Annotated in this window: 52 protein-coding genes, 7 tRNA genes and 1 pseudogene (1 of these 60 running past the window's edge); 42 read left to right on the top strand and 18 right to left on the bottom strand. The window is 45.2% G+C overall.

Features of this window, described 5'->3' with window-relative positions:
• The 3 genes from AC3WS5_RS15480 to AC3WS5_RS15470 all read left to right on the top strand — a co-directional run.
• On the top strand, positions 1 to 1,175 hold the 3' portion of the coding sequence (locus tag AC3WS5_RS15480) for an APC family permease (protein WP_492468307.1). The gene continues 331 nt to the left of window position 1, outside the view; 1,175 of the gene's 1,506 nt are visible here — the last part of the coding sequence; its start codon lies beyond the left edge, outside the window; the stop codon is at positions 1,173 to 1,175.
• Between the two features lie 235 nt (positions 1,176 to 1,410).
• The gene (locus tag AC3WS5_RS15475) at positions 1,411 to 1,902 is read left to right on the top strand and encodes a hypothetical protein (RefSeq protein ID WP_492468306.1); all 492 of its coding nucleotides are present in this window, start codon (positions 1,411 to 1,413) and stop codon (positions 1,900 to 1,902) included.
• A 40-nt stretch (positions 1,903 to 1,942) separates the two neighbouring features.
• A complete protein-coding gene (locus AC3WS5_RS15470; RefSeq protein ID WP_492468305.1) occupies positions 1,943 to 2,446 on the top strand; it encodes a hypothetical protein in 504 nt (167 codons plus the stop codon).
• Between the two features lie 51 nt (positions 2,447 to 2,497).
• On the opposite strand, the gene AC3WS5_RS15465 is transcribed toward AC3WS5_RS15470, so the two are convergent.
• Complete coding sequence (locus tag AC3WS5_RS15465) at positions 2,498 to 3,790, bottom strand: bifunctional folylpolyglutamate synthase/dihydrofolate synthase (protein ID WP_492468304.1); 1,293 nt, start codon at positions 3,788 to 3,790, stop codon at positions 2,498 to 2,500.
• Between the two features lie 91 nt (positions 3,791 to 3,881).
• Here AC3WS5_RS15465 and AC3WS5_RS15460 point away from each other — a divergent pair, with 91 nt between their 5' ends.
• Positions 3,882 to 4,556, top strand: a complete 675-nt coding sequence (locus tag AC3WS5_RS15460) for a 2-C-methyl-D-erythritol 4-phosphate cytidylyltransferase (RefSeq protein WP_492468303.1) — start codon at positions 3,882 to 3,884, stop codon at positions 4,554 to 4,556.
• 177 nt (positions 4,557 to 4,733) lie between these two features.
• On the opposite strand, the gene AC3WS5_RS15455 is transcribed toward AC3WS5_RS15460, so the two are convergent.
• The 3 genes from AC3WS5_RS15455 to mdh all read right to left on the bottom strand — a co-directional run bounded on the left by AC3WS5_RS15455 (position 4,734) and on the right by mdh (position 7,154).
• Positions 4,734 to 5,711, bottom strand: a complete 978-nt coding sequence (locus AC3WS5_RS15455; RefSeq protein WP_492468302.1) for a Gfo/Idh/MocA family protein — start codon at positions 5,709 to 5,711, stop codon at positions 4,734 to 4,736.
• Between the two features lie 304 nt (positions 5,712 to 6,015).
• Positions 6,016 to 6,086: transfer RNA gene (locus AC3WS5_RS15450), tRNA-Gln, on the bottom strand.
• Positions 6,087 to 6,212: 126 nt separating this feature from the next.
• Complete coding sequence (gene mdh, locus AC3WS5_RS15445) at positions 6,213 to 7,154, bottom strand: malate dehydrogenase (protein WP_492468301.1); 942 nt, start codon at positions 7,152 to 7,154, stop codon at positions 6,213 to 6,215.
• A 267-nt stretch (positions 7,155 to 7,421) separates the two neighbouring features.
• On the opposite strand from mdh, the gene AC3WS5_RS15440 reads away from it, so the two are divergent.
• On the top strand, positions 7,422 to 8,525 hold the full coding sequence (locus tag AC3WS5_RS15440) for a lipase family protein (RefSeq protein ID WP_492468300.1): 1,104 nt from the start codon (positions 7,422 to 7,424) through the stop codon (positions 8,523 to 8,525).
• Between the two features lie 14 nt (positions 8,526 to 8,539).
• Here AC3WS5_RS15440 and AC3WS5_RS15435 read toward each other — a convergent pair whose 3' ends face one another.
• The gene (locus tag AC3WS5_RS15435; protein WP_492468299.1) at positions 8,540 to 9,487 is read right to left on the bottom strand and encodes a class I SAM-dependent methyltransferase; all 948 of its coding nucleotides are present in this window, start codon (positions 9,485 to 9,487) and stop codon (positions 8,540 to 8,542) included.
• A 36-nt stretch (positions 9,488 to 9,523) separates the two neighbouring features.
• Between AC3WS5_RS15435 and AC3WS5_RS15430 the strand changes: the two genes are divergently transcribed.
• Positions 9,524 to 10,888, top strand: coding sequence for an exonuclease domain-containing protein (locus tag AC3WS5_RS15430; protein ID WP_492468298.1), 1,365 nt, complete (start codon positions 9,524 to 9,526; stop codon positions 10,886 to 10,888).
• A 185-nt stretch (positions 10,889 to 11,073) separates the two neighbouring features.
• Here the strand turns inward: AC3WS5_RS15430 and tyrS are convergent, their stop codons facing one another.
• Entirely contained in the window at positions 11,074 to 12,354 is a 1,281-nt protein-coding gene (gene tyrS / locus AC3WS5_RS15425; protein WP_492468297.1) for a tyrosine--tRNA ligase, read from the bottom strand.
• A gap of 230 nt (positions 12,355 to 12,584) precedes the next feature.
• On the bottom strand, positions 12,585 to 13,184 hold the full coding sequence (locus tag AC3WS5_RS15420) for a riboflavin synthase (RefSeq protein WP_492468296.1): 600 nt from the start codon (positions 13,182 to 13,184) through the stop codon (positions 12,585 to 12,587).
• A gap of 158 nt (positions 13,185 to 13,342) precedes the next feature.
• Between AC3WS5_RS15420 and rpsU the strand changes: the two genes are divergently transcribed.
• From rpsU to AC3WS5_RS15335, 17 genes are all read left to right on the top strand, one after another.
• Positions 13,343 to 13,540, top strand: a complete 198-nt coding sequence (gene rpsU, locus AC3WS5_RS15415) for a 30S ribosomal protein S21 (protein ID WP_492468295.1) — start codon at positions 13,343 to 13,345, stop codon at positions 13,538 to 13,540.
• Positions 13,541 to 13,595: 55 nt separating this feature from the next.
• A complete protein-coding gene (locus AC3WS5_RS15410) occupies positions 13,596 to 14,495 on the top strand; it encodes a tyrosine-type recombinase/integrase (protein WP_492468294.1) in 900 nt (299 codons plus the stop codon).
• Between the two features lie 126 nt (positions 14,496 to 14,621).
• Complete coding sequence (locus tag AC3WS5_RS15405) at positions 14,622 to 14,921, top strand: HPF/RaiA family ribosome-associated protein (RefSeq protein WP_492468293.1); 300 nt, start codon at positions 14,622 to 14,624, stop codon at positions 14,919 to 14,921.
• 527 nt (positions 14,922 to 15,448) lie between these two features.
• Positions 15,449 to 15,522: transfer RNA gene (locus tag AC3WS5_RS15400), tRNA-Thr, on the top strand.
• 6 nt (positions 15,523 to 15,528) lie between these two features.
• Positions 15,529 to 15,611: transfer RNA gene (locus tag AC3WS5_RS15395), tRNA-Tyr, on the top strand.
• Positions 15,612 to 15,816: 205 nt separating this feature from the next.
• A tRNA-Gly gene (locus AC3WS5_RS15390) sits at positions 15,817 to 15,889 on the top strand.
• Positions 15,890 to 16,043: 154 nt separating this feature from the next.
• Positions 16,044 to 16,115, top strand: a tRNA-Thr gene (locus AC3WS5_RS15385).
• Positions 16,116 to 16,282: 167 nt separating this feature from the next.
• Entirely contained in the window at positions 16,283 to 17,470 is a 1,188-nt protein-coding gene (gene tuf, locus AC3WS5_RS15380) for an elongation factor Tu (protein WP_492468292.1), read from the top strand.
• A 232-nt stretch (positions 17,471 to 17,702) separates the two neighbouring features.
• A tRNA-Trp gene (locus tag AC3WS5_RS15375) sits at positions 17,703 to 17,773 on the top strand.
• A 79-nt stretch (positions 17,774 to 17,852) separates the two neighbouring features.
• The gene (gene secE / locus AC3WS5_RS15370; protein ID WP_492468291.1) at positions 17,853 to 18,050 is read left to right on the top strand and encodes a preprotein translocase subunit SecE; all 198 of its coding nucleotides are present in this window, start codon (positions 17,853 to 17,855) and stop codon (positions 18,048 to 18,050) included.
• Position 18,051: 1 nt separating this feature from the next.
• The gene (nusG, locus tag AC3WS5_RS15365) at positions 18,052 to 18,645 is read left to right on the top strand and encodes a transcription termination/antitermination protein NusG (protein ID WP_492468290.1); all 594 of its coding nucleotides are present in this window, start codon (positions 18,052 to 18,054) and stop codon (positions 18,643 to 18,645) included.
• A gap of 236 nt (positions 18,646 to 18,881) precedes the next feature.
• Positions 18,882 to 19,427: a glycine zipper family protein gene (locus AC3WS5_RS15360; RefSeq protein ID WP_492468289.1), complete on the top strand. Its 546-nt coding sequence runs from the start codon at positions 18,882 to 18,884 to the stop codon at positions 19,425 to 19,427.
• Between the two features lie 376 nt (positions 19,428 to 19,803).
• Positions 19,804 to 20,406: a hypothetical protein gene (locus AC3WS5_RS15355; RefSeq protein WP_492468288.1), complete on the top strand. Its 603-nt coding sequence runs from the start codon at positions 19,804 to 19,806 to the stop codon at positions 20,404 to 20,406.
• A 303-nt stretch (positions 20,407 to 20,709) separates the two neighbouring features.
• The gene (locus AC3WS5_RS15350) at positions 20,710 to 21,444 is read left to right on the top strand and encodes a 3-keto-disaccharide hydrolase (protein WP_492468287.1); all 735 of its coding nucleotides are present in this window, start codon (positions 20,710 to 20,712) and stop codon (positions 21,442 to 21,444) included.
• 255 nt (positions 21,445 to 21,699) lie between these two features.
• Entirely contained in the window at positions 21,700 to 23,343 is a 1,644-nt protein-coding gene (locus tag AC3WS5_RS15345; RefSeq protein ID WP_492468286.1) for a M28 family metallopeptidase, read from the top strand.
• Positions 23,344 to 23,613: 270 nt separating this feature from the next.
• Positions 23,614 to 24,456, top strand: coding sequence for a universal stress protein (locus AC3WS5_RS15340; protein ID WP_492468285.1), 843 nt, complete (start codon positions 23,614 to 23,616; stop codon positions 24,454 to 24,456).
• A gap of 93 nt (positions 24,457 to 24,549) precedes the next feature.
• Positions 24,550 to 24,978 carry a hypothetical protein gene (locus tag AC3WS5_RS15335; RefSeq protein ID WP_492468284.1) on the top strand — a complete coding sequence of 143 codons (429 nt, stop codon included), beginning with the start codon at positions 24,550 to 24,552 and terminating at the stop codon, positions 24,976 to 24,978.
• 12 nt (positions 24,979 to 24,990) lie between these two features.
• On the opposite strand, the gene lpdA is transcribed toward AC3WS5_RS15335, so the two are convergent.
• Entirely contained in the window at positions 24,991 to 26,394 is a 1,404-nt protein-coding gene (lpdA, locus tag AC3WS5_RS15330) for a dihydrolipoyl dehydrogenase (protein ID WP_492468283.1), read from the bottom strand.
• A 244-nt stretch (positions 26,395 to 26,638) separates the two neighbouring features.
• Here lpdA and rpmB point away from each other — a divergent pair, with 244 nt between their 5' ends.
• The 6 genes from rpmB (at position 26,639) to AC3WS5_RS15300 (ending at position 30,485) form a co-directional block, all read left to right on the top strand.
• A complete protein-coding gene (gene rpmB, locus AC3WS5_RS15325; protein WP_492468282.1) occupies positions 26,639 to 26,875 on the top strand; it encodes a 50S ribosomal protein L28 in 237 nt (78 codons plus the stop codon).
• A 21-nt stretch (positions 26,876 to 26,896) separates the two neighbouring features.
• Positions 26,897 to 27,085: a 50S ribosomal protein L33 gene (gene rpmG, locus AC3WS5_RS15320; RefSeq protein ID WP_492468280.1), complete on the top strand. Its 189-nt coding sequence runs from the start codon at positions 26,897 to 26,899 to the stop codon at positions 27,083 to 27,085.
• 18 nt (positions 27,086 to 27,103) lie between these two features.
• Entirely contained in the window at positions 27,104 to 27,277 is a 174-nt protein-coding gene (locus AC3WS5_RS15315; RefSeq protein WP_492468279.1) for a DUF4295 family protein, read from the top strand.
• 119 nt (positions 27,278 to 27,396) lie between these two features.
• Complete coding sequence (ftsY, locus tag AC3WS5_RS15310) at positions 27,397 to 28,365, top strand: signal recognition particle-docking protein FtsY (RefSeq protein ID WP_492468278.1); 969 nt, start codon at positions 27,397 to 27,399, stop codon at positions 28,363 to 28,365.
• A 235-nt stretch (positions 28,366 to 28,600) separates the two neighbouring features.
• Complete coding sequence (gene rimO / locus AC3WS5_RS15305; RefSeq protein ID WP_492468277.1) at positions 28,601 to 29,911, top strand: 30S ribosomal protein S12 methylthiotransferase RimO; 1,311 nt, start codon at positions 28,601 to 28,603, stop codon at positions 29,909 to 29,911.
• 187 nt (positions 29,912 to 30,098) lie between these two features.
• Positions 30,099 to 30,485 (top strand): septal ring lytic transglycosylase RlpA family protein, encoded by a 387-nt coding sequence (locus AC3WS5_RS15300; RefSeq protein ID WP_492468276.1) that lies wholly within the window; start codon positions 30,099 to 30,101, stop codon positions 30,483 to 30,485.
• A gap of 57 nt (positions 30,486 to 30,542) precedes the next feature.
• On the opposite strand, the gene AC3WS5_RS15295 is transcribed toward AC3WS5_RS15300, so the two are convergent.
• From AC3WS5_RS15295 to AC3WS5_RS15285, 3 genes are all read right to left on the bottom strand, one after another.
• Positions 30,543 to 31,274, bottom strand: coding sequence for a thioredoxin domain-containing protein (locus AC3WS5_RS15295; RefSeq protein WP_492468275.1), 732 nt, complete (start codon positions 31,272 to 31,274; stop codon positions 30,543 to 30,545).
• 45 nt (positions 31,275 to 31,319) lie between these two features.
• Entirely contained in the window at positions 31,320 to 32,414 is a 1,095-nt protein-coding gene (locus AC3WS5_RS15290; protein WP_492468274.1) for a lactonase family protein, read from the bottom strand.
• A gap of 98 nt (positions 32,415 to 32,512) precedes the next feature.
• A complete protein-coding gene (locus AC3WS5_RS15285; protein WP_492468273.1) occupies positions 32,513 to 34,201 on the bottom strand; it encodes an amino acid permease in 1,689 nt (562 codons plus the stop codon).
• Positions 34,202 to 34,348: 147 nt separating this feature from the next.
• On the opposite strand from AC3WS5_RS15285, the gene AC3WS5_RS15280 reads away from it, so the two are divergent.
• From AC3WS5_RS15280 to AC3WS5_RS15245, 8 genes are all read left to right on the top strand, one after another.
• Positions 34,349 to 35,821 (top strand): dicarboxylate/amino acid:cation symporter, encoded by a 1,473-nt coding sequence (locus AC3WS5_RS15280; protein ID WP_492468272.1) that lies wholly within the window; start codon positions 34,349 to 34,351, stop codon positions 35,819 to 35,821.
• Between the two features lie 55 nt (positions 35,822 to 35,876).
• On the top strand, positions 35,877 to 36,611 hold the full coding sequence (locus AC3WS5_RS15275; RefSeq protein WP_492468270.1) for a DedA family protein: 735 nt from the start codon (positions 35,877 to 35,879) through the stop codon (positions 36,609 to 36,611).
• Between the two features lie 240 nt (positions 36,612 to 36,851).
• On the top strand, positions 36,852 to 37,196 hold the full coding sequence (locus AC3WS5_RS15270) for a hypothetical protein (protein WP_492468269.1): 345 nt from the start codon (positions 36,852 to 36,854) through the stop codon (positions 37,194 to 37,196).
• Positions 37,197 to 37,234: 38 nt separating this feature from the next.
• A complete protein-coding gene (locus AC3WS5_RS15265) occupies positions 37,235 to 37,762 on the top strand; it encodes an FKBP-type peptidyl-prolyl cis-trans isomerase (protein WP_492468268.1) in 528 nt (175 codons plus the stop codon).
• Positions 37,763 to 37,828: 66 nt separating this feature from the next.
• A complete protein-coding gene (gene pyrF / locus AC3WS5_RS15260) occupies positions 37,829 to 38,674 on the top strand; it encodes an orotidine-5'-phosphate decarboxylase (RefSeq protein WP_492468267.1) in 846 nt (281 codons plus the stop codon).
• A gap of 181 nt (positions 38,675 to 38,855) precedes the next feature.
• Positions 38,856 to 39,983, top strand: coding sequence for a porin (locus tag AC3WS5_RS15255; RefSeq protein ID WP_492468266.1), 1,128 nt, complete (start codon positions 38,856 to 38,858; stop codon positions 39,981 to 39,983).
• 207 nt (positions 39,984 to 40,190) lie between these two features.
• Positions 40,191 to 40,577 (top strand): hypothetical protein, encoded by a 387-nt coding sequence (locus AC3WS5_RS15250; protein WP_492468265.1) that lies wholly within the window; start codon positions 40,191 to 40,193, stop codon positions 40,575 to 40,577.
• Between the two features lie 105 nt (positions 40,578 to 40,682).
• Complete coding sequence (locus AC3WS5_RS15245) at positions 40,683 to 41,075, top strand: hypothetical protein (protein ID WP_492468264.1); 393 nt, start codon at positions 40,683 to 40,685, stop codon at positions 41,073 to 41,075.
• 34 nt (positions 41,076 to 41,109) lie between these two features.
• Here the strand turns inward: AC3WS5_RS15245 and AC3WS5_RS15240 are convergent, their stop codons facing one another.
• From AC3WS5_RS15240 to AC3WS5_RS15220, 5 genes are all read right to left on the bottom strand, one after another.
• A complete protein-coding gene (locus tag AC3WS5_RS15240) occupies positions 41,110 to 43,311 on the bottom strand; it encodes a DUF4954 family protein (RefSeq protein WP_492468263.1) in 2,202 nt (733 codons plus the stop codon).
• Between the two features lie 69 nt (positions 43,312 to 43,380).
• The gene (gene glmS, locus AC3WS5_RS15235) at positions 43,381 to 45,219 is read right to left on the bottom strand and encodes a glutamine--fructose-6-phosphate transaminase (isomerizing) (RefSeq protein WP_492468262.1); all 1,839 of its coding nucleotides are present in this window, start codon (positions 45,217 to 45,219) and stop codon (positions 43,381 to 43,383) included.
• Positions 45,220 to 45,417: 198 nt separating this feature from the next.
• Entirely contained in the window at positions 45,418 to 46,809 is a 1,392-nt protein-coding gene (gene mgtE, locus AC3WS5_RS15230; protein ID WP_492468261.1) for a magnesium transporter, read from the bottom strand.
• 127 nt (positions 46,810 to 46,936) lie between these two features.
• Positions 46,937 to 47,764 (bottom strand): SAM hydrolase/SAM-dependent halogenase family protein, encoded by an 828-nt coding sequence (locus tag AC3WS5_RS15225; RefSeq protein ID WP_492468260.1) that lies wholly within the window; start codon positions 47,762 to 47,764, stop codon positions 46,937 to 46,939.
• A 58-nt stretch (positions 47,765 to 47,822) separates the two neighbouring features.
• Positions 47,823 to 48,632, bottom strand: coding sequence for an SDR family oxidoreductase (locus tag AC3WS5_RS15220; RefSeq protein ID WP_492468259.1), 810 nt, complete (start codon positions 48,630 to 48,632; stop codon positions 47,823 to 47,825).
• 51 nt (positions 48,633 to 48,683) lie between these two features.
• On the opposite strand from AC3WS5_RS15220, the gene AC3WS5_RS15215 reads away from it, so the two are divergent.
• From AC3WS5_RS15215 to AC3WS5_RS15195, 5 genes and pseudogenes are all read left to right on the top strand, one after another.
• Complete coding sequence (locus AC3WS5_RS15215; protein WP_492468258.1) at positions 48,684 to 51,212, top strand: bifunctional glycoside hydrolase family 9 protein/polysaccharide deacetylase; 2,529 nt, start codon at positions 48,684 to 48,686, stop codon at positions 51,210 to 51,212.
• Positions 51,213 to 51,414: 202 nt separating this feature from the next.
• A tRNA-Lys gene (locus AC3WS5_RS15210) sits at positions 51,415 to 51,487 on the top strand.
• 272 nt (positions 51,488 to 51,759) lie between these two features.
• Entirely contained in the window at positions 51,760 to 51,924 is a 165-nt protein-coding gene (locus tag AC3WS5_RS15205) for a hypothetical protein (protein WP_492468257.1), read from the top strand.
• A 279-nt stretch (positions 51,925 to 52,203) separates the two neighbouring features.
• On the top strand, positions 52,204 to 53,295 hold the full coding sequence (locus AC3WS5_RS15200) for an FUSC family protein (RefSeq protein WP_492468256.1): 1,092 nt from the start codon (positions 52,204 to 52,206) through the stop codon (positions 53,293 to 53,295).
• A gap of 88 nt (positions 53,296 to 53,383) precedes the next feature.
• Positions 53,384 to 54,600, top strand: a pseudogene (locus AC3WS5_RS15195) (IS256 family transposase).
• Positions 54,601 to 54,925: 325 nt separating this feature from the next.
• Here the strand turns inward: AC3WS5_RS15195 and AC3WS5_RS15190 are convergent.
• On the bottom strand, positions 54,926 to 56,893 hold the full coding sequence (locus tag AC3WS5_RS15190) for a DUF4365 domain-containing protein (RefSeq protein WP_492468255.1): 1,968 nt from the start codon (positions 56,891 to 56,893) through the stop codon (positions 54,926 to 54,928).
• Between the two features lie 498 nt (positions 56,894 to 57,391).
• The coding region (locus AC3WS5_RS15185; RefSeq protein WP_492468254.1) for a hypothetical protein at positions 57,392 to 57,671 on the bottom strand (280 nt) is incomplete at its 5' end.

The raw sequence follows: 57,671 nt of genomic DNA, 5'->3' as shown, positions 1-57,671 counted from the left end.
TGGCCTTCAGTAAATTTGCGGGATATTTTTTCAAACCGCTGACCATTTCGCCGGAGAATCTGCTTTTTAAGTTGGGCTGGCTTGAAGTTTACCCGGCTCAGTTGGTCTCGATATTACTTATTATATTTTTAACCTACATCAATACGAGGGGCGTCAAAGAAGGGAAAACTGTACAGACCGTGTTTACTATTGTAAAGTTGTTTTCACTTTTCGCCCTGATCGTGGTGGGATTGCTGTTTGCGGCCCGCGGAGATATATGGAATCAAAACTGGGCTTCAGGCTTTAATTTGCGCTTCACCGAACCAGTCAGGAATGAAGCCGGAGCTCAGATCGGATGGGGAACATTTCTGAATTCAACTTCGCTGCTTTTTTCGGTAGGTTTGATTAGCTCGGCACTTGTAGGCTCTGTCTTCAGTAGTGTAGCCTGGGAAAATGTCACTTTTATCGCGGGGGAGATCAGGAATCCAAAGCGTAATGTTGGGCTCAGCCTGCTGTTGGGTACGGTCATTGTTACGGCTATATATGTACTGACCAATGTGATGTACCTCGGCGTGATGCCCCTGTTTCCCGAGGCTGCACAGGGCGCTGTTCCATATCCTACAGAGTTTTCAGCCTACGCTAATATGGCATTTGCGAAACAGGACCGCGTGGCAACGGCAGCAGCTTTCAATATTTTCGGAACCTATGGCACGGCGATCATCGCCGTTATGATCATGATCTCCACGTTCGGATGCAACAACGGCCTGATCCTTTCCGGATCCCGGGTATTTTACACCATGGCGCAGGATAAGTTGTTCCTGCCCAAAGCGGCTAATCTGAACAGGAATGCGGTGCCCCAGTGGGCTTTGTGGGCACAATGTTTTTGGGCCAGCATTTTATGCATGAGCGGTAAATACGGCGTCCTGTTAGATTATGTAGTGTTTATAACGGTGGTATTTTATATACTGACCATTATTGGTGTTTTCAGGCTCCGGCGCAGCCGGCCTGATGCAGAACGGCCATATAAAACTTTCGGTTACCCGGTCATTCCGGCACTTTATATCCTCATCGCAACCGCGATGGCCCTTGGGCTTCTTTATGCCAAACCCGTAACTTCACTGCTGGGTCTTGGCCTGGCTGCATTGGGCATCCCGGTATACTATTACTATCGGCGTAAACATGAAGTGATCGAGTAGACCGGGAGAATTACGAATGATCAATGACGAATGACGAATGGATCCGCAAGTTTGAGAACTTTGTCCTGAGATACCTGCTTCTTATTTCGGAATTGATCATATATGTTAAAGATGCAATGTGCTAGCATCTAGTTACTAATATCTATTGTCTAATTTAACATTTCACTAATGAATTTGCGAGCTGATTGGGGGTTTAGGTTTGATTTTTGCCGGTTATTGCAAAAATGAGCGGATTATGAAGTTATGGGGACTACTTGCAAGTTGTTTTGTGCTGCTGATTTCCTGCAGCAGTGGTTCTGGTGACGAAAAAATGGCTACTCCGGAAGCATTTAATGATCGGGTGTATTCAATGGAACAGAGCCTGGGAGAACCTTTGCTGAAAGCAGAGGCCGAGATCCGGCAGAAGCAGCAGCAGGGAGATTTCAAGGGAATGGCTCAGGCTGCCAACGCCATGGAAGATAGTGTTGATCTTCGGATTCGCGCGATCCGGAAGATGAAACCGCCTGGAGTGGGCGGCGAAGACTTTAAAACTGCCGCCGTGAGGTATTTTGAGTATTTGAAAATGATTTATTCCAACTACGGCGAAATTGCCCTGGCTGCCGATGTGCAGGGTAAAGACGCTGCAGAAAACAAGATGGCCCGCTGGCTGAACTGGCAGACCCAGGTTCTTGCGAACCTTCGCTCCGCTCAGGCGAAATACGCAGCCGATAATGGCTTTGTCTTTTAACATAACCGGTTCTCCGGTCCTGAAAAAACCGGAATGAAAAATGAAAAATATTTCCGTTTTCCTGTTCCTAAGTGTCGCAGTTTTTGCTGCCTGCCGTAATGAGAAAAAAGAAGAACTGAGTGCACTGGCGTTCAGCGAGCGGGTAGTTACTCTCGAGACCAGCCTGGGACAGCCACTTTCAGATGGCGAAAACCTCATGCGTTCTTATTCAGAAACGAATAATTTTTCTGGAATGACCCAGCTCGCAAAGAGTCTGGAAGGAACGGTAGACTCAAAAATCAACGAAATTGAGAAGGTCTCTGTATCAGGAATGAAAGGGGGAAAAGCATTTAAGAAATCAGCACTGGATTATTTTGGGTTTATTAAAAATATATATACGACCTACGCGAAGATCGGAGAGGCTGGTTCCGAAGGTGCAAGACTGGCCGCTGTCAGAGAACTAGGACTACTCCTGAATGCCCGTCAAATGGTGGTAGATCGTATGCAGCAGGCTCAACGACAATTTGCCCTTGAAAATAGTTTTAACGTGGAGCAGCAGCCCTGAGCCGGCAGAAGGGTAGGGTAGCCAAAACGCTGACCGGCGACAGCGCTTCGTTCAAATTTCGTCAATTTCCCCGACCAAAAAAATACTCCCGCAAACAATGATCAGATCATCTTTATGGGCCTGTGCTTTAGCTGCACTTATGGCCGCGTTTACATCCGGGTAAGTCTCTCCTTTCAGCCCGTGCATAAGGGCCTTTTGACGCATTTCTTCCCCTGGAATAGCTCTCGGAACATGGGCGTTGGTAAAATAATAGCTCGCATATTTGGGCAGCATCGACAATACTTTTTTCACATCTTTTTCCTTCGCCATCCCCAACACAATGTGGAGGTGATGGAATTCAGAGATCTCTATTTGATTCAGTAATTGACGCATGCCATCTTCGTTGTGAGCTACGTCCAGCACAATATCAGGCTTGCGATGTATGGTTTCCCAGCGCCCGTGAAAGCCGGTCAGTTGCCGGGTATTTTTCAATCCGGTGGCCAGCGCTTCGGAGGTGATATGAAAACCAGACTGGTTTAGTTCTCTGACTGCGGTCAGCACCGGCAACAGATTCAGCGTTTGATAGTTCCCGGTTAAATCGAGGTGATACTTTTTGTGGTCCTGGCTGTTTTTCTCCGCTACTTCCACAATAAGTTCACGATTATTGTATTGCCAGTTAGTGACCAGGTATTCCAAATCCGCGAAGATAATGGGTGCATTTTTCTCCTTCGCTTTTTGCCGGAATACGTCCGCGGTTTCGGGGTGCGTCTCTCCGATGATGATGGGGATACCCTGCTTGATGATGCCCGCTTTTTCCTGCGCTATCTTGTCGAGGCTGTTCCCAAGCAGATTCATATGGTCATACCCAATATTGGTGATGATGGTCAGCACCGGATTGATAATATTAGTGCTATCCAGGCGGCCGCCTAAACCGGTTTCGATCACGGCGATATCTGTCTCCTGGCTGGCAAAATAGTCCATAGCCATCGCAACAGTCATCTCAAAAAAACTAGGGTCGATTGTCTCAATGTAAGGCTGGATACGCTGAACAAAAGACACAACCTGATCCTCGGAAATCATTTTTCCGTTGATCCGGATCCTTTCCCTGAGGTCCTTCAGGTGAGGGGATGTATACAGTCCGGTTTTATATCCGGCAGATTGGAGGATGGCCGCCAGCATATGACTTACAGAACCCTTGCCATTAGTCCCTGCCACGTGTATGAACTTGCCATTCTTGTGTGGATTGTCCAGTTTCTCACTTAGAGCTAAAATATTAGAGAGGCCGAATTTAAGTGCGCGGTCGCCGATCCGGCTGAACAGCGGAAGCCGTGCATACAGAAAATCCAGCGTTTCAGAATAGGTCATAGATGGAATATGAAGGACAAAGATAAACCTGCTATCCTGAAATTCAGGACGGCATTTTTATTTTATTCCACTATTTTTGGCTCCTTGGACTATGGAGAAAGTTGCAATAATCGTAGCAGGCGGATCGGGTACCCGGATGGGAAATGAGCTGCCCAAGCAATTCCTGAAATTAAACGGTAAGCCGTTGGTGTATTATCCAATTGAGTGTTTCCTGAGATCTTTTCCTGACATGCAGGTGGTCCTGGTGTTACCGCAAGGGTACATAGACCTGGGGCAGGAGATCATTGATGCATATTTCGATAATGACCGGATCCGGGTAACCGTGGGCGGGTCGACCCGGTTTGAGTCTGTTAAAAATGGCCTTAAACTGGTGAGTGGAGAAGCGATGATCTTCGTACACGATGCTGTTCGGTGCCTGGTGACCCCTGAGTTAATACAACGCTGTTACGGAAAGGCCATGGAAACCGGTTCCGCTATTCCGGTAGTAAATTGTTACGACAGCGTCCGAATGATCAATGATGAGGGAAGTGAAATACTGGAACGGGAAAAAATCGTCATCGTTCAGACTCCGCAGGTTTTTCACAGCAAGATATTAATACCCGCATACCAGATTGATCACAAAGACTGGTTCACCGATGAGGCCAGTGTTGTTGAAGCCTACGGCATGAAGGTATCGCTTGTGGAAGGGGATAGGAATAATATTAAAATTACGCATCCTTTCGATTTGCAGATTGCGGAGCAGGTGCTTCGTCAATCAACGCCTTAACCACCTGGTTGAAGGATGCAGGTTGTTGAATGATAGTGAGCGATAAGAACGCAGATCCGGTTCAAATTTCTTATTAAGATTAGCCGCCGAGGGGATGTCAGTTCCTTCGAAATCCAATAACAACCCTGATCTGGCAAACTGCCTGATTTTCACCCGGAAGATACTTTTTATCCGGGATCACAATCTGTTTATTGATTGCGATCCGATCTTGGTCAGGATCTGATGAGCCACGTCCATAGCCTTCAGCCCGTCGATTTCAGATACTATGGTCTGGGTGTTCTTCAAAATTGCGTCCTTAAATTCGCCGAGTTCCTGTTTAATAGCGTTCACTTCGGGAACCGGGGGATTTGCTATGGCCAGAGTTTTCTGGCCGTTGGGAGTGGCAATATCAAACGTAAAAACATGGGTGTCGGCATCGTCTTTCAGTTTGATGATCTCGGTTTTTTTGTTCAGGAAATCGATACCAATGTAGGCGTCCTTTTGGAAGAGCCTCATTTTCCGCATTTTCTTCATGGAGATGCGGCTGGAGGTCAGATTAGCCACACAACCGTTATCGAATTCCAGCCGTACGTTCGCGATATCGGGGGTTTCAGTGAGAACAGCGACCCCACTGGCCGAGATTTTCTTCACATCACTTTTTACGATGCTAAGAATGATGTCAATATCGTGGATCATCAGGTCGAGAATAACACTGACTTCTGTGCCGCGGGGATTGAATTGAGCCAGCCGGTGCACTTCAATAAACATCGGCTTCAGTTCGGTGTTTTTCAGCGAGAGGAAGGCAGGATTGAATCTTTCAACATGACCCACCTGCAATTTTATATTAGATTCGCGGGCTAGTTTAACCAGCTCACGGGCTTCATTCATCGTGTGGGCGAAAGGTTTTTCAACAAATACGTGTTTCCCCGATTTAATAGCTTTCTCGCACCATTCAAAATGGTACTGGGTAGGGGTGACTATATCGATCGCATCACATTGCGCCAGAAATTCATCCGCGTCCGTAAATCTTGGGATGTTATATTTTTTAGCAACCTCTTTTGCCGTGTCGTCATCGGGATCTACAAAGCCCACAACTTTCACGTCTTGGATTTCCAACCAGTTATTTAAATGGAATTTTCCCAAATGGCCTGCGCCAACTACGCCTACTTTTAGCATGCTTAGATTCAGTTTGTCAAACTTAAAAGAATATATTTAATTTATGTAATCAGAAAAGTTCCGGTCTACAAATAATAAACAGGATCCGTCTGATGTTAACCCTTATCCGGAAAAGCAGCCCTGATCAGATACCGGGAAGTGTTATGGCCTGCGCCAGCTCAAAAATACGATTTTTGACGCCTCGGGAATTGGCTTTTATCACTCCCGGGAATATGCAAAAACAGACTGATCATCTGTTGATATTCGAAAGGATTAAATAAAAAAGCTAAGCAATTGAAAATAAATTGCTTAGCTTTTATTTCTGTTGACCCATAAGGATTCGAACCTTAACTGACAGAACCAAAATCTGTAGTGCTACCATTACACCATGGGTCAATCCGGGTTTTCATTTGGTTTTGAGTTTGCGAAGGTAATAATTAATCTTTTCCCGTACAAATCAAATCGAGCTGATTTTGAAATATCTGTGAAGATAAAAACCCGAAGAAAAAGGATCCTGAAATACTAAAGGATGTTCAATTCTTTCAGCACGTCGTTGGTTTTGCGTACCAGCTCCGCTGATTTTTTGAAAGCATTGCTTTCTTCTTCGTTTAGTTTAAGGTCGAAGATCTCCTCCCAGCCATGTTTGCCCAGGATCACCGGTACGCCCATGCAAATATCGGACTGGCCGTATTCCCCGTCCAGGTACACGCAGCAGGGTACTAGCCTTTTGTGGTCATGTATGATGGATTCTACCACGTGTGCAATAGCAGCGCCGGGAGCATACCAGGCAGATGTTCCCAGGAGACCTGTCAGCGTCGCGCCTCCCACCATCGTGTTGGATGCAATCTCTTTCAGTTTTTCTTCGTTAACCAGTTCGGTTACGGGAATTCCTTTGTAGCTGGCCAGCCTGGTAAGTGGTATCATAGTAGTATCGCCGTGCCCGCCGATAACCAGGCCATGCACCTCATTAGAATTCACATTCATCTCACGGCTCAGGAAATACTTGAACCTGGCAGAATCCAGGGCTCCTCCCATACCCACGATGCGGTGTTTGGGTAATCCGGTTTTTTTCAGCGTCAGGTAGGTCATGGTGTCCAGCGGGTTTGAAACCATCACAATGATCGTATTAGGAGAGTGCTTCAGCACGTTTTCAACAACACTGTTCACGATTTTGGCATTTACACCAATCAGCTCTTCGCGGGTCATGCCTGGCTTGCGGGGCACGCCTGAAGTTATTACAACGACATCAGAATCGGCTGTTGCCGCGTAATCGTTGGTCACACCGACCAGTCTTGAATTAAATCCAAGTAATTGAGCAGTCTGGTTCATATCCATTGCCTTTCCTTCAGCAATACCTTCCTTAACATCCAACATGACCACTTCATCAGCGATCCTGTCCAGTACAAGCATATTGGCACCTGTGGAACCTACGTTCCCCACACCAATAACAGAAACTTTTGACATACAAATTAAATTTTATGATTTATTGAAATATAAGCGGGTCAATTGGTTACAAATGTAGAATTTTAAACGAGAAATCCGGAAAATTAGGGTTGCAGAAAGCTACACTATGACTTAATGCACTATTTTCAATGATAATTCTCAGGCAGTACCGGATAGGTGCAGCGGAAGCAGGGAAGAACGTCGTCGCGGAGAGGAAGCAGGTAATACAACGCGTTTTGGCACGGGATTTTATACTAAAACGGAAAGCTGTTCAAATTTTTCACAGGTATGCGTAAAGTTTTGCTGATCATTTTTGTTGGGTTATCCATCTCCGGCAGTTCGCAGCCGGGACTGAAGCCGGGATTTGATGCGAAGGAATATATCGCCCTGTTTTCGGAAGTACGCAGGGGTATTTCCAGGGGCGATAGCACCCGACGGGAACGTAGCGGAGATACTCTTACCCGGATCTATACATCGCCGGAAGTCGGGTTGAAGAACAGGTGGTATTTATTTCTGAGAAACGATGGAACGGCAGTGATTTCCATCCGGGGTACTGTAGGTGATGCCACGAGTTGGCTTGCTAATTTCTATGCCGCTATGATCCCCGCCAGTGGCGCATTGAAGTTGAATGACTCAACCCGTTTCACCTACACGCTTGCTGAAGATAAGCGGGCGGCGGTACACGCCGGATGGGCCTTATCTATGGCCTATATGGCACCGGGTATTGTGGAGAAGATAAAAGAGTATGCAGGCAAGGGGGTTACAAACTATTACATTATCGGACATAGCCAGGGTGCCGCGATTGCGTTCATGTTAAGATCTTATCTTTATTACCTGCAGAAAAGCGGCGGCATACCCCAGGATATAAAGTTTAAAACCTATTGCAGCGGAGCACCCAAACCCGGCAATCAGTATTACGCGTACGACTTTGAGTTTATTAACCGGGGTGGTTGGGCATATACCGTTGTGAACGCCGCAGACTGGGTACCGGAGACACCCTATACTGTGCAAGATGTCCGGGATATGAATGACGTGAACCCGCTGATCCACACCCGTGCGATGTTAAAACGTCAGAAATGGTTTGTAAGAACTGTGGGTGGATATTTTTATGGAAAAATTGAAAGAAGGCCACGGAAATTGCAAAAAATGTACACCCGTATGTTCGGGAACACGGTCTACCGCTACGGTGTTAAAAAAGCACTACCGCAATTCGTTAAGCCCGATTATGCTGCATCGGAAAATTTCGTAAGGGCCGGCACTCCGATCATTCTGATGCCCGATGATGAATATTACAGGATCTTCCATTTTGATGAAAAGAAAAAAGACTATTTTCTCCATCACCATTTTGAACCCTATTACTACCTGGTCAAAAAATATTATTTGCAGCCCTAGTCAATCCATATGAACTAAGGGCTCACAATGCGGAAGCAGTATCTTTTGAGTTTTCCTTCAAAGTCGAACGGCGTAGTGGCTCTGGTTATATCCTTTATTTCGGTGGCTTGTATTTCCGAAGATCTCAATTGAAATTTGGAATAATTGGTGCTGAAGTACAGGATGCCCCCGGGCGTAAGCAACCGGCAGCACTGGTTGATCAAGGAAACATGATGCTGCTGAATGTCCAGTACATTTTCCATTTTTTTGCTGTTGCTGAATGTTGGCGGATCCAATACAATCAGTTCAAAACTGTGTTCCTGTTGATTTGGGAGATATTGCATGACATCGGCCGCAACGATTTGATAATTGTCACCCGTAAACCAGTTCAGTGCCATGTTTCTCTGAGCCCTTTCCAAATAGGTTTTTGACAGGTCGACGGTCGTGACAGAGATTGCGCCGCCCGCTGCGGCATAGACAGAAAACGACCCGGTATAAGCAAAAAGATTCAGGACTCGCTTACCCCGGCTTTCATCCATCACCATCTTCCGGGTTGTGCGGTGGTCCAGGAACAACCCCGTATCCAGGTAGTCCTCCAGGTTAATCAGGAATTTCAGGTTGTTTTCCTCCACTATTTTTTCCGGAGAAAATTCTCCGGTTTTTCTGTACTGACCCGCCCGCCCGGCTTTCTTTTGCCTCAGGCGGGTAAAAATCTGATCGGTATTCACGCCCAGCACTTCGGCAATTACAGCGACACTGTCCGCAAGCCATACCTCGTGTGCATGATCGTCCAAGCGATGTTTCCTTTTATATTCAGCAACATAGACATCATCTCCGTAGCGCTCAATGATCAGGGGAAACTCAGGGAGATCGTGGTCGAAAATTCTAAAACAGGAAATTTTTTGCCTGGCCGCAGATTTAGCCAGGTGTTTGTACGTTTTTGTTAGCCTGTTCCGGAACATCTGCAGTTTATCTTCGCGCACACTATTGAATTTTTCACGAATTTAGCCAATTCATTGATGTACGCTATTGTAGATATTGAGACCTCGGGTTCATATGCCGCTGCCAGTGGTATTACGGAGATCAGCATACAGGTTTTTGACGGGCAGGGAGTTGTGGAGCAATTTGAAACCCTGGTCAATCCCCTGCAGAAAATTCCGCCGTATATCCAGGCAATGACAGGTATTACTGATGAAATGGTGGCTGACGCGCCGCTGTTTGAGGAGATAGCGGAGCAGGTTTTTGAAATACTGAAAGACAAGGTTTTTGTAGCCCACAGTGTAAACTTCGACTATTCCTATATAAAGAGTCAGTTGAAAGAATCGGGGTATGATTTCGACACTAAAAAATTATGCACTCTCCGGCTTAGCCGGAAAGTGTTTCCTGGCCTTCCGTCCTATAGTCTCGGCAACCTGTGCCATTCGCTCCACATCACGCATCTCAACCGGCACAGAGCAGGCGGTGATGCGGAGGCTACGGTGAGGTTGTTCCGGATGATCCTTGAAAATGATACCGGACAGCATATTGAAAAAAGCCTGAAACGTGGTTCAGGTGAACAGGTACTGCCACCGCATCTCCCTAAAAGTGATTTTGATCAGTTGCCCTACACGCCGGGCGTTTATTACTTCCACGATGAGAAAGGGAAAATAGTTTATGTTGGTAAAGCCAGGAATATCCGCTACCGTGTCAGCAGTCATTTTGCGAATAATTCCACCAGCCGGCAAAAACAGAATTTCATGCGCCATGTTCATCACATCAGTTTCCAGGAATGGGGTACAGAACTAATGGCGCTCATTCAGGAATCTTCGGAAATAAAAAGACTATGGCCACGTTTCAATGCTTCCCAAAAAAGGAGGGAGGATCTTTACGGTATTGTTTCTTTTGAAGACCAGAACGGATACCTGAGGCTGGCTGTGGACAAAGTCACGGGCGGACACCGGGTTTGGAGTTCTTACCACCGGATTGAAAATGCTAAGGCGGCATTGAGGCAACTGGTACTTGATTTTGAACTTTGTCCGCGCTTATGTTTTATTCCTGATCAGATCTACGGCAATGATGCGCATGTCCACAATTGTAGAGGTGCCTGCCGGAACGAAGAAGAACCCGCATTATATAATGAAAGGGTGGCGATGGCGATTGATAAACTAAAAAACCTGCCGTCATTCGCAATCCTGGATAAGGGGATCCGACGGCATGAAAAGTCCTGTATCCTGGTGTGGAAGGGCAGGTTTTACGGGATGGGTTTTATTCCGGAAGATCTGTCGACCGAGGACCCTGACGCGGTCAGGGATCTGGTTACACCTTACAGGGAAAACAGTACTATTACGCATATGCTTTTTGACTACGCAAAAAGATATCCCTCAAAGGTGATTTTTCTTGATTAACTATTTCCAGGCATACATTATGAAGTATCTGTATTTGATTCACCTGTTTTAATATTCGCGTTTCAGCCGGTTAAGAAGAAAAAAGTGATTTTTTTTGGTGATTCCATTACTCAGCAATGTGCAAACCCAGGTGGATATATCACGCGGATCAACCGTATGTGCAGGGCCGAGCACCTTCGGGACCCTTAAACAATGCTGACCAGGAAATAGTTTTTTTTCCCTTTTTGCAGGAGCAGGTATTTTTGGTGCAACAGTGCATCAGGTTTAATCAAATGCTGCACATCGGTAATTTTCTTCCGGTTCAGGCTCACGCCGCCGCCTACTACCAGCTTTCTGGCTTCGCCTTTACTGGCGGTAATCGCTGTTTCCGCCAACAGGGTTACGATATCAATTCCTTCGCTGATTCGCCCGGAAGGGAGGCTGGATTTTACAATCCCTTCCATACCTTCCAGTTCCTCTTCGGTCATGTCTTCGGCTACCCCGGACCTGGCAGCAAATAGTTTTTCGGTTGTGGCAAGTGCCATGTCTAATTCTTCGCGGCCATGTACAAAAATGGTGATTTCTTCTGCCAGCGCTTTTTGAAGGATTCTCTTTGACGCATCTTCCCGGTGGGATCTGATCAGTCCGGAAATAGTCTGTTCATCCAGGAATGTGAAGATACGGATCCAGTTTTCTGCGTCCGCATCACTGGCGTTCAGCCAGAATTGATAAAACTGATAGGGGGTTGTTTTCTCCGGATCCAGCCAGATATTGCCTTGTTCCGTCTTGCCAAACTTAGTGCCGTCGGTCTTTTTGATCAGCGGGCAGGTGAATGCGAAGGCCTCGCCATTAGCCTTTCGGCGGATGAATTCTGTGCCTGTGGTGATATTACCCCATTGGTCACTCCCGCCCATCTGGAGTTTGCAGTTTTTTTCCTTGTACAGGTAGTAAAAATCGTAGCCCTGCATTAACTGGTAGGCAAATTCTGTGTAGCTGATACCCGCTTCCCCCTCAAATCTTTTTTTGACACTGTCCTTAGCCATCATATAATTCACAGAAATATGCTTGCCTGCATCCCGCAGGAATTCAATAAATCCGATATTTCTGAACCAGTCATAATTGTTCACGATCTCAGCAGCGTTGGGTATTGAAGCGTCAAAGTCCAGAAATTTCTCAAGCTGCTTTCTGATTCCTGCAACATTTTCAGCCAATTGCTCTTCGTTCAGCAGGTTCCGCTCCTCACTCTTTCCGCTGGGATCTCCGATCATACCGGTAGCGCCGCCCACCAGGGCAATGGGCTTGTGTCCGGCCTTTTGTAAATGAACCAGTAACAAGATAGGTACCAGGCTTCCTATGTGGAGGCTGGTTGCCGTCGGATCGAATCCGATATAGGCCGTAGTGAATTCTTTATTCAAGTGCTCCTGGGTACCGGGAATTATATCCTGTACCATTCCTCTCCAGCTCAATTCCTTTATCAGATCGGTCATGCTTCAAAAATATTTTCGGCGCAAAAATAAGTCATTCGCGAAACGTGAAAAATTGTAACAAAGAAATGAGGCCAATCAGCGAAAATCCATGGTAGGAATCCCTGCTTTTCCCAGGCGCGTTTCTGCAGAGACTGGACAACGTCGACTAGTGGCGCCTATTTATACCGCCTAACGTCCAATCTGCACACCAGATCGCTGTGGGCTGGTGATCAACGGCCAGACATTCAGGACTAGAGGGTTCCATGCTGGAGATCCTGTTGTCTGAGGATATATTTGCCGATAACATCAAACTCAAGGTTAACAAGTTTTCCGGGAGCAACATGTTTAATATTCGTATGTTCAAAAGTATAAGGAATGATGGCTACGGTAAACTGGCGATCCGTTACGTCAAACACCGTCAGGCTGATACCATTCAGACAGATTGACCCCTTTTCAATGATCAGGGAAGCGAATTTTGGGTCAAATTCAAATTCATACTCCCAGCTTCCGTCTTTGGCGGTAACAGAGATACATGATGCGGTTCCATCCACATGTCCCTGCACGATGTGTCCGTCAATTCGGCCGTTCATGACCAGGCATCGTTCAAGATTTATTTCATCTCCCGGAATCAGGCTGCCGAGGTTTGATTTTTTCAGTGTTTCTTCTATGGCGGTCACCTGGTAGAGGCTTCCATCGGCTTTTTCAACAGTGAGGCAAACCCCGTTATGGCAAAGGCTTTGGTCTGGTTTTAATTCCAGTGAAATCTGGCTCTCAATAAAAAAGGATTTGTTTCCGCCCTTTTGCTCTATTTCTTTCAGCACGCCGGTTTGCTCAATAATTCCTGTAAACATATCCCAAAGATTCACCACATTCTCTAATTCTCCAAATTTGCCTGTTTTTAGTACTTCCTCTTGCTATAAAAAAATATCAAAAAAAAGTAAACAATTTCAGGAGATTTTAATTATCTTTGCAACCTTAAAAAAATTAACCGGAGGAGGTATAATTAGTTATGTTAATTATTGATTCTAAAGACTGCGAAAACATAGACAAAGCGCTTAAGAAGTACAAGAAGAAATTTGAAAAATCAAAAGTTCTGTTGCAACTCCGTGAGCGTCAGCATTTTACAAAGCCGTCTATCAAGCGTCGTGGTAAGATTCAGAAAGCAATTTACAAGCAGCAGATTGCCAGCGGAAAAATAGAGATTTAGAATATACCAAAATTTATTATAAATTGTAGCTCCGGAATTTACCGGGGCTATTTTTATGCAGGTACCTGATCCATCCATACAGTCATTTATACATTACCTAAAATTTGAAAAAAGGTATTCCCTTCACACAATTTCGGCATATTCTGCTGATCTTGAGGCGTTCTGGCGTTACCTGGAGGAGACTTACGACGGGATGGATCTTTCAGGGATTCGTTATTCATATATAAGGGGATGGCTGGCCGGGTTAAAGGAATCGGGTCAGAGTACAAGGAGTATCAGTCGCAGGATTTCAACCCTGCGTTCGTATTTCAGGTTTCAGGTGAGAGAGGGTAAAATCAAAGTGAACCCCATGTCTAAAGTGGTGGTGCCCAAGATATCGAAAAGGCTGCCGGTCATTATTAAGGAACCCGATCTGTTGGCCCTGGAAGACTCGCTTTCTACAAGTGCTGAGGATTGGAGGAGTCTGAATGCAGCCCTGATTATCAGGCTGTTTTACGAGACGGGTATGCGCCTCAGTGAACTAACCGGATTAAAAGAGCGTCAGGTTGATGCAAGTCTCCGACAGGTTAAAGTATTAGGGAAAGGAAACAAAGAGAGGCTGATTCCGGTCAGCAGGCAAACCATTGAAGCTATTAAAGGGTATTCTGCCCTCAAGAGAAAAGAGTTTGCCGATCTCCCGGAGGAGTTGTTTATCACGGAGAAGGGCCGGAAACTATATCCCAAATATACTTACCGGGTGGTGAAACAGGTGCTGTCGGGTATTCCTACCCTTGATAAAAGAAGTCCGCACGTATTGCGGCACAGCTTTGCCACGCACCTGCTCGACAATGGCGCTGAGTTGAATGCTGTCAAGGACCTGCTGGGCCATGCGAGCCTTGCTGCAACGCAGGTTTACACCCATAACAGTATTGAGAGGCTCCGCGAAATACATGCTTCGGCCCATCCAAAAGGTTAAAAATAAATTAGGCAAAAATTTAGCTTTTTTAATTTGCAATTAGCTCCGATTGTTCCTAACTTTAAGGGGTAAGTAAAGCTCTTTGACACAGCTTTTATTGTTTATTCACTTTTAAAAGAAAGTACTATGAATGTGAACATTCAAACGGTTAATTTTGAAGCGGACAAAAAATTATTAGATTTTGTCAATCGGAAACTGGAAAAGCTGAACACATTTCACGATCGCATTATTGAGTCCGAGGTGTTTTTGAAACTGGATAATGTTGTACATACCATCAAGGACAAAATAGTGGAGATTCGGGTGCAGGTTCCCAAGCGCATTTTTTTTGTGAAATGTACCAGTAAGACTTTTGAAGAATCATTTGACAGCGCATTTGATTCTATGGTAAACCAAATTAAAAGGCGAAAAGAAAAAATGATCGCATAAACACTATGAACTGATTACGGCCCCGCAAAAGCGGGGCTTTTTGTTGAATACTAGTTGTCGGACCCGGTTTAGTAACCGGGATTCTTGTAGGTAAATAGTCGGGGTTCGGGACTTAAACGATTTGCTCAGGATTCGGAAATTCTCAAGTGGGGGTTACAATTACGGAACGATTTCAGCCGTAGTGTGATTTTTTCTTCCCGTCGGGAAAACGGTGGCACAGGCGGGATAAGGGACAGGTGTTCTGTCTTTATAACGGAAAAACATGATGGAATCAGTGGAAATTGCCAGCTTGCGATCTATATCAAAAAAAAAGAATCAAACCTTATTGACTTAATGGATTTTCCCTTACCTTTGCCTTCCAATTTTTGGGGGGTAGATAAGTATGTGTTTCAGTGTGTTGGCCCCTGTTTGCAGGAAAATGGATGACAAAGTTCTTTTAATTGCCGAAGTTGCCGCAACAGGAGCACCTCCAGGATTGAAAACGTGGTGGGTGGAGGTTACTTCGGAGGAGTTTAATAATTCATCATGCCGAAGTAGCTCAGTTGGTCAGAGCAGCTGATTTGTAATCAGCAGGTCGCGGGTTCGACTCCCATCTTCGGCTCGGTATGGGCAAGTAGCCAAGTGGCCAACGGCAACAGACTGTAAATCTGTCCTCTTCGGAGTTCGGTGGTTCGAATCCATCCTTGCCCACATTTTCCGGTTCAACTTTAGGGATCCCGGGAAAATGGAAGTTCTTTTAAAATAAGCGGGAGTAGCTCACCTGCCACAGGTAGGCAGGTTTGGTAGAGCGTTCTTCCTGACAATAGTTCTTTTAAAATAAGCGGGAGTAGCTCACCTGCCACAGGCAGGCAGGTTTGGTAGAGCGTTCTTCCTGACAATAGTTCTTTTAAAATAAGCGGGAGTAGCTCATTTGGTAGAGCGATAGCCTTCCAAGCTATAGGTGGCGAGTTCGAGCCTCGTCTCCCGCTCGTATAAAGAGAGGTTCTGGTCACCGGTGTTTGGGACGAACTTCTCTGACGCTTCGTTCGTAGTAGCGCGTTTGATGTTATTGTTCTTATATCGCGACAAACATCCGGGCCCGTGGTACCGGGCATTCCGGAACCATAAACTACTAACGGTACTGCCGTTGTAGCTCAGTGGTAGAGCACTTCCTTGGTAAGGAAGAGGTCGTGAGTTCAATTCTCATCAACGGCTCTCGGCCAGATTGGAACTTTGGCTGTCGCGGGTTGATACATCCAACAGGAATTTAACACTGCGCCTTCATTTTACCGATTACTGGCAAAGCAGATCTCGGGCAACTGGCCAGGAGAAAAATGTAGTATATATAAAAATTTATAAAAACAACTTAAAAATCCATAACAATGTCAAAAGAGACCTTTAAGAGGGAGAAACCCCACGTAAACATCGGCACCATTGGTCACGTTGACCACGGAAAAACGACTTTGACTGCGGCTATAACCGAAATTCTATCTAAAAAGGGTTTAGCAAAAGCTACAAAGTATGATGAAATTGACGGTGCCCCTGAAGAAAAAGAAAGAGGTATTACGATTAATACGGCTCACGTGGAATATCAGACTGAATCCCGTCACTATGCGCACGTGGATTGTCCCGGTCACGCAGACTATGTTAAGAACATGATTACTGGTGCAGCTCAAATGGACGGAGCGATCCTGGTGGTTGCTGCAACGGATGGTCCAATGCCGCAAACTAAAGAGCACATTCTTTTGGCACGTCAGGTAGGTGTACCCCGTATGGTGGTTTATATGAATAAAGTGGATCTGGTAGATGACCCCGAGTTGTTGGAACTGGTTGAAATGGAAATCAGGGAAGAATTGTCCAAACAAGGTTTTGACGGTGATAATGTTCCCATTATCAAAGGATCTGCATCCGGTGCACTGGCTGGAGATGAAAAATGGGTGAAAACTGTAATGGAACTGATGGATGCGGTAGACAGCTATATTCCTTTGCCCGTTCGCGCTGTGGATATGCCGTTCCTGATGAGCGTGGAAGACGTATTCTCTATTACTGGCCGTGGTACCGTTGCTACCGGACGTATTGAAAGAGGCCGTGTAAAAACCGGCGAGCCCGTTGAGATCGTAGGTTTAATGGAAAAACCGCTGACCTCTACAGTAACTGGTGTGGAAATGTTCCGTAAAATCCTTGACGAAGGTGAGGCTGGAGATAATGCCGGTCTGCTGCTGAGAGGTATTGAAAAGACCCAGATCCGTCGTGGTATGATCATCTGCAAACCGGGTTCAATTACTCCGCATACAGAATTCAAATGTGAGGTTTACGTATTGAGCAAAGAGGAAGGTGGACGCCATACACCGTTCTTTAATAAATACCGTCCCCAGTTCTATTTCCGTACAACAGACGTAACTGGTGAAGTTGTTTTAAAAGAAGGAACTGAAATGGTTATGCCTGGTGATAATACTTCACTTACTGTGAAGCTGATCACACCAATTGCGATGGAGAAAGGATTGAAATTCGCTATCCGTGAAGGTGGACGTACAGTAGGCGCCGGTCAGGTTACAGAGATTATCAAATAGGATTTCTTTCGATAAATTCCCGAAATTAGCTAATTGGCAAATTTGCTAATTGGCTAATTTGGTTTAAGGAAACGGATTTAAATAAGGATTGGGCGGGAAAAGAAGACTTGTTTTTTTTTCTCCTTCGGGGTTGAAAACGGTCTTAAAACTACAGAGTTCACCCGGAATTGATTTGCAGACAGAATAGCGGTCTTCGAATCTACGCTTACGTAACATTATAATTTTTGGGAATACGGGCATAGTTCAATGGCAGAATAGCGGTCTCCAAAACCGTTGATGGGAGTTCGAATCTCTCTGCCCGTGCGACAAACCGGACTCATAGAAGGATCACTTATTAACAGACAAAGGCAAAGGGTTCGGCCTTAAATAATCAATGGTAATTATGAACAATTATCTTAAGTACATCCGTAATAGTTATAAAGAGCTTGCGGAAAAAGTTACTTGGCCAAACTGGGAGCAGTTGCAGCAGTCGACAATGATTGTGCTGGTGGCTACCATTATCATTACGGTGATTATATGGCTGATGGACTTCCTGGCGGGCGGTGGTCTTAATTTTTTGTATAAAATGTTATATAGTTGACATGACTTCAGATTCAGTTGAAAATATTAGCACCGAAACCCCTCCACAACCGGAAACAAAGTGGTATGTGCTGCGCGTGGTGAGTGGAAAGGAGAGAAAGGTGAAGGAATACCTGGATAAAGAAATTTCCAGGAGCAACTATCAAACTGTTGTAAGGCAGGTTTTTCTCCCCGTGGAAAAAGTGTATAAAGTGCAGAATGGCAAAAAGGTGATGCGCGAAAGAAACTACTACCCCGGGTATGTGATGGTTGAAGTGCAGGAAGGTAAGATGACCGACGAGCTGAGAGATCTGATTGTTCACACCAATAGTGTGATGCATTTTTTAGGGAAAGAAAATCCGATTGCTCTCCGCAAGACAGAAGTGAACAAGATGCTCGGCAGAATGGATGAAATGGCCGAAAACGGTGGAGTGAATATGATCGAACCATATATCGTGGGTGAGACCATTAAGATTGTGGAAGGTCCGTTTAATGATTTCAATGGTGTGATTGAAGAAGTGAACGATGAAAAGAAAAAATTGAAAGTTACTGTTAAAATATTCGGAAGATCTACCCCGGTTGAGCTCAACTACATGCAAGTGGAAAAAATAGTATAAATTGTGAGGGCAGATGTATATTATTGGCCATCCGCGACGGATGGCCTTTTTTGTAATTCGTAAAAGCGGCAATTAAAATCAGGTCTTTTCTAAAATATTGAAGACAAGGTCCGTATAGTTTTATTTTGTATTTTATGTTTTAGGCATCACAGTTTGGCACAGTTTTGTATTTGTTTAATGTAGACTTAGAAAATTTATATTCAACACTATTTATCTAACTGAAAAAAATGATTAGTATGAAAAGGTATTTACCATTTTTATTTGTTGCCCTGGTAATCGTCATGGCGGCGTGTACCAGTACTAAAAAGAAAGACGAGAATACAAATGCCATCCCGATGCAAGATACTTTAGGCCTTGCAGAATACCAGAGATGGAAAATGCAAAATGAGCTTCAAAATCAGATGAATATGCAAAACGCCGGGGCTGCGGCGCCGGCAGTTGCAAGCGCTCCCCGGAGCACAGGTTCGAGCGCCAGAAGATACAGCAGCAGAGGCAGTTCTGGCCGCACTTATCGTAGCAGCGGCGGGAACGGTGGTGGTTATTCCTCCGGATCTCAGGGTACTGCTTCTGCCCCCGCACCGGTTCAGCACCGTAGAAGAGGTATGAGCCACACGGCTAAAGGCGCCATTGTGGGTGCAGCGTCAGGCGCAGTGATCGGAGCAGTTGCGAATCGCAGGGACCGTTTAGGAGGTGGCGTTGTTGGTGGCGTGATCGGAGCAGCTACAGGTGCAGGAATCGGCGCCATTGTTGACAAGAAAGAGCGTCAGAGAAACGGTTATTAATCTAAACCCCCAAATAAGAAGCAAGTCAGATGGCGGCCCTAACGGGCCGCTTTTTTTGGCTGCAAAATGAAATGAGGAGTAATCCTTTGATATAACCATTCTCATGAGACAAGTACCCTGCTTAGTTATTTTAGGCCAATGAACTGGCTTATTTTAAGATTTATTTCTCAAGCTCTCCAATTTACACATACTCAAATATTTATCAGGGGCTGGCCGCTTTGCCGGCCAAACCTGCATCTGAATGGCATATTAGTTGCGTCTCGAATGGATACTTCGCAAACGATCCGGCAATTTACCGGATCTATTTTTTAACCAACCGGTCAGGGAGCGCGGTTCATCAAAATTCCTCCTTGGCGGTTATCCTTTAAATTAAATTATGATGAAGAAGATGATTTTAGCAACAGCTGTTGTATGTATTACAACATTCGGAAATGCCCAGGAAATGAGTATGAAAAACACCATCAAGATAGGAGCCCTGGCCGGAGTATCAGTGCCTCAACACAATACAGGTGCAAGCGCGGGAATTGACCTCGCCTACCAAAACCTACTGACACCCCATTTGGGATTGGGCCTTGCAACCGGATATCAGCATTTCTTTGGCCGAGACAATACCGTGAACTCGGTAAGGCTGGATAACAACGGATTTGGCGTTGTACCTGTAGCTGGGCTGATCAGGTATTATCCAAGATCCGAAGGTGTTTATCTGGGAACTGATCTAGGTTATGGTGTAATCACGGGAGAAGATCTGGTTGTGAAAAATAATGCAGCGTACAATGCAGATATGCCGAAGGGTGGTGTTTACCTGAAACCCGAACTCGGATATCACAACCGGCACTGGAATATTTATGCTCATTACACGAAAGTATTCACCGGGGATCGCGGTACCGTTTTGGTACCAAACGGATCACAAAAATTCAATGCTGGGACCGTAGGTCTGGGACTGGCTTACAATATTGGGCTTGGTGCAGGGAGATATTGACCAGGTTGAATTTTGAAAGTCCGGCTTCTACAAAGAGGCCGGCTTTTTTTTATGATCCTGATTCGAAAACAGACCTTACAGTCCGGATTTTGTGGTAGTCAGGCTTCCGTTGCATGCGTGGTAGAGGATCGTAACAATCTCCGGAGCCGCGACACCGGGAAGGAGAAAAACCCGAAAGATTTGCCCGTAAACCGCCACATTTAATTAGGTACCAACAAACCAATGCTATAATTTTGAAAAATCTTAGCGAACTGAGCTCTTTTCAACCAATCGTAATGTATACTAACTAATAAATAAATGCAAATGAAAAAAAGTCAACTCTTGCCCTCGGTCCTTTGGGCAATGACATTAATCACGCTGGTTGCGTGTTCTGCCGGAAACAAAGTATCTTCTCAGGAAAAGAAAGCGGGTTGGGTATCCTTATTCAACGGTAAAAATTTTGATGGCTGGCGTCAGGTGAATGGAACCTCTATGCCGGCAAACTGGGTTGTTGAGGATCATACGATGAAAGTATTTACAGGCGAAGGAAAGAAACCGGGACAGGGTTCAAATGGCGACATTATCTATTCGGTGAAAAAATTTAAAAATTTTGAATTGTCCCTCGACTGGAAAGCAAGTAAAATGGGTAATTCGGGGATCTTCTACAATGTACGCGAAGTTCCTGGCAAACCGATTTATTATGCAGCGCCGGAAGTGCAGATCCTGGATAACGTAGACGCTACCGATAACAAAATCGCCAGCCACCTGGCAGGTTCACTGTACGATATGCTCCCCGCGGATCCAAAAACAGTTCATCCCGCTGGTACCTGGAACCATATTGTCATCAGGGTGAAAGACGGTCACGTTACTCATATTCAGAACGGTACCCAGGTGGTTTCTTATACCTTATGGACTCCCGAGTGGGACAAATTGGTTCAGAACAGTAAATTCAAAAGTTTCCCCGGATTTACCGAAGGAATTTCCAAAGAGGGTTATATCGGCTTGCAGGATCATGGCTATCCTATCTGGTTCAAGGATATCAAGATCAGGGAACTATAAGGCCATCCTGTTCCGCATTCAACGAATGAGAGGGTTATAGCTCATCTATGAGAAGGTAAGGATTCCCGGCAATTCGTTTCCTAACTATTTTATTTCAACTTCCGATCCCCGGAAAGCTCCTGTGTTCCTGCTTCCGGGGATTTTTTTTAAATCATCGGGCAATCACCTGAAACCGGTAAGAATCCCATGGGCGCGGGGAGAAGATGATCTGATGGGAACCTACAAATTATAGTAGATTTACAATTTCCATTCACTATGAATAAGCGTTTATCCGTTTTCCTGGCCGCTATCCTGGCGCTGCAAACCGTTGCTGCAATCGCGCAGCCAGAAGTAACTAAGCCTAAAATGGACAGGCAGCGGCTACTCCGGAATACAAAGACACTTTCATCAGATTATTACCAGGGACGCCTTCCATTTACCGTGGGTGAAAAGCGAGCCCTGCAGTTTATCCGGGATGAGTTTAAGAAAGCGGGACTCAAACCCGGCAATGGAAAATCCTATTTTCAGACGGTGCCATTAATGGAAACAAAAATCAGTCAGCCTTCAGAAATGGTGGTCCGCTCCGCAACGTCCAGCCTGGATTTGAAGTACCTGAAGGATTTTGTTTTGCTCGCAGAAACAGCTGCACCTGAAATTTCACTAAATGATGAAATTATTTTTGCCGGATACGGCGTTGTGGCGCCGGAGTATAACTGGAACGACTATGCCGGTCTGGATGTGAAGAACAAAGTGGTGCTGGTGATGGTGAACGATCCGGGTTACGGTACCGATGACACGACCATCTTCAAAGGGAAAAACATGACTTATTACGGACGATGGACCTACAAATATGAAGAGGCAGCCCGGCAGGGAGCCAAAGCCTGCTTCATCATCCATAATACAGGCGGAGCTTCTTATCCGTTCACGGTCGTGCAGAATTCGAATAGCGGCACTGACCTCTATCTGGATGAACGAAACAATCCCCGTCCGCATACATTGGTCAACGGCTGGGTATCCGGTGAAGCCGGTATGAAAATATTACGGGCAGCCGGGAAGGACAGCACTCTTCTGATGAGTGCCAACAAGGCTGGCTTTAAAGGACAGGACCTGGGATTGAAACTTTCGCTGACCGCAAAAGTGAAGACGACCTACAATTTGTCCAGTAACGTTTTAGGCAAGATCAAAGGGCGGAAGCGACCCGATGAACTGATCATCTATACATCACACTGGGATCACCTGGGTATAGGCATCCCGGATGAAACGGGAGACTCCATTTATAATGGCGCCCAGGATAACGCATCGGGTATCGCCGGACTGATAGAGATCGCCCGGGCATTCAGTGACCAAAAGAAACGTCCGGAGCGTTCCATTCTTTTCCTGGCGGTGACAGCGGAAGAACAAGGTTTGCTTGGCTCTCAATATTATGCCGAGCACCCTGTGTATCCGCTAAACAAAACGGTGGCTGTTATTAATATGGATGCCTTGAATGTTTACGACAAAACAAAAGATATTTCGATAAGCGGTAAGGGTCAGAATGACCTGGAAGATTACGCTGCAAGGGCTGCTTCCACTCAGGGAAGGTATGTAAAAAAAGGAGGTTATGATACGGGTGGTGGTTATTTCCGGTCAGATCATTTCAGTTTCGTAAAGCACGGTGTGCCGGCTCTGTCCGCGGGAAGTGGTTCGGATTATGGTCCAAATCAATCTGAAGCGATGAAGAGAAAAAGAGCGGAGCTCGGCAAAAGGTACCACACGCCCAAGGACGAGTTCAATCCTGATTGGACGATGGAAGGGGCGCTTGAAGACCTGAAGCTGTACTGGCTTATCGGGAACAGGCTCGCAAACGAGCAAACCTGGCCGGGCTGGAAAGAAGGATCTGAATTTAAAGCTCTTCGCGAGTCGGGGAAACGAAATAAGTAAAACCACAACGAGTCGTTCGTGAAATAATTAAAATCGAAGTGAGGAAAGAGAATCAGATCAGTAAGGTTCGATTTTTAACTTACGCACTTTATGAGACGGCATCTCCCGAAAATTAGGCTTTAGTCCGCCCGGCCGTTCACGGGAACCCCGGTTGCAGCAGTATACAGCCGGCTCCATAATCGGGCTGTTCTCTCTGGGTTCGCTTCTGGCGACATTTGGATTATTCAGAAACAATTAGTAGCTTTAAAGAATACCAAACCGTTGGGATTTATGAAGAATGTGCTTGTTACAACAGATTTTTCACCTGCATCGGAAAGTGCTATTCGCTTTGCGATACACTGGGCTGAACGTCAGGAACTGGTGCTGACATTCTTGAATGTACATCACGTTCCAAGACCTTCAAATTTGGATGATGACTATTATGCTGCGTACGAAAAAACTGAGCTGGAGTCGGCCAAATCCAAACTCGACGCTTTCATCAGTGATATTTACCGTGACAACGGCGCAGCTACATCTGATTTTTCAACCCTGGTATTGCCAGGTCTGGATGTGGATGTATCGTTGTTGTATTACCTTGAAAAGAATCCCGGTTTTGACTGCATCTGTATCAGCACCAGGGGAGCGGGGAAGTTCAAGAAATTCCTCGGTACAAATGCCGGCAATCTGATTACGAAATCGGAAATCCCTGTGCTTGCCGTGCCCGCAAATTATAAGGTCACGGATATTTCATCTGTTCTTTATGCCACTGACCTGGTAAATCTTGAAGAGGAGTTGGCTAAAGTAATCGACTTTGCAAAGCCGTTGAAGGTGAAAATCGAACTGTTACACTTTACCTGGCCCAATGAAATTCTGTTCGATGAAAAACTGATCGCAGAGTCGCTTAAGAATCGCTTTGACTATGAGTTTGATCTGCATTTTGAGAAAAACGATGCGATCCACTCGCTGATCCAGCAGCTAAATATACAGATCTCTCAAAAAAATCCCTCGATGGTGATAATGTTTACCAACCATAACCGAAATTTTTTCCAGAGGCTTTTTTTATCGAGCAAGTCTGAAGAGTTTTCATTTGTAACGGCAGTTCCCCTGCTTGTATTTAATAAGACTACCAGGTAATTCATAATTTTCCGGTCTCAGCGGTATTTGAAATTAGCATCGCGTTAACAGCGATTTTGGGCGGGTCTGCATGAACTTTCGTACCTTGAGGGGATGAAAGACGCAAATCATTTCGCCAGCCGCTTGTATAAGCCGCTTATGGCGGGGTTGTTGACAGGGTACCTGGCCACTTTGATTAATGTAATTTACGATGTGACATTCAAGAATTACACTGAGTTTCCGCTGACAATCCTCATCAACGTTTCGACTATTGTTTTTACAACGCTTTTCCTTCTGTTACTGGCAGGGCTGTTTTTTTCTTTGTTTGAAAACATGCTTCCAAAGGGACATCTGATTTATCGCCTGGTTTTCGGCGCACTCACATTGTTTTTGGCCTTTGAAGCATTCAGGATACACCGTGCCGATGACCCGGTTCTGAACAACGAGTTTCATTACTTGTTGTTTGGCATTGTGATCGTAACAGGCCTGTCGGCTACATTTATGGTGCCGTTCTTAGTCAGGCACGAAAAACTGATCGTGTGATCTGCCGACTGCTCAAAGGTGTATAACCTCGCCGTAAGCCGCTTCAATAGCATCCTTCATGCTTTCACTGATGGTGGGGTGCGGATGAATGCTGTTGAGCACTTCGTGGTAGGTTGTCTCCAGTTTACGGCCAACGACTGTTTCCGCGATCAACTCAGTAACATTATAACCGATCATGTGTGTGCCAAGCCACTCGCCGTACTTCGCGTCAAAAATCACTTTAATAAAGCCTTCGTTGTGTCCGGCTGCGCTGGCCTTACCGCTTGCGCTGAGCGGGAATTTACCAACTTTCACTTCGTAGCCTGCTTCTTTGGCTTGTGTTTCCGTGTATCCTACACTCGCCACTTCGGGGAAGCTGTATGTACATCCCGGAACATTGCCATAATCAAGCGCCTCAGGTTTCTGTTTGAATTTGCCCTCCGCGTTAGCGATAGCTTCCACACAAATAATACCTTCCTTGCTGGCAACGTGGGCAAGAGCCTGGCCCGGTACGCAGTCGCCAATTGCATAAAATCCCTTAACGTTGGTCTGATAGAATTTGTCTACTGCTATTTTTCCTTTTTCGGTCTTCACGCCTACGGTCTCCAGTCCGATACCTTCGATGTTTGCAGATACGCCCACAGCGCTTAATAAAATATCTGCTTCCAGGGATATTTCCCCGTTGGCCGTTTTCACTTTGGCTTTCACACCGCTGCCTGATACATCTACGGAGGTAACCTCGCTGCTCGTCATCACATCTATCCCCTGTTTTTTCAGATTTTTTTCCAGTTCTTTCGAGATCTCTTCATCTTCCACAGGCACTACCCTCGGAAGGAATTCCACGATGGTCACTTTGGTGCCGAGGCTGTTGTAAAAATATCCAAACTCAACGCCAATTGCGCCGCTACCTACCACAATGATACTCTTTGGTTGCTGCGGCAGTACCATGGCTTCCCGGTAACCGATGATCTTTTTGCCATCCTGTTTTAAGGAAGGCAGCTCCCTGCTCCGCGCTCCCGTTGCAATAATAATATGTTTACCTTCGACGATCTGCGTAGAGCCGTCTGCAGCCTTTACTTCAATCCTGCCTTTGGCTTTCAGCACACCATATCCCATAAATACATCGATCTTATTTTTGCGCATCAGGAATTGAACCCCTTTACTCATTTTGTCGGCAACACCACGGCTGCGCTTGATAACGGCGCCGAAATCGGGTTTACCACTAGCTTCAATACCGAACTCGCGGGCATGTTGAATGTCCTGATAAACCTGGGCGCTCTTCAAAAGCGCTTTGGTAGGAATACAACCCCAGTTGAGGCAGATCCCGCCCAGGCTTTCTTTTTCAATAATGGCCGTTTTAAGACCTAATTGGGAGGCTCTGATGGCAGCTACATATCCGCCAGGACCGCTACCCAGTACAATAACATCGTATGTCATGGATTATTATTTTTTTAGTTGATATCAGACTCGGAATGCGAAAGTAAGGATTTCGGATGAGGTTTGGTAGTGTGTTGCTGGTTTGTTATTCCAGCTTTTTCCCGAAAAAACTGTGCTGCCTGGCTGGCTTCACAAGGCTGACTTTGAACGTTATATAGATTTTACCGGAGAAATCAAAATTTAGGATCAATAATTGAGGATTTAAAAACTTTTTCCTTACCTTTGCACTCCAAAAATTATTATTATGGCAAGAGTATGTCAGGTTACCGGAAAGAAGCCACTGGGAGGCCATAAGGTTTCTCACTCAAATATCAAGACGAAGCGCCGTTTCCTGCCTAACCTGCAGAAAAAGAGGTTTTTTCTGGTGGAAGAAGACAAGTGGATTACTCTGAAGTTATCAACTGACGCCCTCCGGACCATAAACAAAAACGGGTTGTACAGTGTTGTAAAAGAATTACGTGCACAGGGCGAAAAAATTTAATTAAGTTCAAAAGTATCAGAAATGGCAAAAAAGGCTAAAGGGAACAGGGTACAGGTAATTTTGGAGTGCACGGAGCATAAAAATAGTGGCATGCCGGGCACCAGCCGATATATCACCGTAAAAAATAAGAAAAACAACCCCGAAAGGATGGAACTGAAGAAATACAACCCCATCCTGAAAAAGGTAACTGTACATAAAGAAATTAAATAAACCGGAAAACCGTTAATCATGGCAAAAGCAGCATCTAAAAACGCGAAGATCAAGGACGCGAAGGCAGCCCTGGAGTCAAAAAACTGGACCAGAGTTATTAAGGCCGAACGTAATCCGAAAACCGGTGCCTATTCTTTCAAGCACCAGATTGTACATAAAGAAAAGGTTAAGGATTTTCTGGCTCAGAAATAATCGGGGCAGACATGAGATATTTAAAGCTGTTCGTAACCTGCGAATGGCTTTTTTATTATTTTCACCTACCCGGAATTTCCGTTTCGGGGAGTTGGCGTTGACAGGAAAAAACATGGTATATGAGTCTTTTTAAAAAACTTTTCGGCAAAAAGGAGAAGGAGTCCCTGGATCAGGGTTTGCAGAAAACCAAGGAAGGGTTCATGTCCAGGATCAGCAGGGCTGTAGCGGGGAAGAGTACGATAGACGAAGAAGTGCTCGATGAACTTGAAGATGCCCTGGTTGGGGCGGATGTAGGGGTTGACACAACCGTCAGGATTATCGATCGGATAGAAGCGAGGGTGGCCAGGGATAAATACCTGGGAACCCAGGAACTGAACTCGATCCTGCAGGAGGAAATTGAAAACATCCTGGTTGACAGTCCGGACGGCAAAAGTTATACTTTCGGAAGTGAAATGCCATCCAAACCCTACGTGATCCTCGTGGTGGGTGTTAACGGCGTTGGGAAGACCACAACCATTGGGAAGCTGGCATATAATTTTAAAAAAGCGGGAAAATCAGTACTCCTGGGGGCAGCAGATACCTTCCGGGCTGCTGCGGTGGAGCAGCTCTCCATTTGGAGTGAGCGCGTTGGAGTACCAATTGTTAAACAGGACATGGGAAGTGATCCTGCCGCTGTGGCCTATGATACCGTGCAGAGTGCAGTAAGCCGTCAATCAGATGTGGTGATCATTGATACTGCGGGTCGCCTGCATAACAAACTGCATCTGATGGATGAGCTTAACAAGATCAGGCGGGTTGTGCAAAAAGTTATTCCCGAGGCTCCTCACGAAGTTTTATTAGTGCTCGATGGATCGACCGGTCAGAATGCCCTGGAGCAGGCCCGGCATTTCACCAAAGCCACGGATGTAACTGCGATGGCGGTTACGAAGCTTGATGGTACGGCAAAAGGAGGCGTGGTTTTGGCCATTGCTGATCAGTTCAGGATCCCGGTAAAATTTGTGGGTGTAGGAGAGAAGATGGAGGATCTGTTGGTGTTTGACAAGCATGAATTTGCAGACAGCCTGTTTAATCTGAACCGGCAACCCTGATCTCCTTCAGGGCAAATCGCCGGTACATGGTAAAGATTGGCGGACACAGGCAATCGGGATCCCTGTAAAATTTGTGGACGTGGGTGAGAAGATGGCGGATGTACTGATGTTCGACAAGCATGAAATTGCTGGCAGCCTGTCACGACCTACAATTACGGAGACGCCGGGAACATCTATATCAGTTCCCGTTTCTGGATGTACAAATTACCTATCAACCTTATAAAATCTGGCTTTTTTGAAAGCAAAATCTTTAAAGAAGGACAAAGTCAATATCATCACCCTCGGATGCAGCAAAAACATGGTCGACAGCGAGGTGCTGAGCGGTCAGTTGCGCGCTAACAAGATCAACGTGGTGCATGAAAACAAGAAACAGGATCATAATATCGTGGTGGTCAACACCTGCGGATTTATTGACAAGGCCAAAACGGAGAGTATCCAGACCATCCTCGAACAGGTGGAACTAAAGAAGCAGGGGCTCATCGATAAAGTCTATGTGACCGGTTGCCTGAGTGAAAGGTACCGCCAGGACCTGGAAGAAGAAATACCCGAAGTGGATGCTTTTTTCGGCACTATGGAGCTACAGGCCATTCTCCGAAAATTTGATGCCGACTACAAAAAGGAATTGCTGGGCGAGCGCTTACTGGCTACGCCCGCGCATTACGCGTATCTTAAAATATCCGAAGGGTGTAACCGCACCTGTTCATTCTGTGCCATTCCCCTGATGCGTGGCGGACATGTCAGCAAACCGATAGAGGAACTGGTGAGGGAGGCCGAAATGCTGGTGCAAAAAGGAGTCAGGGAGATCATGCTTATCGCCCAGGAGCTGACTTATTACGGCCTCGATATTTATAAACGGCGGATGCTGTCCGAGTTGCTAAATCGTCTGGCTGATGTAAAAGGCCTGGAATGGATCCGGCTGCACTATGCGTACCCTTCCAAATTTCCCCTGGACATATTGGATGTGATGCGCGAGAGGGAAAATATTTGCAATTACCTGGATATGCCGCTGCAACACGCTTCGGACAAGATGCTCTTGGCCATGAGAAGGCAAATAAGCAAACAGGAAATGGAAGAGCTGATAGCTGCCGTGAGAGAAAAGGTGCCGGGAATATGCCTCAGAACAACGCTGATTGCCGGTTTCCCGGGCGAGACCAGGGAGGATGTGGAAGAACTTAAATCTTTTCTGGCAAAACACCGGTTTGATCGCGTGGGGATCTTCACCTATTCGCATGAAGAAGACACCTCTGCATACCAGTTAAAGGATTCGATTTCTCAGTATGAGAAAGAGAGGAGGGCCAGGGAGATCATGGACTTCCAGCAGGAGATTTCCTATGAACTGAATCAGCAAAAAGTAGGGAGGGTTTTCAAGACCATTATCGACAAAAAAGAGGCGGGCAGGTATATCGGCAGGACAGAATTCGACAGTGTAGAAGTGGACAATGAGGTCATTATAACCGGAGCTAAAGGGCTGGAACCCGGGCAATTCTACCAGGTACAAATTGAAAAAGCCTATGATTATGACCTCGAAGGGAAAATAGTTTCCTGAGATTTTAAATTGTATTTATAGATATATCTATTTTATTATGAGTGAATTATATCAATTTATATCACATTTTAATTTATTTAAATTTTTGGATTTTTTTGAAGCCTGCATAATAATTTCTTCATTTTGGCGTTTTAGTAAATGTGCCGGAAAGCGAAAGTCTTTCCTATTGTTAAGAGAAACTTAATACATGAAGAAACAGATGCTTTTTTTGGTGGTTTTGGTCGTTCTGGCTCCGATCTGTGGTTTTTCGCAGAAAAGCGTGCCGACCACCAGGGCTTCCTACTACCATAGTAAGTTTAATGGTAGAAAGACTGCTACAGGCGAGACCTATTGGGACCACATGAAAACTGCTGCTTCGAACGTATACAAATTGGGTACCACACTTTTGGTGACCAACAAGACGAATGGTAAAAGTGTTACGGTGGTGGTAAATGACCGGATGGCCCCCCAAGTAAAAGGCAGGGTAGACCTCAGCAAATCGGCTTTTAAAGAAATTGCAGGTTTAGGGCATGGCTTAGTCCCTGTGGAGGTGGAAGTGTTGGATGGTAACGATCCGAATAATTCTGTTATGTAGTTTTAAGATATAAATTTTCTACCAATAGACCCGCGATGAGCGGGTTTTGTTTTATATTTAGTTTCCCAGGATTTTCAAGACATCATCTTTTTTTATATAGCCGAGGTGCGACCAGGATAACTGCCCGTTTCGGTAAATATGCAATACCGGCAGCGCGTCGATACCTAGTTTTTCCGCCAGATTCTCGTTCCTGTCCACATTAACCCGGATGACTTTTACCTGCTGCTTCATCGTGGAGTCCATTTCCCTGAGATAGGGTTCCATCAGCTTGCAGGGTCCGCACCATTCCGCATAAAAATCCACGAGTACCGGCTTGGGAGAACGGATGAGATTCTCGAAGGCAGCCATCGATAATCCGCTCATGGCAGTATCGGCATCTCTGCTTCTCTCCTCGGGAAGTCCAGCCGTTCGCCATTTCAACAAACCGCCTTCCATTTGATACACTCGATTAAATCCCATTTCTCTCAGGGTCTTAGCGGCGTTGGCACTTCTGCCTCCACTCAGGCAATACACATAGAGGTGTTTGTTTTTATCCAGGAGGCTGGCCTTTTTTGCAAAACCAGGGTCATTCCAATTTATATTCAGCGCTCCCCTTACGTGTCCGTTTGTAAATTCTTCGGGTGTACGGACATCTACGACAACCTGCTGGGAATCTGATTGAATTCTTTCATAAAAATCACGGGCTTGCAGATGGTCCTGCTGGGCGTAAGTGTTTTTACTGCCAAACAGCAAGGGAAAAATAAAAAACAATAGTTGACCGTAAACGTAAAAAGCTGATCCTGATTGCATAACTGAAATTATAATGAATGACTGGTGTTTTTTATAATGGGGTGGCTATTTGATCCACTTCAGACATACCGGTTTGCCCACCGTAATCTTTCCTGTCTGGGTCAGCAGCCCTGTAATTTTGTTTCTTTTGTAAATAACAACATCATCGGACTTTTGGTTGGCGGTCAGCAGGAAATCTCCAGAAGGATGAATCGTGAAATTCCGCGGGAAATTTCCACCGCTGGATGCGGCATCCACAAAATCAAGCGTTCCGTTCGTTGCATTCACCCTGAATATTTGTATCGTGCTATTGCTCCGCTGTGACACGTACAGGAAACGCCCATCCGGTGACAAGTGAATATCCGCACCAGAGGGAGTTTCGCCGGCAGGCAGCTTATTGATCGTTTGAGTACTCTCCAGTCTGCCGTTTACCTGCCTGAACACAACGACCGATCCGGTTAATTCCTCCACGAGATACGCAAATTTCCCATTAGCCGTGAATGTGATATGCCTGGGGCCGCTGCCCGGCTGAACCTGGGCAAAAAATTTCTTCTTCTCGTCCAACACACCGTTCTTGTCATTGAAAGGGTAGATCATCACTTTGTCTATCCCAAGATCGGGCACATACAAAAAACGGTTATCTCTTGAAATATAGGTGCAATGGACATGTGGAGAGGTTTGCCGGTCCTTGTTAGGTCCCTGGCCACTGTGTTTAATGAGTTGTTTCATCGGACCGATGGAACCGTTCCTGTTAATGGGGTGGAGGGTCAGATCCCCGCTGGAGTAGTTTCCGCAGAAAAGCCATTTGCCGGTGTGGTCCAGTTCCACGTAACAGGGAGCGCTACCATTATTCTTCTCAAAATTGATCAGTTTCATCGCCCCGTTTTCCTTGTTAAAAGAGAACGATGAGATTTTACCGTGCTCAGATTCATTGACGCTGTACACATAATTCCCATCCTTACTGATCGCCAGGTAGGAAGGATTGCCGGCTTCAACGTAACCGCGTGCGGAAACGGCTCCAGTTTTGGGATTGAATTCGAAGACATAAATACCTTTACTCGTACTGTTATCCGTGTAGGTTCCGACGAGCAGATATTGTTTTTGGGAAAACAAACTAAACTGGGCCAGCAGAGCCAGCGCAAGCAAAAAAGTACTTTTCATTGTCAAATTTTTTAGGATGCGTGCCGCCGGCGTTAAATGCCTCCGGCAGCAAATCTTCCAGATACCGTTATTATTTCTCTCCAGGGAAATCCAAGATGCTATTGAACGCCAGTCTTCACCGATCTCGCGGCCTTTATCCGCTTGTACAAAAAGAAGAAAAAGTGAAAAACGGCAAATGCCACTGAAAAATAGAAAAGTCCTGTATCATCCACTTCCGGATCCATATGATGAGCGATAGCAACAACCAGAAGCACGAGTACCAATCCCAGTCCCGTATTCGCTACGATCCTGTAACTTTTCTCATTATGCGCATCTTTGTTCAGATGGCTGTTCCGGATACCAAAATAAAGGTAAATATCCAGGCCGATCATCATCCAGACGATGAGCCGGATCCAGGTATCAAAAGGCAGGAATGCCATCATGCCAAAACATACCACAACGCCCAGGATCGGCACAACCGGTACCCAGGGTGTCTTAAAGCCGCGTGGGGCATCCGGATTGTTCCGACGAAGAAGTAATACGCCAATGCTCACCAGGATGAAGGCAAAGAGTGTACCGATGCTGGTCATTTCACCAACCACACGCCCGGGAATAATTGCTGCGAACAGGCTCACCAGCAACATGAAAAAAAGATTAGACCGCGCCGGGGTTCTGAATTTGGGATGGACTGCAGAAAAAAACTTCGGTAATAATCCATCCTTGCTCATTGAATAAAATACGCGGCTTTGCCCCAACAGCATGACCAGGATCACGGAAGAATAGCCTAATAAAATTGCTATAATGATAGTTGTATTCAACCAGGGAAATGCAGGGATGATCTTACCTGTTGCATCTGCCAGACCCATATGTTCGATAGCAGTGGCTACTGGCGCCAGGTGATCGCTTGAATTGCCGGATGCAAACTCCGTATAGTGGGCTACGCCAACCATTACGTAGGCAAAAGCGATATATAGTATAGTACAGATCAGAAGGGAGCCCATGATGCCGATCGGCATCGCTTTTTTGGGGTTTTTGGTTTCCTGCGCGGCCGTGGAGACCGCATCAAACCCAATATAGGCGAAGAACACGATCGCGGCTGCCCGAATGATGCCCGACCATCCAAATTTCCCGAAGCTGCCCTCATTCTCCGGAATAAGCGGTTGCAGATTCTCGGGTCTTACGTATTTGAGGCCCACAAAAATGAAGACCAGTACAATAGAGACTTTTAGAATAACAATGATCGTATTCACAAAAGCCGATTCACTGGTTCCTTTAATCAGTACCAACGACATCAGCACAACGATAAATACGGCAGGGAGATTTAATATCCCATGCGTACCATCCAGCGCGGTATCAAAGGGGGTCATCATCAGGCTTTGAGGCAGGGCAACTCCAAATGTGGAAAACAGTTTACCCAGGTACCCCGACCAACTCGATGCTACCGTGGCGGCGCCTACCGCGTACTCCAGCACCAGGTCCCAGCCGATAATCCAGGCAATATACTCACCCATTGTGGCGTAGCTGTAGGTATATGCACTTCCGGCCACCGGTATCATGCTCGCGAATTCGGCATAGCATAAACCGGCAAAGCCACAGCCAACAGCAGCGATAATAAACGAGATCATGATGCCCGGCCCGGCATGGTTGGCCGCAGCCATTCCCGTGATCGAAAATAGTCCCGCCCCAATAATGGCGCCGATTCCAAGCGCAATCAACGACCAGGAAGTGAGCGTTTTTTTAAGTCCTTTTTCCGATTCTCCGGATTCGGCCAGCAATACGTCTAATGATTTCCTTACGAAAAGCCCCATGGATTCTGTTTTATCGTTCAAATATATTCCCGAAAAATAAAGAATTATGACAAAATTTTAAGAAAAGTTTTTTGAGCGGATAAAAAAGGCTGCAAACTAACACAAAATTGGATCTAAACGATTAGTTTTGGCGTTTACCGATCGTGTATGAATAAGCATAAAGCCGGCATCCTCGCAGTTTTCGTTTTTACAGTCGTTGCCGTCCTTCACGTTGTTCACTACGAATTCACGCCGCTCTCTCATCAGTTGCTTTTTATTTCAAGGTGGGTATTAATTGCATCGCTGATCTTATTTGCCTGGTTCAGGAAATCCCTGACTACCTGGATCCTGGTTTCGATGACGTTGGGCATTGAGATTGGCTTGGATTTTCCCGCTTTCTCCCAGAACCTCAAATTCCTGAGCACAATTTTTCTCCGGATGGTGAAAACGATCGTGGCGCCTTTGTTATTTTCAACACTGGTGGTAGGTATCGCCAGTCATAGCAATCTGAAACAGGTTGGGCGTATGGGATGGAAAAGCCTCTTGTACTTTGAAATCATTACAACATTCGCGCTCATCATCGGACTAATGTTCATCAACCTGACAAAAGCAGGGACGGGGATAGAAGTGCCCCCGGCATTACTGCATGAACTCCCGCAATCATCCGAGCGGATTATGCAGCATAAAGTCATAACGATACTGGACAGTGCTGGTTTGAAGATTCCGCAAGGGCTTGCTGAAAAATTGCCGGATCCATCGGCCAAAACCTGGCAGGATCATATTGTGGATATATTCCCGGAAAATTTTATCAAATCGATTTATGAGGGGAATGTTCTGCCTATTGTGGTTTTTAGTGTGATTTTTGGTATTTCTCTGGCGATGCTTTCCGATAACCGGAAAAAGCCCATGGTGGAGTTTACAGAAAGTCTCGCTGAAACAATGTTCAGATTTACCCATATTGTCATGTACTTTGCCCCATTTGGTGTGGGGGCAGCTATTTCCGTGACGGTTGGGCACCTGGGTATTGGAATTTTGAAGAATCTTGGATTGTTACTTATCACCTTGTACCTGGCGCTGATTGTATTTATCTTGTTTGTTCTTTTGCCAACAGCACTTTTCATCGCGCGGATACCCGTAAAGAATTTTATTGCGGCTATAAAGGAGCCGGTGTCTATCGCATTTGCTACAACCAGTTCGGATGCGGCGCTGCCTAAGGCATTGGAGAACATGGAACGATTTGGCGTACCCCGGAAGATTGTTTCCTTTGTGATACCCACCGGTTATACTTTTAATCTCGATGGGACGACCTTGTATCTTTCCCTGGCTTCAATATTTGTTGCACAGGCCGCGGGTATGCATCTGTCATTTGGGACTCAGCTCCTGATCGGTTTGACCCTGATGCTCACCAGCAAAGGTGTAGCTGCTGTTCCGAGAGCTTCGCTGGTCATTTTAATAGCCACAGCAAGTACTTTCGGGTTACCACTTTGGCCCATCATGGCCATTTATGGTATCGATGAGCTGATGGATATGGCAAGGACATCTGTAAATGTCATTGGGAATACGCTGGCTAGTTGTGTGGTGGCAAGGTGGGAAGGAGAATTTGATGATCAAAAAGCATTGGCGTTTGCTGATGTAGACTAAACAGGCCGGGTAAGACGGGAACTTGTTCGCGCGCTGGCCAAAATAATTTTTTTGAATGATTGAACTTTTATCAACATTTCATTGGACGCAGCTATTACAGCCGCAGTGGTATATCGAGAACGGAGGACTCTGGTTGCTCTTGTTTGTCGTTTTTGCGGAAACCGGACTTTTTGCAGGTTTTTTTCTGCCCGGCGACTCCCTGTTGTTTGTAGCCGGCATTTACGCCCATAAGATCGGGGAGGGGGCAAACTTAACGCCGGGACTGGCACATCAGTTTCTGAAACTGGTTGGCGTGGGGCACTTGCAGCATGAATGGGTGGACCTGACCGTATTGTGGGCACTCATCTCGGTCTGCGGAATTCTGGGCAATGAGCTTGGGTACTGGACGGGCAGAAAGGTGGGACCCGCCATGTATAATTGGCGCGATACCTTCTTTTTCAAAAAGAGGTATCTGCACCAGGCGCACGATTTTTACGAGAAGCATGGTGGTGGAGCGATCATAGTGGCCAGGTTCCTGCCGTTTATTCGGACCTTTGCACCTATAGTTGCCGGAATTGTTAAAATGGAAAAAAGCAAATTTTTGGTTTACAACATTGTGGGTTGTGTAGCCTGGGTTTTCACGATGTTGTTTTCAGGTCATTTTTTACAGAAATGGATACTTGCGGAGTTTGGGTTTGATCTAAAATCGCATTTGGAAATCATCGTGCTGGGCATTGTTTTGGTAACCACGCTGCCGGTTATTATTAAACTTATCACTTCAAAAAAGAAGGTCGAAGTGAAAAACGACTAGATCTGGTGGCCCGAAGTTTTTGCATAACATTTTTCGGCGCGAACAATGTCTTCCCGATAATGTGCAGGATTTTCACCAAAAGTTTTTAGCTTGCAGAAATGTTTGGCCCTGAACCGGACTACTTGAGCGCTACGCGAAATCGACAAAGTTTTTGTAGCATTCTCTATTTAGTGATAGAGCTGATGCCCGACTTCCTGGCTCCGTTCTGCCTCAGAACGAAGTTTATCTAAATACCGGATTATGTCCAGAGAGTTCACAGAAGAAGAAAAAGCCTTTATGAAATACTGGGAGGCCAACCGGTCCCGAAGGCATAAATTTTTTAAGCAGGCGCTGATAAGTCTCCCCTTAGGGATAATTATTGTTGTTGCCATTTTCCTGAATTTTTTTAGCGGCTGGTATAAACGGGCCAGCATGGTGGCAAATGCTGATCCATCCCTGTTTATCATTTTGTTTTTTTCAGGAATCCTGATTGTTGCGTTTTTAGCAGTATTCTCGTCTTACCATAGGTGGGATATGAATGAGAGCAGGTACAAAGAGCTGAAAGCCAGGGGGAATTCCCACCCAACAGCGAAAAAAAGCGATTAGAAAATTTGTTGTATCTTTAATAGTTAAATCTGAGCATCATGAAAAAGAGGGCGTTACTACCTGTGGTAGCCATATTGTTTGTAGTCGGACTTTCTGCCTGTTTGAAAGATAATAATTCACCAAAGTGTACAAATTATACGCTGGAGCAGGACAGGCACGTTATTGATTCATTTATTTCGAATACAGGCCAGGGCTACATCACCTTGCAGTCGGGCGGTTTTTATGCCGGCGTTCTGACTCAGGGAGCCGGGAGCAAGGCAGGCAGTGATTCGATAGTAAGTTACAAGTTAATTAAACGCTTATTGAACGGTACTCAGATCGATTCTGTCACCATTCCTGTTGCCGGACAACCCCAATCTTATACAATGAATAATTTTGTAAATTATCCGGTTGAATATTACATGTTATCTACTTTGAACAAAGGGGGAGTCATGAGGGTGATCATTCCTTCTTCTATGGCGTTTGGCTGTTCCGGTGGAGTCAATTCCCAAACCGGACAGGTCATTGTACCACCAAATTCACAATTACTTTATGATTACACGTTGTTGGACGTCAAAAGTCAATAAGAACATTAATCCTTTAAACAGAGCCCCGTATCTTACGGGGCTTTTTAATAACCCTCAGGGAATTTCATGCTGAAAATCAGAACCAATCCTTTATTTTTGGGCATGACCCGACAACAAATTGCTGAACTGATCCAGGCGCGGAGCTCTTACCTCTGTGTGGGACTGGATACCGATCTGACACGTATTCCCAAACATCTGCTTCAACAAAAAGATCCTGTTTTTGAATTCAACAAAGCCATCATAGACGCAACCAGGAATTATTGTGTTTCTTACAAGATCAACACAGCTTTTTATGAAGTGCAGGGCGCCCGTGGCTGGGAATCGATGGAGAAGACGGTAGATTATATTGGTCCGGATCATTTTAAAATTGCAGATGCTAAGCGGGGCGATATTGGAAATACATCTACCCAATATGCAAGGGCTTTTTTTGAAACCCTCGCATTCGATGCCATCACCGTAACACCTTACATGGGAAGCGACAGTATTCAGCCGTTTCTGGAATACGAAGGGAAATGGACTATTGTTCTCGGAATTACTTCTAATAAAGGCGCTTCAGACTTTGAATTGCAGACCTGCGGAGACCAGTTTTTGTTTGAAAAAGTGATCCGGACCGTATCAGGCTGGGGTACGCCTGAAAATCTCATGTTTGTGGCGGGAGCAACACAGGCAGATGTTTTTACGCGTCTCAGGCAGTGGATTCCCGACCATTTTCTGCTGGTGCCGGGGGTAGGCGCACAGGGTGGAAACCTGGAAGAGATCACGCGTAAAGCGATCAACCGCGATTGCGGCCTCCTGGTGAATGTCAGCCGGGACTTGTTGTATGCTTCAAATGATGAGACCTTTGCAGAAGCAGCAGGGAGCAGGGCTGCAGCTTACCAGCGCGAGATGCAGCGCTATCTTGACGCCCTATAATTTCAACGAAGCAGTGTAGCTGTCAGCGTATTGTGGTTATTATTTTATGACAGGAATCATCCATAAAAGATTTCGGAGTCATACTGTTTTGTTTCGATTCGGTTTACTTTTGCGACCGGAATTTACAGGAGTCTGCTTTCCTGGAATTCAGGGATTACCCCCGGAATAAAAACAACTGATTATGTTCAAAAAAATTCTCCAGTTGGTTGCACTAATGATGACAGTACTACATTTGTGGGGACAACCTATGCGGGCTGAAAAAGACACACTAAAAGAGAAAACTGCTTTCAAGAAGACTGTTACCATCTCGGGATTGTTACAACCCAGGTACACCGTTTCATTAACCCCCGGCGTAGATGTGAAAGGGATGCATTTTGATTCAGCGTCGAAAGCGGTTACAAACAGTTTTTCCGTTCGGCGGGCACGTGTTATGGTAGCTGCAAAAATCAATGACCATTTTGAAGCCTTGATCCTGTCCAATCTCTCAGAATTTGCAAATAATCCCGTTACCGGAAAAGTACTGGAGAATGCCTATGTCCGCTATACGCGGAATGAGCATTTCAAGATCATGGCTGGGCAGTTCAGACCGTTCATTGGGTTGGAGGATTATACACCGGTTGATTTTATCAGTTCACTGGATTTTACAAATGGATACTATGAATTTGGCAGGAACGGATGGCAGAGTTTTCAGATAGGCACAGCGGTCTATGGAGAAATAAAAAAGGGATTGAGGTATTACGCAGGAATACATAATGGAAACGGTCGCAACCAAAATACGGATAACGACAATCGTAAACATATTTACGGTCGTGTTGAAGCTGATCTCGCAAAAGGAATAACCATCGGAGCAAATGCAGGTTCAGGCGGATATCGGAAGGTCAGGGGAGATATGTTAGGGGCTGATATCAAAACGGTTTTTCAACTTGGGCAACGCTTTGAATTGAGGGTGAATGCGGAGTACAAGGAGGGAACAAATTTTGTTTACTACGACTCACTGAAAATTAAACCGGATGTTCATGATGTCCGCATCAGGAATTTTTATGTCGCACCCGTAGTGAAGTACGGCCTGAACCAATTTGGGGTAAAGAGTATTGAGGTTTCCAGTCGTTATGAATACCTGGCACAAAGCACCGGCTTTCGCTTAAATCCTTGCCAAACCCTGATTCCGATGCTGGGCTTCGAATTTGAAGACAAATATTCAGCCTGTTTACAGCTTGGCGCGGAGCTGACCGGTTTTAGAAACAACCTGCACGGCACAACGGCCTACTCGCGCAATATGATGGTTGCCCAATTACAGCTAAGGTTTTAATTTTATGTTAATTCCCATGGTTGCAGTCACACGGGGGGTTACTCATTCTATTTTTGGTGTATAAATTGAGTATTAGGCGTTGAATATTTTGGGAGCAAAGATTCAACCAAATAGTTTGATAGAAAATCGTCGTTTTTGTGAACTATCTGTCGCGAAATGGGGAGTATGCAAAGGCAGCGAGCGTAACAAAACATAAAAAATATACGAATGAAAAAAGTAGCAAAACTTTCAGTGGTGGCAGCAGCCATTTTTTTATTCGCCTGCAATAGCGGGTCTGAGGCTAAGGAAGCAACCAGCGATTCCGCGGCTGCAAATTCAGTGATTTCAAATCTGGATACGGCCACGGCACCCGGTCGGGGCGATACAACGCAGCATGAGAAAATTGGTGATACACTTAAAGCTGCCGCACATTCGGCAAAAAGTAAGATTGTTGAAGGGGCAACAACTATCAAAGAGGGTGCAAAGGAATTAGGGCAGGCGGCTGCTGAAAAGGCAAAAGTTGGCGCCACAGCAGTGAAGGATGAAGCGAAGAAAGTAGGGGAAGCCGTTAAAACGGGTGCAAAAGCCACCAAAGAAGCATTAAAGAAAGATTAATCAGGCGAGAATTACTTGCTTTAGCTCCCAGGTTGCTCCGGTAATCTGGGAGCTAATTTTATGGAATGAAATTTGACACCACTGGTAATTAAAACAGAGCCTGTGATGAAGAAACGTAATTTTTTTGTGGCCCTTCCGTTTGCAGTTTTGCTGTGGGTATCCTGCAATGGTGTAGATGATACACGCCGCGCCAATGCTGACTCGCTGCGGGCGGATTCCCTTTGGAAAGTGGCCATTGCCGACAGTATTAATCAGGCTCGGAACCATGGTGAGGCCTCGCATGGTGAAGATACGGGTCTGGGTAATGACCTGGAGTCTATTACCCGCGGAATGAAAGATGGCCTGAATCAGGTACAGTCTGGTCTCGACAAAGTGAAAAAGATAACCGAAGTGAGCGAGGGTACGAGAAAAACTGTCGCTGAAAGTATAAAAAAGACCAGGGACGCGGTGAATAAAACCGTTGATGAGGCCCGGAAAACGATACACGGCGAAAAGTAGCCTATCGGGATCGGGACCAGGCAGTCAACATAGTTCAATGAAAGCTTTGGAGTATTTGTAACGCTTGTTCCTGGAACAGCCGCAAAGCTTCTTGCTGATCGCATATAAATGGATTCTCCTCCAGCCTTCCCAGGACGCTTTCCATTTCCTGCGGGGAATCATATATCATATTCCTGAATACGTTCTTATAGTCCTTTTCACGGGATTCGTAAATTTTCCGGGTGATCCATTTCCTTGTTTCTATAGCATCCTCAATAAGTTGTTTTAACAGTTCAGGGCGGAGGTCTTCATAGGTTAGATTCATGAATTCCAGCAATGAATAAATGCCGTGCGCTATCCGGTCCCGGTTATAGTTCACAGATTGTTGCCGGTAAAATTCGTGCACCTGCGCCCAGCTGTTTATTTTTCCTGTTTTGATTTCTTCGAGGAACCCGGTCATTTCCTCTGCCGGGACCAGTTGTCCGCCCAGGTTGATCCATTGCTGCCGCTGTGTTTGCCGTGACAGTTCCCGCTGCAGTTGTTCTGCCGAGCTTATATTATTAATACTGATAAAGTCCAAAAGCCGGGAAGTGCCGTAGTAGGTCAGTAGTCTTGTATATGCATCGTACGCGTGCTGAACTTTAATGATATGGACAGGTCTCTCCGCGTTTTCAAACTCAGGAGCCAGTATGGCTAAATTATCAACATCTGGTGACCTATTATTCAGCAAATCTTTCCCTTTTTTCAGGAAGTCCGGATCCTCTCCCGGCAGATTATTTTCCCGGTAAAAGGCTCTTCCGGTGTAAAGCTGAAGCAATCGGATACCGGTAAAGGTTTCATTAATGGTATCGGGGGCCAGGAACCCGTATTCAAGGTACTGTAATTTGTGTGTTCTTTTGTCGCGCGCGCTGAACTTGTTTTCATTTCTCAGGATCGCATACATATTATACATCGGCCAGTAGGCGGGCATCACAATCAACTCTCCGGTATGTTCATCATTACTGACCAGCGAGAAGGGGAGGGGTATGTCCAGCTCGGCGGGATAATCACCTTTGGCTAATATGGTAAAGGAAGCGAACCTGGAATTATGTTTGATGCTTACACAAAGCCCCGGCCAGAATCCGCGCCCTGCAACCAGTTCACCGTCAGCTCCGCGCGAATTGTGATTGGAGCCGATCGTTGCACCTGCGGCCATATTCGTCTGGCCCATTAATAGCGATGCGCAAAGGAAGGAATTATTATGGTGTTGCTCGTGTGCCGGAAAGATCAGGGAGTTCAGTACTTCGCAGCAGGAAATGGTGGAGTTTTCAGCAAGATAGGAGTTGATCAGTCTGGCGCCGTATTTTAGCTGGGAGAAAGCGCCAAGATAGAATCGCACGGCTTTTACGCCGTAAAAAGAGCGACTGCCGTAGTCCATGATTCCATTAACCATTTCGCAGCCTTCTCCGATCTGGGATTTTGCATCCGGTCCGGAATTGATCGTCAGGTTTTTTAATTTATTGGCTCCCTTAATATATGCATCGCTACCGATTTTGACGTCTTTAATAATTTCGGTATTCTTAATAACTGTCCGCGTGCCAACTGTTCCGTAGTAACCCCGCTGCTGGTCGAATTTTTTTTCAGTGAAAGCTTTAAAGGCGTTCATCAGCCATTCATCTCCCCGGTATTTGCTCCACATCCATGCGTCTGCAGCGAGCATGCCGTCGAAGGGCAGCACTTTTCTACCGCCATTTTCGTTACAGAGTTCCATCCAGATCCTGACCTCCTCATCTTCTCCTGTCTTGACAATTCCATTTCCGAATTTGCTGTGAGAAGTAACAGACATTTCGTTAATATTTGTCAAAATCACTTCGTCGTCGATGATATAGTGGCTCAGGAATAACACATTACTGATGGCCACGTTGTTCCCGATATCGCAGCTCACGATCCGGCTCCGGTATAGACCCACAGCAGTCCTGAACTCGCTGAATTCAAGAAAATAAGGTTCCAGCCTTCCAATTCTGACCAGTCCGTAAAAAGTACATTCTTCGATCAGGTGGATATCCAGACCGTCTCTCACAAGGACTTTATCCCAGCGCTCGCAACGGTTTCCGTTGGCAGTCAGGATTGTAATCTCGGCTTTCGTGAGCGGCCGGTAGTCAGTAGAAGGATTCTGCTCAAATCGAAGGTGGTATTCATCCTGTCCTTCCGGCAAAAATTCTTTGGCTACAAAATCGAAGCCCAGTTCATCGATGCCATATCGCTTGATTTGGTTCATATAGTATTTATTCGGGGTCTGTGAGAATAGGGAGCTAGTTCCTAAAAATTCACTAAATGTTGACATTTATTATTCGACGGTGACGCTTTTTGCCAGGTTGCGTGGCTTGTCTACATCCAGTCCTTTCGCAGTGCCAATATAGTAGGATAGTAACTGCAGGGGTATCACGCTGAGCATCGGTGCAACAATTTCGTCAGCTTCGGGTACCGTGATAACGTCATCACTCAGTTCCTTACCAATAATATCACCTTCACTGATCACTGACAGCACCATACCTTTCCGGGCTTTGATCTCCTGTATATTGCTGATAATTTTTTCGTGATAGATATCGCGGGTGGCCACAAAGACCACGGGAAGTTTTTCATCCACCAGGGCGATGGGCCCGTGTTTCATTTCAGCTGCAGGATATCCTTCGGCGTGGATATAGGAAATTTCTTTCAGTTTCAACGCACCTTCGAGCGCTATCCCAAAATTGTATCCGCGCCCCAGGTACAGGAAGTCGCGGGCATCCTTGTATTTAAGGGCAATTTTTTTGATGCAGTCCTGATGATTCAGGATCCAGGCCACTTTTTCGGGGACGGCTTCAAGCTCAACGAGAAGTTTCAGATACCGGTCATTGGATATAGAGCCTTTCAGATAACCAACCTTCAGTGCGATCAGTGTCAGTACAGCCAGTTGTGCGGTGAAGGCTTTGGTTGACGCCACCCCTATTTCGCTGCCGGCATGCGTGTAAGCGCCAGCGTGCGAAATCCTGGCAATAGTTGAACCTACCACATTCACAACGCCGAAAATAATGGCGCCTTTTTCTTTTGCTTTTTCAATAGCAACAATGGTATCTGCGGTTTCGCCGCTCTGACTGATGGCAATGATGACATCACCTTTGTTGACTACCGGGTTCCTGTACCGGAACTCAGAAGCATATTCCACTTCCACATTAATACGGCAAAGTTCCTCAAAAATATACTCCGCCACCAAACCCGCATGCCAGCTGGTCCCGCAGGCGATGATCACTATGCGGTTGGCATTGATGATCTGTTCAGCAAATTGCTGTACGCCCGCCATAGTAATGGTTCCCGCGTCCGCGTCAAGCCGCCCGCGCATGCTATCGAAAATGGTCTGGGGTTGTTCAAAAATTTCTTTGAGCATGAAGTGGTCGAAGCCTCCTTTTTCAATGGCTGCCAGTTCCGTGTCCAATGTCTGCACATAAGGTGTGATCGTCTCATTGCCCAGGTTCTTCAGTATCAGTTCATCGGGTTTAACGATCGCAAGTTCGTAATCGTTTATATAGACCACTTCTTTGGTGTACTCAAGCATCGGAGAAGCATCTGAACCCAGGAAATGTTCATGCTTGCCAACGCCGATCACCAGCGGGCTTCCTTTGCGGGCAGCGATGATCGTGTCCTTGTCTTCAGTGTCTATCAACAATATTACGTAGGCGCCCGTCACTCTTTTCAGCGCAATTCGAAGTGCTTCTTCCAGCGTGCACTTATTTTGTAGCCAGATCTCTTCTATGAAATTCAGCAGTACTTCGGTATCGGTATCGCTTTTGAAATGATAACCCTTTTTGATCAGGTCATTTTTGAGCTGTGCGTAGTTTTCTATGATGCCATTGTGGATCATGGCAATCCGCCCGCTTGCGGAAAGGTGTGGGTGTGCGTTTTGGTCGTTCGGTTCACCGTGTGTAGCCCAGCGTGTATGACCGATACCTGTGTGCCCTTCCACATTTTGGGTTCCAATAAAATCTTCCAGGTCATTTACTTTACCCTTTTTCTTATAAATTTTCAGATTGCCGTTTTGCTGCAATGCCACCCCCGCGCTGTCGTATCCTCTGTATTCGAGTCTTTTCAGACCTTTCATAATCACGGGGTATGCTTGTCTTGTCCCGGTGTAACCAACTATTCCGCACATAATGAGCTATTTTTGAGGTTGCTAAATTAGTTCTTTTATTTTTTTGAACAATCGATTGCGCAGGCAGTTAAAACGGTCACTCGAAACTTAGCTCATCAAAACTAAGGAGTCTCCCGGTTGAACAAGCCGCCGTTACCCTGATTTGGAGTGATGACCGGCGACCGGGGCCACTCCTGATTCCTGATATTTTTAAAAAAACTATAACAGCGTACCTTCAAGTACCAGGTAAGCTACGCTAAAGTAGATAACAATTCCGGTGACATCTACCAGTGTGGCTACGAAGGGCGCTGAGCTGACGGCTGGGTCTTTACCAAGTCGTTTTAAAAGCAGGGGTAGCATACTACCCGAAAAGGTACCCCACATAACCACGCCAACCAGGGTAAGGGCAATAGTAATACCAAGTAAGATCCAGTGTTCGCCGTACAGGTTAGGAAACAGCAGGTGGTAAAGGAAAATTCTTAGAAAGCCAATAATTGCCAGCACCCCACCCAATAAAAATCCCGAAACGATTTCCCGCTTCATGACCGTCCACCAGTCTTTAATGGTAAGTTCGCCTACGGCCATAGCCTGTATGATCAGTGAAGATGCCTGTGATCCGCTGTTACCTCCACTACTAATGATCAAAGGTATGAAGAGAGCGAGTACTACGGCCCTTGCAATTTCGTCCTGAAAATAGGCCATCGCTGATGCCGTCAGCATTTCACCCAGGAACAGGGCTACAAGCCAAGGGAACCGTTTTTTGAATAGACGCATGATAGGAATATTCAGATAGGGTTCCTCAAATGCCTGTACCGCACCCATTTTTTGCATGTCCTCACTGAATTCTTCGCTGGCAACCCAGAAAATATCATCCATGGTGACGATCCCCAACAGTTTGTTTTCATCATTCACTACCGGAAGCGCAAACCGGTTATTCATTTTAAAGATCTCGCTGGCAGTCTCCTGGTCATCGTAGGGATTGAGCGTCATAATCCGCCTGTCCATCAGTTCTTCAACCTTTATATCCTGTGGGCTCAGTATAAATGTTCCAATCCGGATATCGTCCACCAATGTGCCATCCTGATCAATCACATAAATCTGGTTGATGGCTTCGCTGTTCTTTCCGTATTTCCGGATGATTTGAAAGACTTCGGCTACGGTGTTATGTGCGTACACATAAACGTAGTCGGGATTCATCAGCCGGCCGATACTGTTTTCCGGATATCCGAGCAGCGAAAGTGTAATCCTTCTTTCCTCCGGGTCCAGTAACTTGATGAGCTCCCGTACCACATCACCGGGTAATTCTTCCAGGAAATCAGTGCGGTCGTCATCGGCCAATTCATTCAGCAAAGCAGCGGTGGTGCTAGGTTTCAGGCTTTGGATAATATTTTTCTGATTCGCATGATCCAGCAGTTTAAAGACGTTCACCGCCCGGTGCATCGACATCTGTTCGATGATGAAACTCTCCTGTTCCGGGAACTCGTATATCAGATCTAAAATATCGGTGATGTTCTGATTATCGAGAAGTTTTTTCATTTCGGCATTATTCCCCTTGTCAAGGAGGGCCGTAAACTGATCTGCCAGGGTTGTTATTTCATCCTTCGGCTGCATTGGTCAAAAATACAAACTTAGGGTGAATAATTGGGCTTGTCTGCCTTCGGCAGGTGAACCTGCAGGGAGGGATGAGGTCTGTGACCGCAATCAGGTGGATAACTAATATTTAAGATCCGGGGTTCTTTTATTCAAAAAAGACTCTCACCGTTTGATAGAGCAACTGGTTTTGCATGATGATAGAAGACTGGCCTGCTTTTTCAGAATAGCCCTTCAATCCAAACAGTCCCGCTGCATTCCCTTTGTTGATCGCAATTTCGAGGTAACCCGCACTATTGAAAAGCGCGAGCTTTTCGCCTTCCCTGACGTCTGCGTAGGAATCGCTGATGCGGTCTATTACCTCATCTCTCTTAAATACGATCTTAAAATTCCGGCCTTTTCTTTCGTCCTCAAACTGCTGCCGGGTGATATTCACCACCACATTTTCAAAATGGTCGATGAAGATGATCTGCCCTTCGATGAAGTTTGGATCCACAATCGGCTGGATGGGGTTTTTCTCCAGAAACATAAAGTCAGGGATTCCCAAATGTTGGATTGACTCTCCATCCAGCACTCGCTGAACGGTCCTCGCCATGAGCTCAGTCAGGTTCAGCGTATTTTTAATAACACTTTTTTCAATAGGAATTCCCATAACCAGGTCGGGCTTTTCTTCCAGGATCATATTCAGCAATCCGTTGTCGGCACAAAGAATATATTGATTCCTGTGAAAGGCGAGCAGTATATGTTCCGGCGTTTTTTCAAAAAGGTTCAGCAGGATCAGGTGAAAAGTAAATTCAGGAAAATTTCTAAAGGCGCCCCTGCAAACATAGGAAGCCTGTGGCAGATTAAAAGGCGAAATATTATGGGAAATATCCACCAGTTGTATATCGGGATTCACTTGCAGCATCTGGGCTTTAATGGCGCCTACCAGGTAGTCTGTATGCCCAATATCTGATGTAAGTGTAACGATTGTCATTTGCGCCGAAAATACTGATTCTTGCCGTTGAAAAATTCCGATCCGTGATACTGCCTGTCTATTTGACTAATTCCTTATTCTTAAAATAAAATTTATGTACCAGTTTATCAGCCAGCGATGGCAGGAATTTATTCAGGAAAACCGTTTCCTTTCCTGTCATCGTGAGCACCAGCGTTCTCTTACGGTTCCTGACCGCCTTCAGCAAATGTTGCGCACATTCATCTGCAGGCATCAGCTTTCCTTCGTCCATCGGATTCTCCTGCTGTTTTTCACCATGACTGTTTAGCGCCCGGTCGCGAATACCGGAGGTGGTAAACCCAGGACTTACCCACATCACGTGAACGCCGTCATCATAAACTTCAGTTTTGAGCGCTTCGAGAAATCCCTGCAGTGCGAATTTGCTGGCCGAATAGGCAGTCCGGCCAGGCAATCCCCTGTATCCTGCGATGGAAGAGATCCCGACAATGGTGCCTTTGCTTTTGATAAGATAAGGTAGCGCGAATTTTGTGCAATAGACTGTGCCGAAAAAATTAATGTCCATCACCTTTCTGATCACGCTTAAATCCAGGTCGTTCAACAATCCGCGCATGCTGATACCCGCGTTATTGATCAGGATATCAATCCCGCCAAAAACTTTAACGGTGGAATCTATTAAACGTTTGCATTCGGCTTCATTGCTCACATCAGCCACCAGCGTATGCAGGGGCGAAGAGGGGTGAGTCGATTGTAATTCATAGAGTCGGTCATGATTGCGACCACAGGTCGAAACTTTGGCGCCTTCAGCAAGCAATTGGGTAACCAGTGCTCTGCCTATGCCGTCCGTGCCCCCCGTAACCACAACTACTTTATCTTTGTAATAACTGTTCATCAACGCTTAACGATTTATTAACGATAACAAACCTACTTATAAAAAATCAATATGCAAGTAAGTTTTCATTTAAAATCCGTGTTCGCGGCCATCTTAGAAGTTTGCGGCCCCAAAGTTATCGCATTTGTACTGGGCCTCACGGCTGTTATTTCTTCAGCTTCCGCGACTGACTCCTGGATCAGGATCAATCAACTTGGGTACCTGGAAAGAGATATTAAAGTAGCGGTACTCGTTACAAAGGGAAATGAGGGTTATGCATCGTTTGCCGTTCATGATGCACTCACGGGAAAGGTCGTTTATTCAGGTACGAAGATCAGGTCGTTCGGGGCCTACGCGGCTTTTTCAAAAGGTTACCGGCTGGATTTCTCTGGATTTACCCGGCCGGGAAAATACTTCCTGAAAGCAGGTGATACCCAATCCGCCGTATTCCGGATCGGCAATGATGTGTATGATGGCACGGCCGATTTTATCCTGCAGTATATGCGCCAGCAGCGCAGCAAATACAATCCCTTTCTAAAAGATAGCTGCCATACCCATGATGGGTTTATTGTATATCATCCTGATCGGACTAAGGATTCCACCAGGCTGGATGTTTCGGGCGGATGGCATGATGCTTCTGACTATCTGCAATACCTGCCCACTTCGGCCAACGCATGCTACCAGATGATGTTTGCCTACCAGATGAACCCCGGGAGTTTCCGTGATGAGTATGATGCCTGGGGAAATAAAGGCAGCAATGGTATCCCGGATATTATTGATGAGGCCAAGTGGGGGCTCGACTGGCTGATAAAAATGAACCCGGGGAAAGAAGAATATTATAACCAGCTCGCTGACGACCGCGATCACAGGGGGATGCGGCTGCCGACGAAAGACAGCGTGAAATACGCCACCAATCAGGGTTTGGCCCGGCCGGTTTATTTTATTACCGGGAAACCGCAAGGTGAAAAATATAAAAATAAGACAAAGGGGGTGGCTTCCTCTGCGGGCAAATTCGCGTCTGCCTTCGCGCTCGGCTCTGAGGTCATGAAAACCTGGTACCCTGAATTCGCGGCATCGCTGGTTCAGAAAGCAAAGGACGCATATGCTTTTGGAAAGAAATATCCGGGTAATACACAAACCATTTCGATGGTGTCACCTTATATCTATGCCGAAGACAATGACGTGGATGATATGGAATTGGCGGCGCTGACTCTTTACGGGATTGAAAAGAAGAGCCAGTACTTGCAGGAAGGTATTCAGTTTGCGCGCAAGGAACCTGTTACGCCCTGGATGGGGGCGGATACAGCCAATCATTATCAATGGTATCCTTTTGTAAACCTGGGTCATTATTTGGGCGCTACCGCAAAGAAATCCGGCAATGAAAAAGAGTACTTGTCCTTTATGAAAGAGGGTATCGAAAGGGTAAAAAACAGGGGCGCCAATAATCCTTTCCTGATGGGCGTGCCTTTCATTTGGTGTTCAAACAACCTGGTCGTTGCGATACTGACGCAGCTCAGTCTTTACAAAAGGCTGACGGGAAGCGGGGTGTACGACGAACAGGAAGCGGCCCTGCGTGACTGGTTGTTTGGCTGCAATCCCTGGGGTACGAGTATGATCTGCGATTTGCCGGAAAATGGGGTGGCCCCTAAGGATCCGCATTCTGCGTTCACCTATTTATATAAGTATAAGATTTCCGGAGGACTGGTTGATGGACCCGTTTACGGTACTATTTGGAACAGGTTGATCGGGATTAGGCTGTACGCACCCGACGAATTTGAGACTTTTCAGTCGCCGCTGGTTGTTTATCATGATGATTTTGGCGATTATTCCACCAATGAGCCGACCATGGACGGAACGGCCAGTCTGAGTTACTATTTATCGACCATGCAGGCGAGGGGCCAGGGGAAAGCAGTGGCAGCGGGATTTCAGAAAGATTCAGAGGGGGCAGTGGTCCGGTTTCCGGGCAATGGGAAAAAAGTTTACCTGCTTTTTTCCGCGCATGACCAGGGTGAAGGGGGCGAGACGATCGCCAGGGTATTGAAACAGCATCGTGTGAAGGCGAGTTTCTTTTTCACGGGTGATTTTTTGAGAAATTCTGGCTTCCGATCTACTATTAGTGAGCTAAAGAAACAACGGAACTACATCGGTGTTCATTCAGATAAACATTTGTTGTATGCCGATTGGACGCGGAGGGATTCCCTGCTGGTAAGCAGGCAGGAGTTTATTACTGATCTGGATCGGTCCCAGCAGGCATTACGTAAACTGAATCTGCCGGTAGGTAAATGGTTCCTGCCCCCTTACGAGTGGTATAATAAAGAGGTGGTAAAGTGGGCAACAGATAAGGGTTTGATCGTTATCAATTTTACACCCGGGACCGGCACCAATGCGGACTACACCTGGCCGGGAATGAGCAACTATAAAAGCAGTGATGAGCTGATGGCGCGGCTGTTTGAAAAAGAAAAGCAGGGTGGGTTGTCGGGGGACCTGATCCTGATACACCTGGGAACGGATGCCAGGCGTACGGATAAGTTCTACAACCGGCTGGGCGAGCTGATCGGGAGGTTAAAAGAGCTGGGATATTCGCTGGACCGGTTGCCATGACAACGAGAGATCGCCGTGATTTTTTTGAAATTACGGGGTAAAAGTTTGGTACAATTGCCGGATACTCCTATTTTTGCAATCCCAATTTTTAAGGGCATTGCCGGTGGGGTTTAATAGCCGGCATTTTGCGAAAAATGGGATACTTTTGAGATTGAAAAAGAAAGGAACGTTAGAAAGTTTATAGCGTTGAATAGTTTAGGTTGATTCCGTAGCTCAGTTGGTAGAGCACAACACTTTTAATGTTGGGGTCCTGGGTTCGAGCCCCAGCGGGATCACGAAGTGATCCAAAGCGATACGCGATAGCGTGTCGTTTTTTTTTGCGATAGCAAAACTGGGGACGAGAAGTTTATCCCGCCGTGGCGGGACCACATATTGGGGCAAGGCTATCATTTTTCATACTTTTGTTTAATCAAAGGTCATAAAACAAAACGGAAAATAAGTCCTTTTCACGCCTTGTAAGTCTTTTTCAGGAGCGAATAGCGCCAGAAGAAGGATTTCTGGCCGGATATGCTGCACTACTGTCTATGTGTGATTTGCCGGTACCCCTATGCTGGATAAGACAGTTGCGCTGATTGTACGATTCCTGGAACAAGGCAGCGGTAACTTGTCTGAACGGGCCAGGAACAAGGAATTTAATGCGCTGACTGCTGATGAAATAGTCCGGATCGAAGAAAAATACCGGGAAATATTCGGAGCTAAAATCAATCAATAGGGTATGCTAATTCCCTCACGCAAAACATGCACTTAAAAAGCGCGTTTTTCGGTATTGGGTTGCCTGTTTATACAAATCAATTTTGACGGCGTTTATTGCCGTTAAAAGTCATTAATGTAAACTGTGGATAATTGTGCATTGTGTTTATTGGACGCAGTTGAAGAAAATAAATAGACAAAACAAATTGTTAACGCAACCAAAGCATAAAATGAAAATTCGACACTGAACCTTTAGCGGCAAAAATAGGGATCATATAAACAAACAAGAATAATCGAATTGATGAGTTCATTTTTTACATTTAATAAGACAACAAGAAAATGGCACTTACCCATTGTTGCGGGTCTGACCGTCGGAATCCCAATGATAATTGGTTGGTACATTGGCAACATTGAAGCAGGAAAGTTAGCATCGTTAGCAGGGCTTTCGATTTTATACATTCAATCAGATAGATTAGACGAACGGATGATTTTGTTAATGGCCTGTTGCTTTGGAATTATGGCTTCTTATGCCGTTGGTTTGTTTTTTTCATTCAATCACAGGATAGCGCCCGTTGCACTGGGGCTTTTATCGTTTGGTATTCATTATTCATTGCACAAACTTCGACTCACAAGACCGCCGGGAAATTTCTTTTTTATCATGGTGGCTTCTACAGCCATTTGCACACCGTTTCACGCAGAAAGTATCCCGGCAAAAATTGGCTACCTAGCCATCGGGACAATTTTGACTTGCGGCATTGGGCTTGTTTACAGTTTGCTGACACTTGAAAAAAACGAAACAACAAGCACAAAACATCACCGTAAAGACATGCAGACAAACATTGTAGAGTCAATTGTATTCGGACTTTTTATATTCATTTCTTTGACAGTTGCTTTTGCGTTGGGCTTTGAAAGCCCGTATTGGATACCCATTTCGTGTCTTGCGGTTATGCAGGGAGGGAGTTCTAAACATACTTGGACAAGAGGAATACAGCGCATTATGGGAACATTGATAGGTTTGGGCTTAACCTGGCTGTTTGCTTACTCAAATCCGACACTTTTATTTATCGTAATCAGCATTACGTTGTTACAAGCTGTTGTAGAATTTTTAGTTGTTAGAAATTACGGCATCGCTGTTATATTCATAACAATTTTAACTATTTTCCTGGCAGAATCTGGTGGAAATTTTTTGCAAGACACGGACAAAGTTTTTCTAGCACGGTTATTTGACATTTTAATTGGAAGTGTAATTGGAATTATCGGTGGTTGGGTTTTGTATCACCAAAAGGTGCATTATTACTCAAAATTGCAGATGAGAAAGATGCGAATAAAAAAAATGAAGTTGGAACGGTTAGAAAAAATGAAGCTAGAACAACTAAATAGACAAAAAACCTAGAAACGCCAGACACTGTCTCATAAAGTGTGTAAGTTAAAAAACGAGTCTTACTGATTTGATTTTTTAACTTTAAACACAATATGAACAAATGAAAGCAGAAGATTTTTTATCCAACGACTTTTTGAAGCAGTTCAAGACAGGTGATCAACTCAATGATTTTCTGGCTAGTATCCAGAAGCGAGCGATTGAAAAGATGCTTGAGGGTGAACTGGATGACCACCTGGGCTATGAAAAGCATCAGCAAAGTGATAACCCCAATGCGCGTAATGGTCATGGCAGGAAGAAGATAAAGACCGGATATGGGGAAATGGATATCGAGGTGCCACGGGACCGGGAGGCCAGTTTTAATCCGATGTTGGTACCCAAACGAGAGAGCATGGTGGAAGGGCTGGAAGAGGTCATGGTGTCCATGTACGCCAAAGGGATGAGCGTATCGGACATCCAGGAGCACGTAAAAGATATCTATAAATTCGATGTATCCACCACCACTATCAGCCGGATCACCTCCCGTGTAGCAGAGGATATCATTGCCTGGCAGAACCGCCCGTTGGAAGCAGTGTACCCGATCGTATGGATGCCTGCCTGCCGGCAGGCAGGGACGGTATCGTCTTCAAGGTACGGGAGAACAGCAAAGTGGTCAACAAAACCGTTTATATTGCCGTAGGGCTCCGTACAGACGGCCTAAAGGAGGTGTTGGGCATGTGGCTGGGTAAGAATGAAACCTCAGCCTATTGGCTTGGTGTACTTACTGATTTAAAATCCCGCGGCCTACAGGATATCCTGATTACAGCCACCGATAACCTTAACGGCTTTACCACCACGATCAGGACGGTATTCCCTGAGTCCTCTACACAGATCTGTGTAGTACATCAAATCCGTAACAGCATGCGCTACGTGGTATGGAAGGACCGAAAAGAGTTTACCCCGGATATGAAGGAGATTTATCGTGCTCCGACCCGGGAAGCCGCAGCCCACGCCCTCAGCAACTTTGAACAGAAATGGGGTGGCAAGTACGCCTACGCTATCAGGAGCTGGAAAGATAACTGGGATGAACTTACCGTGTTTTTTGACTTCCCCATAGAAATCCGTCACATCATTTATACCACCAACCTGATCGAAAACCTCAATAGCAAGATCCGTAAATACACAAAAAACAAACTTTATTTTCCCAATGATGATGCAGTATTAAAATCAGTTTATCTGGCATTAAGGGAAGCCTCAAAAAAATGGACAATGCCAATAAGAAATTGGGGCATTGTCCTTAACCAGTTCTTAATTATTTTTGGTGATAGATTGAAAATATAATCTACGATATTTTTACCTCTATTTTTAACTTACACACTTAACGGGATACTCCCAAACGCCACTTTGGTGCCTGTACTGTACGAACGGATAGCAGGCGACAGCTCAAACGGAAACCAAGCGTCTCATTTTTCATTAGGTTCAGCCCGATGGGAAAGATAATCGTATAGTTAATAATTGTCCTTTGAAATTATACTTTATGCCTTCTTTACTCCGTGTTCCTACAGGATGTGTTTTGCTGAAATAGCCGGGGGTATTGCTGCCGTTGCGCCTGTCTCTTTTCAGCCGGACGTAAACAGAGTAAGCCCATCCCTATTGCACATCATAATTATTTACTAAGACCGAAAAAAGTATACAGGTTGTATAAAATGTCATAGTCGAATTTACTCTTTTGCTCTTCTGATATATATTCTGACGGATCAACCTTGGCTGCTTGCAAATGAAAACTAAGGAACCCACTTTGTGCTCCGATCTCCCGATATAGTAATATCGGGAAATTCTGATAAACTGTCGAAATAATATTTTCTATATCATCAATTGAGCGGTCATTTTCTTGCTCAATAAGGAAGGGGATTAGCCTTGGCAAAAAATCAACAAGTACGTCCCTAATAGTTGCCGATAATTCAACTGCTGATTTAGACTGTCCAAATTTTAATATGCCTTTATTGAATGCATAACTACAAACAACATCCATTAAATTCCAAAATTCAGTTCCTATAGAATAATAGCCAGATATCAAGTGGTCAACATAGCGAGTGGTAGGATGTTCTCCCTTAAATGTTGCGTAAAGCTCCATTTGCAATAAAGTGGTTAATGCGATTTCCTGATTGAAACCCATTGATTTCAGGTTTTCAAGGTGAACATTCGAAAATAAAGGCGTATGTTCTTGCAACAAAGGGTATATTACATGAAAATCTTGATTTAGCAGGAGAATTAGATGGTAAAGACTACGTTGATCATTGTCCAATTCTATGCGATACCTAAAAAAATCTTCTGCGGGTTGCTTCAGTTCCGGATGTATTTCCCAATGCCTGGCAAGTAAATTAGATTTAAAATTAAGAAAGTAAATATTTGTGCAAGAAAAGCTAAGACCATAGTCAATCCAATGAAGTGCAGAAATTATATCTCCCGTCTTTTCATAAGCTTCTGCGACCCAAAAAAGTCCGTTAATATTGCCTTGTAACAAATTGTTCTTGGCAGAAAGTACGCTATTAAAATATTTCAGGGCTTCTTCATATTTGCCGAAATCTTTTGCCAGTGTTACGCCTTTACTAAAAAGTGCTTCCTGAAGGTTGGGATTGATAGAAAGCGCTACATCATAGCAACGTAATTCTTCATCGAATTCCTCTTGGTGGCCGTAAGCTGTTCCTAAATTTTTCCAACAGGGTGCAAAGTTTGGGTCTTTATCAATACTGATTTTGTAGTTAATAATAGCAGAACTATAATCCCGTAGCTCACTTAACGTGTTCGCATAATTATAATAGATTATCGCTGATGAATTTGGAGTTAAATAACTTTTAAACAGATTACGAGCTTGAATGATTTTCCCTCTGTCGTTATCGCTAAATCCGTATTCAGCAAGAATACATGCTTTTAGTTGAAGTATATTTTCAGTTGATGAAATATTCGTCAAATTATTAACGATATTTAATGCCTCATGATAACGGTAAGTTTGATACAGGCTCCAAGCAAGCGCCAGATAAGTGTTATATTGACGGTTGCCACCATCAATAAGACGACGAAAGAGATAAACTGCATGTTCGTATTCGCGGTCATTGTAGGATTTCCATGCAGCTAATTCCCAATTGTCGTGAATCTTTGAAATATCGAAATCACCTATAAAAGACCTGTTACTGAATATCTGTTGCACATAACCTATTACGTTATTCCAATCAAGTTCTCTTAATACATTTTTGCGAGAAACATTAATCGTATATTCTTTTTGTCCTTTAGATAGGTCAATTCGTAGATTGTCAACCCACTCCCAATAAGCTTCTTGGCAGTCTTCTTCATATACTACTATCATAACAGGTTCCAGCCTTACTTTATAATAAGCGAGAGTGCTATGTTTTAAAGTTGCTTTAGCAAACGCCCCGCTACCTTTTGCATGTCCTTTTAACTGTATTGAAAAGTTTAATCCCGTAACCTGATTATTTACGGAAATTTCGACTTGGTAATCAATTCCATAGTCATTGTCAGGAATATTGAAATGCCACTCATCTGGAATCTGTTGTTCGAGAAATTTTTTCGCTTTGGTCTCAGTGATATGTGAATCTGGCCGTTTAGGGGTAGTCATAAAAAATAAAACGTAAATCTATTAAAGGTGATAATCTTCTCATTAATTAATAAGAATAAAAATTTGGACTGCGTCATTTTCAATCTAAACGATCATATTAGCTTATTCAAAACAAATCTTATTTGGAACAGTCCTATATAAAAAGAATCAATCATCGGGAATTTGAAGTTATTTTTTATTGATCCTAATTCCTTCAAAAAAATAGTCAATTATATATTTGTCAAACTCCAATAATGTTGAAATTCTTAAAATTCGCTCAATTCCTAGATCATTTAGATCGACAAGTACTTGGTGAATATTCTTTTCTTGCTTTATAAAATCATAACCCAGCCTTTTGTATCTTTTTTGAAATCATTCTGGGTAATCCAAACTCTCCTAGTTGGAATACAGTGCTAGGCAAAAACAACAAAAAGCCAAATAGACATTCGTCCTCCCGAACAAAAGTACAGCGATGCAAACAGCCGAAGTTTCAACGTCCAGCCCCACTTGCAGCAATACTTATGTTGGCGGTAGTTTTTCTATCTCACGGTAATAATGAGTCGTATAAACAACATATGACGGATATATGTGTTCAAAGAAAATTCTAAGAAACGAGCCATGTGATAGCCATCCTTCAAAATCATTTTGGTCTGGTGATGTTATTTTAACTCCTTGATTTTGGTGTGTAAAAATGCCATAGTCTTTTCCGAATTCTTTTGCTTTTGTAAGCTCCCCCGATGTTCGGCCAAAGAAATTAGAGTTATCAATTGTATGAATTGTTAACTTTAAATTTTGAAAA

This window comes from Niabella sp. CPT15-335-S11, from assembly GCF_058792415.1.
Note: the sequence above shows the minus strand (reverse complement) of the source record. Positions and strands in the feature narration are given on the sequence as shown.

Coding starts and splice junctions, on each gene's coding strand:
- AC3WS5_RS15475 (WP_492468306.1), top strand. CDS start 1,411: ATGAAGTTATGGGGACTACTTGCAAGTTGTTTTGTGCTGCTGATTTCC.
- AC3WS5_RS15470 (WP_492468305.1), top strand. CDS start 1,943: ATGAAAAATATTTCCGTTTTCCTGTTCCTAAGTGTCGCAGTTTTTGCT.
- AC3WS5_RS15465 (WP_492468304.1), bottom strand. CDS start 3,790: ATGACCTATTCTGAAACGCTGGATTTTCTGTATGCACGGCTTCCGCTG.
- AC3WS5_RS15460 (WP_492468303.1), top strand. CDS start 3,882: ATGGAGAAAGTTGCAATAATCGTAGCAGGCGGATCGGGTACCCGGATG.
- AC3WS5_RS15455 (WP_492468302.1), bottom strand. CDS start 5,711: ATGCTAAAAGTAGGCGTAGTTGGCGCAGGCCATTTGGGAAAATTCCAT.
- mdh (WP_492468301.1), bottom strand. CDS start 7,154: ATGTCAAAAGTTTCTGTTATTGGTGTGGGGAACGTAGGTTCCACAGGT.
- AC3WS5_RS15440 (WP_492468300.1), top strand. CDS start 7,422: ATGCGTAAAGTTTTGCTGATCATTTTTGTTGGGTTATCCATCTCCGGC.
- AC3WS5_RS15430 (WP_492468298.1), top strand. CDS start 9,524: ATGTACGCTATTGTAGATATTGAGACCTCGGGTTCATATGCCGCTGCC.
- tyrS (WP_492468297.1), bottom strand. CDS start 12,354: ATGACCGATCTGATAAAGGAATTGAGCTGGAGAGGAATGGTACAGGAT.
- AC3WS5_RS15420 (WP_492468296.1), bottom strand. CDS start 13,184: ATGTTTACAGGAATTATTGAGCAAACCGGCGTGCTGAAAGAAATAGAG.
- rpsU (WP_492468295.1), top strand. CDS start 13,343: ATGTTAATTATTGATTCTAAAGACTGCGAAAACATAGACAAAGCGCTT.
- AC3WS5_RS15410 (WP_492468294.1), top strand. CDS start 13,596: ATGCAGGTACCTGATCCATCCATACAGTCATTTATACATTACCTAAAA.
- AC3WS5_RS15405 (WP_492468293.1), top strand. CDS start 14,622: ATGAATGTGAACATTCAAACGGTTAATTTTGAAGCGGACAAAAAATTA.
- tuf (WP_492468292.1), top strand. CDS start 16,283: ATGTCAAAAGAGACCTTTAAGAGGGAGAAACCCCACGTAAACATCGGC.
- secE (WP_492468291.1), top strand. CDS start 17,853: ATGAACAATTATCTTAAGTACATCCGTAATAGTTATAAAGAGCTTGCG.
- nusG (WP_492468290.1), top strand. CDS start 18,052: ATGACTTCAGATTCAGTTGAAAATATTAGCACCGAAACCCCTCCACAA.
- AC3WS5_RS15360 (WP_492468289.1), top strand. CDS start 18,882: ATGAAAAGGTATTTACCATTTTTATTTGTTGCCCTGGTAATCGTCATG.
- AC3WS5_RS15355 (WP_492468288.1), top strand. CDS start 19,804: ATGATGAAGAAGATGATTTTAGCAACAGCTGTTGTATGTATTACAACA.
- AC3WS5_RS15350 (WP_492468287.1), top strand. CDS start 20,710: ATGAAAAAAAGTCAACTCTTGCCCTCGGTCCTTTGGGCAATGACATTA.
- AC3WS5_RS15345 (WP_492468286.1), top strand. CDS start 21,700: ATGAATAAGCGTTTATCCGTTTTCCTGGCCGCTATCCTGGCGCTGCAA.
- AC3WS5_RS15340 (WP_492468285.1), top strand. CDS start 23,614: ATGAAGAATGTGCTTGTTACAACAGATTTTTCACCTGCATCGGAAAGT.
- AC3WS5_RS15335 (WP_492468284.1), top strand. CDS start 24,550: ATGAAAGACGCAAATCATTTCGCCAGCCGCTTGTATAAGCCGCTTATG.
- lpdA (WP_492468283.1), bottom strand. CDS start 26,394: ATGACATACGATGTTATTGTACTGGGTAGCGGTCCTGGCGGATATGTA.
- rpmB (WP_492468282.1), top strand. CDS start 26,639: ATGGCAAGAGTATGTCAGGTTACCGGAAAGAAGCCACTGGGAGGCCAT.
- rpmG (WP_492468280.1), top strand. CDS start 26,897: ATGGCAAAAAAGGCTAAAGGGAACAGGGTACAGGTAATTTTGGAGTGC.
- AC3WS5_RS15315 (WP_492468279.1), top strand. CDS start 27,104: ATGGCAAAAGCAGCATCTAAAAACGCGAAGATCAAGGACGCGAAGGCA.
- ftsY (WP_492468278.1), top strand. CDS start 27,397: ATGAGTCTTTTTAAAAAACTTTTCGGCAAAAAGGAGAAGGAGTCCCTG.
- AC3WS5_RS15300 (WP_492468276.1), top strand. CDS start 30,099: ATGAAGAAACAGATGCTTTTTTTGGTGGTTTTGGTCGTTCTGGCTCCG.
- AC3WS5_RS15295 (WP_492468275.1), bottom strand. CDS start 31,274: ATGCAATCAGGATCAGCTTTTTACGTTTACGGTCAACTATTGTTTTTT.
- AC3WS5_RS15290 (WP_492468274.1), bottom strand. CDS start 32,414: ATGAAAAGTACTTTTTTGCTTGCGCTGGCTCTGCTGGCCCAGTTTAGT.
- AC3WS5_RS15285 (WP_492468273.1), bottom strand. CDS start 34,201: ATGGGGCTTTTCGTAAGGAAATCATTAGACGTATTGCTGGCCGAATCC.
- AC3WS5_RS15280 (WP_492468272.1), top strand. CDS start 34,349: ATGAATAAGCATAAAGCCGGCATCCTCGCAGTTTTCGTTTTTACAGTC.
- AC3WS5_RS15275 (WP_492468270.1), top strand. CDS start 35,877: ATGATTGAACTTTTATCAACATTTCATTGGACGCAGCTATTACAGCCG.
- AC3WS5_RS15270 (WP_492468269.1), top strand. CDS start 36,852: ATGTCCAGAGAGTTCACAGAAGAAGAAAAAGCCTTTATGAAATACTGG.
- AC3WS5_RS15265 (WP_492468268.1), top strand. CDS start 37,235: ATGAAAAAGAGGGCGTTACTACCTGTGGTAGCCATATTGTTTGTAGTC.
- pyrF (WP_492468267.1), top strand. CDS start 37,829: ATGCTGAAAATCAGAACCAATCCTTTATTTTTGGGCATGACCCGACAA.
- AC3WS5_RS15255 (WP_492468266.1), top strand. CDS start 38,856: ATGTTCAAAAAAATTCTCCAGTTGGTTGCACTAATGATGACAGTACTA.
- AC3WS5_RS15250 (WP_492468265.1), top strand. CDS start 40,191: ATGAAAAAAGTAGCAAAACTTTCAGTGGTGGCAGCAGCCATTTTTTTA.
- AC3WS5_RS15245 (WP_492468264.1), top strand. CDS start 40,683: ATGAAGAAACGTAATTTTTTTGTGGCCCTTCCGTTTGCAGTTTTGCTG.
- AC3WS5_RS15240 (WP_492468263.1), bottom strand. CDS start 43,311: ATGAACCAAATCAAGCGATATGGCATCGATGAACTGGGCTTCGATTTT.
- glmS (WP_492468262.1), bottom strand. CDS start 45,219: ATGTGCGGAATAGTTGGTTACACCGGGACAAGACAAGCATACCCCGTG.
- mgtE (WP_492468261.1), bottom strand. CDS start 46,809: ATGCAGCCGAAGGATGAAATAACAACCCTGGCAGATCAGTTTACGGCC.
- AC3WS5_RS15225 (WP_492468260.1), bottom strand. CDS start 47,764: ATGACAATCGTTACACTTACATCAGATATTGGGCATACAGACTACCTG.
- AC3WS5_RS15220 (WP_492468259.1), bottom strand. CDS start 48,632: ATGAACAGTTATTACAAAGATAAAGTAGTTGTGGTTACGGGGGGCACG.
- AC3WS5_RS15215 (WP_492468258.1), top strand. CDS start 48,684: ATGCAAGTAAGTTTTCATTTAAAATCCGTGTTCGCGGCCATCTTAGAA.
- AC3WS5_RS15205 (WP_492468257.1), top strand. CDS start 51,760: ATGCTGGATAAGACAGTTGCGCTGATTGTACGATTCCTGGAACAAGGC.
- AC3WS5_RS15200 (WP_492468256.1), top strand. CDS start 52,204: ATGAGTTCATTTTTTACATTTAATAAGACAACAAGAAAATGGCACTTA.
- AC3WS5_RS15190 (WP_492468255.1), bottom strand. CDS start 56,893: ATGACTACCCCTAAACGGCCAGATTCACATATCACTGAGACCAAAGCG.